56 protein-coding genes and 1 pseudogene (2 of these 57 running past the window's edge) are annotated in these 57,671 nt (G+C 38.1%); 31 read left to right on the top strand and 26 right to left on the bottom strand.

Features of this window, described 5'->3' with window-relative positions:
• The 3 genes from ACHWSC_RS25445 to ACHWSC_RS25455 all read right to left on the bottom strand — a co-directional run.
• Positions 1–2,117: the 5' portion of a SusC/RagA family TonB-linked outer membrane protein gene (locus tag ACHWSC_RS25445; protein ID WP_394678710.1), read on the bottom strand. Its footprint begins 958 nt before the window's first position; 2,117 of the gene's 3,075 nt are visible here — the first part of the coding sequence; its start codon is at positions 2,115–2,117; its stop codon lies beyond the left edge, outside the window.
• Positions 2,118–2,275: 158 nt separating this feature from the next.
• Entirely contained in the window at positions 2,276–3,172 is an 897-nt protein-coding gene (locus tag ACHWSC_RS25450) for a FecR family protein (RefSeq protein ID WP_394678711.1), read from the bottom strand.
• A gap of 94 nt (positions 3,173–3,266) precedes the next feature.
• The gene (locus tag ACHWSC_RS25455; RefSeq protein WP_394678712.1) at positions 3,267–3,791 is read right to left on the bottom strand and encodes a sigma-70 family RNA polymerase sigma factor; all 525 of its coding nucleotides are present in this window, start codon (positions 3,789–3,791) and stop codon (positions 3,267–3,269) included.
• 624 nt (positions 3,792–4,415) lie between these two features.
• Between ACHWSC_RS25455 and ACHWSC_RS25460 the strand changes: the two genes are divergently transcribed.
• From ACHWSC_RS25460 to ACHWSC_RS25485, 6 genes are all read left to right on the top strand, one after another.
• On the top strand, positions 4,416–5,813 hold the full coding sequence (locus ACHWSC_RS25460) for a hypothetical protein (RefSeq protein WP_394678713.1): 1,398 nt from the start codon (positions 4,416–4,418) through the stop codon (positions 5,811–5,813).
• A 28-nt stretch (positions 5,814–5,841) separates the two neighbouring features.
• Positions 5,842–7,092 carry an RHS repeat domain-containing protein gene (locus tag ACHWSC_RS25465; protein WP_394678714.1) on the top strand — a complete coding sequence of 417 codons (1,251 nt, stop codon included), beginning with the start codon at positions 5,842–5,844 and terminating at the stop codon, positions 7,090–7,092.
• Between the two features lie 10 nt (positions 7,093–7,102).
• Positions 7,103–7,612: a hypothetical protein gene (locus tag ACHWSC_RS25470; protein ID WP_394678715.1), complete on the top strand. Its 510-nt coding sequence runs from the start codon at positions 7,103–7,105 to the stop codon at positions 7,610–7,612.
• 13 nt (positions 7,613–7,625) lie between these two features.
• Positions 7,626–8,081 carry a ribonuclease E inhibitor RraB gene (locus ACHWSC_RS25475; protein WP_394678716.1) on the top strand — a complete coding sequence of 152 codons (456 nt, stop codon included), beginning with the start codon at positions 7,626–7,628 and terminating at the stop codon, positions 8,079–8,081.
• Between the two features lie 167 nt (positions 8,082–8,248).
• Complete coding sequence (locus ACHWSC_RS25480) at positions 8,249–8,569, top strand: hypothetical protein (protein ID WP_394678717.1); 321 nt, start codon at positions 8,249–8,251, stop codon at positions 8,567–8,569.
• Between the two features lie 27 nt (positions 8,570–8,596).
• The gene (locus ACHWSC_RS25485; RefSeq protein ID WP_394678718.1) at positions 8,597–9,613 is read left to right on the top strand and encodes a hypothetical protein; all 1,017 of its coding nucleotides are present in this window, start codon (positions 8,597–8,599) and stop codon (positions 9,611–9,613) included.
• Positions 9,614–9,662: 49 nt separating this feature from the next.
• Here the strand turns inward: ACHWSC_RS25485 and ACHWSC_RS25490 are convergent, their stop codons facing one another.
• Positions 9,663–10,460 carry an XRE family transcriptional regulator gene (locus ACHWSC_RS25490; RefSeq protein WP_394678719.1) on the bottom strand — a complete coding sequence of 266 codons (798 nt, stop codon included), beginning with the start codon at positions 10,458–10,460 and terminating at the stop codon, positions 9,663–9,665.
• Positions 10,461–10,521: 61 nt separating this feature from the next.
• On the opposite strand from ACHWSC_RS25490, the gene dinB reads away from it, so the two are divergent.
• The 4 genes from dinB to ACHWSC_RS25510 all read left to right on the top strand — a co-directional run bounded on the left by dinB (position 10,522) and on the right by ACHWSC_RS25510 (position 16,168).
• Entirely contained in the window at positions 10,522–11,670 is a 1,149-nt protein-coding gene (gene dinB, locus ACHWSC_RS25495) for a DNA polymerase IV (protein WP_394678720.1), read from the top strand.
• Between the two features lie 11 nt (positions 11,671–11,681).
• Positions 11,682–14,726, top strand: a complete 3,045-nt coding sequence (locus tag ACHWSC_RS25500; protein ID WP_394678721.1) for a DNA polymerase III subunit alpha — start codon at positions 11,682–11,684, stop codon at positions 14,724–14,726.
• A 65-nt stretch (positions 14,727–14,791) separates the two neighbouring features.
• Positions 14,792–15,244: a PA2169 family four-helix-bundle protein gene (locus ACHWSC_RS25505; protein ID WP_002981425.1), complete on the top strand. Its 453-nt coding sequence runs from the start codon at positions 14,792–14,794 to the stop codon at positions 15,242–15,244.
• A gap of 234 nt (positions 15,245–15,478) precedes the next feature.
• Positions 15,479–16,168, top strand: coding sequence for an O-methyltransferase (locus ACHWSC_RS25510; RefSeq protein ID WP_002981422.1), 690 nt, complete (start codon positions 15,479–15,481; stop codon positions 16,166–16,168).
• Between the two features lie 536 nt (positions 16,169–16,704).
• Here ACHWSC_RS25510 and ACHWSC_RS25515 read toward each other — a convergent pair.
• The 5 genes from ACHWSC_RS25515 to ACHWSC_RS25535 form a co-directional block, all read right to left on the bottom strand.
• On the bottom strand, positions 16,705–17,106 hold the full coding sequence (locus ACHWSC_RS25515; RefSeq protein ID WP_394678722.1) for a hypothetical protein: 402 nt from the start codon (positions 17,104–17,106) through the stop codon (positions 16,705–16,707).
• A 267-nt stretch (positions 17,107–17,373) separates the two neighbouring features.
• Entirely contained in the window at positions 17,374–17,613 is a 240-nt protein-coding gene (locus tag ACHWSC_RS25520; RefSeq protein WP_394678723.1) for a hypothetical protein, read from the bottom strand.
• Between the two features lie 49 nt (positions 17,614–17,662).
• Positions 17,663–18,061 (bottom strand): hypothetical protein, encoded by a 399-nt coding sequence (locus tag ACHWSC_RS25525; RefSeq protein WP_394678724.1) that lies wholly within the window; start codon positions 18,059–18,061, stop codon positions 17,663–17,665.
• 197 nt (positions 18,062–18,258) lie between these two features.
• Positions 18,259–18,639, bottom strand: coding sequence for a hypothetical protein (locus ACHWSC_RS25530; protein ID WP_394678725.1), 381 nt, complete (start codon positions 18,637–18,639; stop codon positions 18,259–18,261).
• A gap of 5 nt (positions 18,640–18,644) precedes the next feature.
• Positions 18,645–19,856 carry a hypothetical protein gene (locus ACHWSC_RS25535; protein WP_394678726.1) on the bottom strand — a complete coding sequence of 404 codons (1,212 nt, stop codon included), beginning with the start codon at positions 19,854–19,856 and terminating at the stop codon, positions 18,645–18,647.
• Positions 19,857–20,300: 444 nt separating this feature from the next.
• Here ACHWSC_RS25535 and ACHWSC_RS25540 point away from each other — a divergent pair, with 444 nt between their 5' ends.
• The 5 genes from ACHWSC_RS25540 to ACHWSC_RS25560 all read left to right on the top strand — a co-directional run bounded on the left by ACHWSC_RS25540 (position 20,301) and on the right by ACHWSC_RS25560 (position 28,584).
• Positions 20,301–20,882: an RNA polymerase sigma factor gene (locus tag ACHWSC_RS25540; protein WP_394678727.1), complete on the top strand. Its 582-nt coding sequence runs from the start codon at positions 20,301–20,303 to the stop codon at positions 20,880–20,882.
• 60 nt (positions 20,883–20,942) lie between these two features.
• Complete coding sequence (locus tag ACHWSC_RS25545; RefSeq protein WP_394678728.1) at positions 20,943–22,100, top strand: FecR family protein; 1,158 nt, start codon at positions 20,943–20,945, stop codon at positions 22,098–22,100.
• A gap of 114 nt (positions 22,101–22,214) precedes the next feature.
• Positions 22,215–25,757 (top strand): SusC/RagA family TonB-linked outer membrane protein, encoded by a 3,543-nt coding sequence (locus ACHWSC_RS25550; protein WP_394678729.1) that lies wholly within the window; start codon positions 22,215–22,217, stop codon positions 25,755–25,757.
• A gap of 9 nt (positions 25,758–25,766) precedes the next feature.
• Positions 25,767–27,122, top strand: coding sequence for a RagB/SusD family nutrient uptake outer membrane protein (locus ACHWSC_RS25555; protein ID WP_394678730.1), 1,356 nt, complete (start codon positions 25,767–25,769; stop codon positions 27,120–27,122).
• Between the two features lie 19 nt (positions 27,123–27,141).
• On the top strand, positions 27,142–28,584 hold the full coding sequence (locus ACHWSC_RS25560; protein WP_394678731.1) for a TlpA family protein disulfide reductase: 1,443 nt from the start codon (positions 27,142–27,144) through the stop codon (positions 28,582–28,584).
• Between the two features lie 65 nt (positions 28,585–28,649).
• Here ACHWSC_RS25560 and ACHWSC_RS25565 read toward each other — a convergent pair whose 3' ends face one another.
• The 3 genes from ACHWSC_RS25565 to ACHWSC_RS25575 form a co-directional block, all read right to left on the bottom strand.
• On the bottom strand, positions 28,650–28,913 hold the full coding sequence (locus tag ACHWSC_RS25565) for a hypothetical protein (RefSeq protein WP_394678732.1): 264 nt from the start codon (positions 28,911–28,913) through the stop codon (positions 28,650–28,652).
• Positions 28,914–29,011: 98 nt separating this feature from the next.
• Positions 29,012–29,461, bottom strand: a complete 450-nt coding sequence (locus tag ACHWSC_RS25570; protein ID WP_394678733.1) for a MauE/DoxX family redox-associated membrane protein — start codon at positions 29,459–29,461, stop codon at positions 29,012–29,014.
• Between the two features lie 175 nt (positions 29,462–29,636).
• Complete coding sequence (locus ACHWSC_RS25575) at positions 29,637–29,885, bottom strand: hypothetical protein (protein WP_394678734.1); 249 nt, start codon at positions 29,883–29,885, stop codon at positions 29,637–29,639.
• A 383-nt stretch (positions 29,886–30,268) separates the two neighbouring features.
• On the opposite strand from ACHWSC_RS25575, the gene ACHWSC_RS25580 reads away from it, so the two are divergent.
• From ACHWSC_RS25580 to ACHWSC_RS25610, 7 genes are all read left to right on the top strand, one after another.
• On the top strand, positions 30,269–31,966 hold the full coding sequence (locus tag ACHWSC_RS25580; RefSeq protein ID WP_394678735.1) for a helix-turn-helix domain-containing protein: 1,698 nt from the start codon (positions 30,269–30,271) through the stop codon (positions 31,964–31,966).
• A 100-nt stretch (positions 31,967–32,066) separates the two neighbouring features.
• Positions 32,067–32,246: a hypothetical protein gene (locus ACHWSC_RS25585; RefSeq protein WP_394678736.1), complete on the top strand. Its 180-nt coding sequence runs from the start codon at positions 32,067–32,069 to the stop codon at positions 32,244–32,246.
• Between the two features lie 378 nt (positions 32,247–32,624).
• Entirely contained in the window at positions 32,625–34,730 is a 2,106-nt protein-coding gene (locus tag ACHWSC_RS25590) for a type VI secretion system Vgr family protein (RefSeq protein ID WP_394678737.1), read from the top strand.
• 1 nt (position 34,731) lies between these two features.
• Complete coding sequence (locus ACHWSC_RS25595; protein ID WP_185286275.1) at positions 34,732–35,064, top strand: DUF4280 domain-containing protein; 333 nt, start codon at positions 34,732–34,734, stop codon at positions 35,062–35,064.
• Between the two features lie 12 nt (positions 35,065–35,076).
• On the top strand, positions 35,077–35,796 hold the full coding sequence (locus ACHWSC_RS25600) for a hypothetical protein (protein ID WP_394678738.1): 720 nt from the start codon (positions 35,077–35,079) through the stop codon (positions 35,794–35,796).
• A gap of 28 nt (positions 35,797–35,824) precedes the next feature.
• The gene (locus ACHWSC_RS25605) at positions 35,825–36,604 is read left to right on the top strand and encodes a tetratricopeptide repeat protein (RefSeq protein ID WP_394678739.1); all 780 of its coding nucleotides are present in this window, start codon (positions 35,825–35,827) and stop codon (positions 36,602–36,604) included.
• A 38-nt stretch (positions 36,605–36,642) separates the two neighbouring features.
• Positions 36,643–37,536, top strand: a complete 894-nt coding sequence (locus ACHWSC_RS25610; protein WP_394678740.1) for a hypothetical protein — start codon at positions 36,643–36,645, stop codon at positions 37,534–37,536.
• Between the two features lie 239 nt (positions 37,537–37,775).
• Here the strand turns inward: ACHWSC_RS25610 and ACHWSC_RS25615 are convergent, their stop codons facing one another.
• From ACHWSC_RS25615 to ACHWSC_RS25680, 14 genes and pseudogenes are all read right to left on the bottom strand, one after another.
• Positions 37,776–38,588, bottom strand: a complete 813-nt coding sequence (locus ACHWSC_RS25615) for a PRTRC system ThiF family protein (RefSeq protein WP_394678741.1) — start codon at positions 38,586–38,588, stop codon at positions 37,776–37,778.
• A complete protein-coding gene (locus ACHWSC_RS25620; protein ID WP_394678742.1) occupies positions 38,585–39,292 on the bottom strand; it encodes a PRTRC system protein B in 708 nt (235 codons plus the stop codon). Before ACHWSC_RS25620 ends, ACHWSC_RS25615 begins: the two co-directional genes overlap by 4 nt.
• A 12-nt stretch (positions 39,293–39,304) precedes the next feature.
• Positions 39,305–40,465 (bottom strand): hypothetical protein, encoded by a 1,161-nt coding sequence (locus ACHWSC_RS25625; RefSeq protein ID WP_394678743.1) that lies wholly within the window; start codon positions 40,463–40,465, stop codon positions 39,305–39,307.
• Positions 40,466–40,481: 16 nt separating this feature from the next.
• Positions 40,482–40,700, bottom strand: a complete 219-nt coding sequence (locus ACHWSC_RS25630; RefSeq protein ID WP_394678744.1) for a PRTRC system protein C — start codon at positions 40,698–40,700, stop codon at positions 40,482–40,484.
• Positions 40,701–40,711: 11 nt separating this feature from the next.
• Entirely contained in the window at positions 40,712–41,284 is a 573-nt protein-coding gene (locus tag ACHWSC_RS25635; RefSeq protein ID WP_394678745.1) for a PRTRC system protein E, read from the bottom strand.
• On the bottom strand, positions 41,271–41,639 hold the full coding sequence (locus tag ACHWSC_RS25640) for a hypothetical protein (RefSeq protein WP_394678746.1): 369 nt from the start codon (positions 41,637–41,639) through the stop codon (positions 41,271–41,273). Before ACHWSC_RS25640 ends, ACHWSC_RS25635 begins: the two co-directional genes overlap by 14 nt.
• A 42-nt stretch (positions 41,640–41,681) precedes the next feature.
• The gene (locus tag ACHWSC_RS25645) at positions 41,682–42,038 is read right to left on the bottom strand and encodes a penicillin-binding protein (protein WP_394678747.1); all 357 of its coding nucleotides are present in this window, start codon (positions 42,036–42,038) and stop codon (positions 41,682–41,684) included.
• 4 nt (positions 42,039–42,042) lie between these two features.
• Positions 42,043–42,489, bottom strand: a complete 447-nt coding sequence (locus ACHWSC_RS25650; RefSeq protein WP_394678748.1) for a hypothetical protein — start codon at positions 42,487–42,489, stop codon at positions 42,043–42,045.
• Between the two features lie 2 nt (positions 42,490–42,491).
• The gene (locus ACHWSC_RS25655; RefSeq protein WP_394678749.1) at positions 42,492–42,896 is read right to left on the bottom strand and encodes a hypothetical protein; all 405 of its coding nucleotides are present in this window, start codon (positions 42,894–42,896) and stop codon (positions 42,492–42,494) included.
• 6 nt (positions 42,897–42,902) lie between these two features.
• Positions 42,903–43,325, bottom strand: coding sequence for a hypothetical protein (locus ACHWSC_RS25660; RefSeq protein WP_394678750.1), 423 nt, complete (start codon positions 43,323–43,325; stop codon positions 42,903–42,905).
• Positions 43,326–43,385: 60 nt separating this feature from the next.
• Positions 43,386–43,904 carry a DUF932 domain-containing protein gene (locus ACHWSC_RS25665; protein ID WP_394678905.1) on the bottom strand — a complete coding sequence of 173 codons (519 nt, stop codon included), beginning with the start codon at positions 43,902–43,904 and terminating at the stop codon, positions 43,386–43,388.
• 3 nt (positions 43,905–43,907) lie between these two features.
• On the bottom strand, positions 43,908–45,719 hold the full coding sequence (ltrA, locus tag ACHWSC_RS25670; RefSeq protein ID WP_394678751.1) for a group II intron reverse transcriptase/maturase: 1,812 nt from the start codon (positions 45,717–45,719) through the stop codon (positions 43,908–43,910).
• 530 nt (positions 45,720–46,249) lie between these two features.
• Positions 46,250–46,804 (bottom strand): annotated as a pseudogene (locus tag ACHWSC_RS25675) (DUF932 domain-containing protein); the annotation flags it as partial.
• Between the two features lie 50 nt (positions 46,805–46,854).
• Positions 46,855–47,250, bottom strand: a complete 396-nt coding sequence (locus ACHWSC_RS25680; RefSeq protein ID WP_394678752.1) for a single-stranded DNA-binding protein — start codon at positions 47,248–47,250, stop codon at positions 46,855–46,857.
• A 1,628-nt stretch (positions 47,251–48,878) separates the two neighbouring features.
• Here ACHWSC_RS25680 and ACHWSC_RS25685 point away from each other — a divergent pair.
• From ACHWSC_RS25685 to ACHWSC_RS25725, 9 genes are all read left to right on the top strand, one after another.
• The gene (locus ACHWSC_RS25685) at positions 48,879–49,157 is read left to right on the top strand and encodes a hypothetical protein (RefSeq protein ID WP_312716746.1); all 279 of its coding nucleotides are present in this window, start codon (positions 48,879–48,881) and stop codon (positions 49,155–49,157) included.
• A 114-nt stretch (positions 49,158–49,271) separates the two neighbouring features.
• Positions 49,272–49,577 (top strand): hypothetical protein, encoded by a 306-nt coding sequence (locus ACHWSC_RS25690; RefSeq protein WP_100075157.1) that lies wholly within the window; start codon positions 49,272–49,274, stop codon positions 49,575–49,577.
• A gap of 16 nt (positions 49,578–49,593) precedes the next feature.
• Positions 49,594–49,857 (top strand): hypothetical protein, encoded by a 264-nt coding sequence (locus tag ACHWSC_RS25695; RefSeq protein WP_394678753.1) that lies wholly within the window; start codon positions 49,594–49,596, stop codon positions 49,855–49,857.
• Positions 49,858–49,862: 5 nt separating this feature from the next.
• A complete protein-coding gene (locus ACHWSC_RS25700; RefSeq protein ID WP_394678754.1) occupies positions 49,863–50,630 on the top strand; it encodes a GLPGLI family protein in 768 nt (255 codons plus the stop codon).
• A complete protein-coding gene (locus ACHWSC_RS25705) occupies positions 50,630–53,281 on the top strand; it encodes a hypothetical protein (RefSeq protein WP_394678755.1) in 2,652 nt (883 codons plus the stop codon). Before ACHWSC_RS25700 ends, ACHWSC_RS25705 begins: the two co-directional genes overlap by 1 nt.
• 240 nt (positions 53,282–53,521) lie before the next feature.
• Complete coding sequence (locus tag ACHWSC_RS25710; RefSeq protein ID WP_394678756.1) at positions 53,522–54,661, top strand: caspase family protein; 1,140 nt, start codon at positions 53,522–53,524, stop codon at positions 54,659–54,661.
• Positions 54,658–55,809 (top strand): hypothetical protein, encoded by a 1,152-nt coding sequence (locus ACHWSC_RS25715; protein ID WP_394678757.1) that lies wholly within the window; start codon positions 54,658–54,660, stop codon positions 55,807–55,809. Before ACHWSC_RS25710 ends, ACHWSC_RS25715 begins: the two co-directional genes overlap by 4 nt.
• A gap of 10 nt (positions 55,810–55,819) precedes the next feature.
• Positions 55,820–56,893, top strand: coding sequence for a ComEC/Rec2 family competence protein (locus tag ACHWSC_RS25720; protein ID WP_394678758.1), 1,074 nt, complete (start codon positions 55,820–55,822; stop codon positions 56,891–56,893).
• 164 nt (positions 56,894–57,057) lie between these two features.
• Positions 57,058–57,671: the 5' portion of a hypothetical protein gene (locus ACHWSC_RS25725; protein WP_394678759.1), read on the top strand. Its footprint extends 466 nt past the window's final position; only the first 614 of its 1,080 coding nucleotides appear in the window; the start codon lies at positions 57,058–57,060; its stop codon lies off the right edge, out of view.

Here is a 57,671-nt window from a genome sequence, read left to right on the forward strand (position 1 = left end):
CCCGTGACCCCGTCGTAAATGGATGAAGAAACCGTATAGGTATCCAGATACCCATAATCCCCAATATTGTCACTACCTGTTGTCCCAAAACTTCCACGTAATTTTCCAGAACTGAGCCAGTTTGAATTTTTCAGAAAATTCTCTTCCGAAAATAGCCATGCTGCACCAACCGCTCCAAAATTCGCAAATTTCTTATTCGGTCCAAAACGGCTTGAACCGTCACGTCTACCCGTGATGTTGAGGATATATTTTTTGTCAAATTGATAGTTTAACCTTCCAAAAAATGCGGCATATCTGTATTGTGTGTTATATTGATCTTCGATCGTTTTTGTCTTTGCTGCCGATATGTTATGGATCAGTGCATTACTTTCAAAGCCTGTACCGCTCATTGACCCATAGGAGTTATTTTCATTCTGGAATGTACCTCCTATCAAAACCTCAAAGGCATGTTTTGCATGTCTGAATTTATAGTTGACCTGTGGCTCCAATATGTAAGAAAGCCTATTCTGATTGTTTTTAGAAGCCTTTGAATAGGCACTGGACTGCCCGGTTACATAGGCAGGATTGTAGATGGTATTCGGGCTTATATTCCATTCCTCGAAAGCCTGATAGTTGCCCCCTCCGCCCAGTTTTAGAGTGATATTTTTAAACAGGTCATAAGCGATGTTAAGATTGGTCATGTACTGGATGTTCTGGTTGGAGTATGTAGCGTTGTAAGCTGCAACAGGATTGCTCCAGGTATTATTCTCCCAGTTCAATGTTCCATCATCCTTATAGAGAGCCGGAGCATTCGGGGACAGTGAAAATGCACTTCGGGTAATGTCGGAATTGATAACATTGTTTTTTTGCACGCTGAACATGTTGGAAACGTCGAGATTCAGCTTTTTGTCCTTCGAACGATGTGCAATATTGGTTGTGATGCTGTTTGTGGTATATTTAAAATCATTACCAAAAACGGTGGACTGTTCGTTATGTCCTAAGCTCAATAGAAAGGATGTTGTCTCACTTCCACCTGTTAATTGTAGCTGGGTATTGGATGCTGTTGCCGTGTTTCCGATTAAGCTTTTCGACCAGTCAGTATACCTGTCTGCTTTCCATGTACCATTAACATCATAAGCATTTGCTGGATATGTACTGATTCCACTATTGACAAACGCCTGTCTTCGCATACTTAGATATTGCTCAGTGTTCATCATTTTGAGTCTTGACATAACATTGCTGAGTGCATATGATGAATTTAATGACGCGCTAAGTCTGCCGGATTTACCCTTTTTCGTTGTGACAAGTATGACCCCATTTGCACCACGCGAGCCGTAGATTGCGGTTGCATCCGCATCTTTTAGTACTTCAATACTTTCAATATCAGCTGGATTGATACTATTTAAAGGGCTTATGCTTGACATCGGCAATATAGCGGATGTAAATCCGAAAGTTTTCACTTCATTACCTATTGGAACGCCATCGACAATATAAAGCGGATTGTTTCCGTCACTTCTTAACGAGTTTTTACCTCTTATCTGTACCTGAAAGCCGCTGCCCGGAACACCACTGCTTTGTACAATGTTGACACCAGCCATACGCCCCTGTGCAGCTGCCAGAACGTTTGAAATGGGTTGGTTTTCAATTTCTTTAGCACCTACTTTTGCGATACTTCCCGTTTGTTCTTTTTTGGTTACTTTGTAGTATCCGGCGTTCAGGATGACCTCATCTATAACTTTTGTATTGTAAACCGAGCTAGCGGTATCGGATTTTGCAAATGTGGGAGAAGAGTTTTCAATTATAGACTCTGTGGATCTAATCTTTTTCGGCCTGATGATAACGCTATTATTGTCGATAATAGTCTCCACAGGGACGTCTTTTAAAATTTTATTGAGACAGTCCATTACCGGTTCGTTTTTACATTTGGTGGGCTGAACAGTGTAACCCTTAAGATCATCACTTGAGTAAATATGATCTTTTACATTTTCGGAGAGGAATTTTTCGACTGCTTGTGAAGCAGTTGTTTTTCCGGTTTCAAAATTTACCCTCTTTGTTGAGAGTTTTTCCTGAGCATAGAGCCCTTGGCAGGTTATTGATAGTATTAGGATCAATAGTACTGCGCTGCAAACTTTTTTCATTATTTTTGCATAGTATTTAAAAATTAATAATGGATCGAACAGTTATTGGTTGAATACGCGGCCGACGGTTGCACCCGTCGGTCTTTTTTATTTTATTCATCCAGGTCAGTTTGTTTTAGGAGTAGGGGATCAGTGCAGAAGTATGGACTAACCAAAGTCTATTCTTCCAATTGAAATGTTTTATCATTTATTTTTTTTGTATTTAGGTTTAGCTTTAGGGAGATCAGTCTTATCATATCCGCTGCAGTGGCTTTTTCTTTTGTAGCACTAAGTTTTGAATTTGAAGCGGTAGAAGGGTACTGAATTTCTACGGCGTAGGTATCTTCTAAAATTTTTATGGCATCCATAAGCTTTAAATCCGTAAACGAGATTGTCGCTGTATTGTTCTTTAGCGTTGTATCAGCAGTTTTGGTGGCAACAATGGTTGCAACATCCTTTGAGCCGAAGTTGGAAAATGTCTGTTTGGGTTTAATTATAAAGGTTTCTGTCGGTTTTTCCGCTTTTATAACCTGAACTTTGCCCTCGTAAAGATCTACGTTAAACCGTTGATTGTCCTGTGTGATTTTAAAAATTGTACCCAAAACTTTGGTTTGGTAAGATCCTGCGTGAACGATGAAGGGATGTATTTTTGATTTGGTCACATTAAAAACTGCGTCACCGTCAAGAATTACTTCTCTTGTATCAGCTGGAAAAGACTTTTCAACGGTCAATTTTGCGCCTTTGGACAGTGTTACTCTGGAACCATCTTTTAGGGTTAATGTCAAGACATTCTGAGTAGCCTGATAGACATCTGGAAGGTACAAAGAGCGGTATGAAATTACGCTACCGATTAACACGAGTACGGCAGCAATCATCAGGGAAGTATATCGAATAGTTTTTATCTTTCTTTTTTTCGCCTGGTGAGCTTCTATTCTGGTGTAAAGTTTTTGATGAAACTCTCTTTTTTGCTGCTCTGTCGGAGTTTCTAGCTCGGCATCTGCTTTATTTCCGAGCTTATCCCATAATTCTTTTGCTTCATCGAAGGAAAGCTGATCGGGCTGTTTTCTCTTGTCCATAATAAAAGGGCTTTATTATGTATACCAAAAAGTAGCTGCAATAGCCCCCCCTAAAAATTGGACTTTAACTAAAATTAAGAAGTTTTAACGCAATTTAACTATGATTTTGGTGTTCACGCAAGAAGAACATAGCCTTTGAGATCTGTTTTTTTACAGCTTTGGAGGATAGATTGAGGTTATTGGCAATTTTTTCCTGTGTCATGCCCTCAAATTTATTCATGGTGAATATTTTTTTTCGTGTCGCAGGTAGCAGTTCAATATTTATCCTTAAAAGTTCAAGCTCTTTTTCTTCTTCAAGAATTGCCTGTAACCGGTCAGATGAATCATCGGATAAATGAATATCAGCGACTTCAATTGTGTAAGGAATTTTTTTCTGCTGTACGGAGAAATTTGAAATTTCCTGAATGCAGGTTTTTATAATGACGCTTTCCGCATTCTGTTCTGTTAATGATTTTCGATAATTCCATAAATGGAAAAAAATATTCTGTAATATATCGAAGACATCATCACGATCCTTCACTTTTCGGGATACCATCGCGAACATACGGTTCCAATATGTCTCATAAATTTTCTGAAACATAACATCGTAACTATTCTTATTGCGTGAGAATAATGGCATTTTTGGTTATTTAGGATAATTCGCAGTATACAAATTTAAGTATATTTTATTAAAATTGTTTATTTTAGCAATATATTTGTACGTTTATGGTATAAAAATTAAAGGATGTTATGCTAAATAGTAGTATATACCGATTATAATTTAATTTTAAATTTTATATCATATTTTAGTGATAATAATTTTCGTTTGTAAAAATATTTATATATTAGCATACTAATTTTATCGGAAAAAAAAGCGTAAGCTGTCAAATTTGGCTGAGAGAAACTGCGAACTTCTAAAAAAACCAAAAATATTGACAGACTTACGCCTGTGTCTCAAAATATGGGCATGGGCTAGGTCGTCTATTTTGGTTTTGGGTTCTTCGCAGTACCTTCTCTAGCAATAGCACCTTGTTCCATGCCTTTTGTATTTACCCAAGAATACTTTAGTGCAAACCCGTAATAATTTAGACTATTACACGACAGGTTTTGACGTTTTGACAGTTTAGTTTCGCTTTTAAATCATTGATAATAAATACCTGGCCTGAGAATTTAATTTAAATTTCCGTGAAAATACGGAAGCCAGACTATTAAAAATAAAATATATTGCGAAGCCAAAATTAACCTTGAAAAACACACCTGTGAGATGAGACAAATATTATTATTTAGCTTGTTTTTATGCTATCATTATATATATGGACAGATTCCAAATCTGCCGCAAAGACCAGGTGTTTCCAATTTATACAGTGTACCTGAAAGTCTGAATAATCAACCCAGCCATAGACCAAACTCTCCAAATATTATTGCGACTTCAAATTATTATAAAAAGGTTACACCCCGAGATGATCAGGATGAGATCAATAAAGAGGTAGATAGGCAAATGGCAATGATCAGGGAAGAATCGTATGTGAAAAATTATATGCTTACTTCTTTATCTGATAGAAAGGGAACCGACTCTTATTACAGGGCTTTTGATAACTTAATGAAGTTCGACCCTGACAGCTACTCCATTACAGACGCTGTTTTTCTGGTTGAAAATGCATACAACAACAATGACCGTAATTTTCAGTCAGCATATCAAACACAGATTCAGAAAGCTACTAACATGATCAGGCAACAGATGAAAAGGAGTGTGATAGATGATTCTGATAATGTGGCCAAGAATCTTGCAATATTCAGATACTTTGCGCAGGATACAAAGCAGAATGGAAAAGTTATCCATAAGGCAATCAAATATGACTTTGAAGACTATATGGGTGCCAAGGATTACAGTAAGATGTTTGTTTCCAAATTGATGAAAACAAATACTGGGCAGTGTCATTCCATGCCACTTTTGTATTTGATGTTAGCAGAACAGATTGGTGCAGAGGCCTTTCTTGTTGTGTCACCCAATCATTCTTATATACGCTTTAAAGATGGGGACGGCGAAGTTCTTAGTGTTGAGCTTACCAATGGAATGTTTTCTGCAAACTCTTTTGTTTTGAATTCCGGATATATTAAAGCTGAAGCTCTAAAGAACAAGCTTTATATGCAGAACCTATCAAAGAGAGAAGTCCTCTCACAGACTTATGTTGACCTTGCCAGTGGATATATCCATAAGTTTGGTTATGATGAGTTTGTTGCAAAAGTTTTAGGAAAAGCACTGGAGCTCGATCCAAATAATATAAATGCGACATTATGGAAAAGCAACACCGATCAGATGCGTTTTATGCAGGCCTGTAACCGGGTTAATATTGACCCTGAAAATAAGGAACAGTTGCAAAAGATCAGGAATTATCCTCCGCTGGAAAGCCAATTTCTGGAAATAAAGGCTGGATTTGATTACATAGACCAGTCAGGTTTTGCCCAAATGCCTGCGGAACAGTATGAACAATGGCTGGGTTCTCTACAAACGACGGAGAATAGGCAAAAGAGTGAGGAGATTGCAGAACGTTTGAGGATATTGAATGCACAAAAACAAAGGGAAGCTGCAAAAAAAATAAAACCTATCGTGCCTAAGAAGGAAAGTCCAAAAGTATATGCAATTCCGAAGGAATTTTTATAACCAGATAATTCGAAATACAACTACAATAATGAGAAAGATTTTATTTTTTGTTTTACTGTTTTTTATTGGCTTTAGCCAGGGACAGGTAAATCAAAACAAAAAGATAAGCAACAAAAAGGAATGGGTAAATCCTGTCAGACTGACAAAGGAAGAACGTGCTCGTCCCTACATGGATGAGGTTTTAAAGACCAGGGACAGCTTAAGCCCTACGGAAGCTGAGAGGAGGCGAAAAAACATTGAGGCGGGAAACCCATTCAAAAAGTACGGGTACTATCCGAAAGTAGCCACGTTAAGCAAAGGAAAGTATCTGGAATTCCACGATCAGGATAGCATAGTCACAATCGGATCGGTAAGATTTAATGTGAAAAAAGGGGAAATCGTTGAATTTATTGAAATAGATCTGGACGACCCGGATGCACAACCAATTGGCGATACACATGGCAGGTGGATCAGCCCCGATCCATTGAGTGAGGAGTTCTCAAGCTGGACACCTTACAATTATGCGTTTAATAATCCTATTAAAAATATCGATCCAGACGGTAGAGCCGCTTTTGATTGGGTACACAATAGGGAGACGAATAGTATATATTGGAATAACAATGCCACAAGTCAATCAACCGCTGGTGCGAATGAAACTTATTTAGGAAAAGAGGGTACGTACACTACCGAAAATGGATCTACAACTGCTTTAAATGCTAATGGTACGCATACGAATAATTCTTTGTTAGCTCCATTGGGAGTAATGACTAACCTAGATCCTCTAATCCATGCAGGTGATTCCGCACCTGGGATGAGTATGGCAATGTTTGGCGACCCGAATGCTCCTACATTCAGTTCCATACCGGATTCACGGGGAAAAACTGAGATCCAAACACTTGTTGCTGAAAATCCACTCGTACAGGACGCGGTAATTGGCGCTGTAACGGGGGGAGCCTTAAATGCTATTATTAGAAGAGCAGCAGTCGCCACGGAAACAACGGAAATGTTGCACGGTCTTTATGAAGGTGTAAATGCCGCAGGAGAAGTAAAGTATATCGGTAGAACGAGCCAGCCTTTCGCGACAAGGTTTGCGCAGCATGCTGCACAGGGTGGTGAAAAAGGTAATCTATTCTTTAGACAGATAGAAGGAGCCTCCGGTATGACATTACAGCAAGCACGTGTAGCGGAACAAAATTTAATTAATCAATATGGTCTACAAAAGAATGGAGGTCAATTATTGAACAAAATAAATTCAATAGCACCGAAATATTGGAGTAATTTTGGCGTTAAAGCACCATAAAAAAAGTAAAATGGCTAAAAGAGTAAAAACAGAGATCGGAGATATATTCTCAGTGACATTGGACAATGGAAATAAAAAATATTTTCAATACGTTGCTAATGACCTAACCCAATTAAACAGTGATGTCATTAGGTCATTTATAAGAGAATATCCAGCGGATGAAATTCCTGTTTTTTCCGAACTGTTAGCGGGTGATATTGATTTTCATGCGCATACAATGATCAATATAGGAGTAAAACAAGATCTCTATAAACAGGAAGGTAAAAGTATCGTTTATCCGGCTTTAGATGATATACTATTTCGAGATACAAATGATTATGGTAAAAAAGTTGGAGAGGAACCAATAAAAATTTCCGTTAACTGGTTTGTATGGAAAATTAATGATAAGAGTTTCACAAAAGTAGGTAAACTGGAAGGCGAAAATCGCAATGCGGAAATAGGAATTGTTATTCCTCCTTTTGCTATTGTTGAAAGAATAAAGACTGGCCATTATAATTTTGTTTATCCGGGTTTTGAATGAAAAACGCTGTAGTATGAATAAAATTCCAATTTCTTTTATATTGCTGACATTTCTTGTCTCCTGCAATCAGAAAAATGAGAAACAAAATATTGATTCTTCTAAAGTTGTAGATTATAATATTGTTGCAACGGCAAAATCTGATAATGAAATTGCTGTTGAAGAATTGGACGCTAAAGCAGTTAAAGATCTGTACAAAAATGGGATTGTGAAAGATTCCAAGCACAAATTGGAATTTTTCTTTTATTGCCCAACCCAAGAACAGGCAAAGAAACTAACTACCCATTTAGAATACATGAATTATACAGCTGGTTATCGTCAACCGGAAGGGAATAAAGAGTTCATGGTGCTGGGGTATACAGAACCATTCCCAATTAATGAAAGATCGATTGTCGAATGGGCAAAGTCGATGTCTAAAGTCGCAGAAAAGTATAACAGTGTTTTCGATGGGTGGCAGGTGGCCGTAAAGTAAAGGTTATAAAAATTACTTTAGTGAGAGCCGTTTGCTCCACCCCAGGTTCTCATAGATTTGAATAATGATTTTTGTAAAATCCTTGGTTTTGATTTCAAATTTATCAAGTGTGATGATAAGTGGGATGTGTTGAATCTAGTGGACTAAAAATTAAAATGCAGATAACCATGAAATTAGATGAAATTATTAAGGCAGTCAGAATAGGTACAATCAATGAACTGCTTGGTGATAACTTGAGTAATACCGATTATGATAAAATTATTCTGTATGCCGAACATTCGGTCTCTACTGATACGAATTATAGATTTTTTCAATTTAAAAGAGCAATGAAGGAAGTAGTAAAGGAGGAGGATATGTGGTACGAGCGACTTTGCTCGCTAAAGGAGCTATGTTTTTTGGTGAATTTTTTTCTGCGGCAGTATGATCGAAAAACAGATGATGTACTTGCTATTGATATCATCGATTATTTATATAATCACAACTTTTAAATATCCCCATTTTTGGGAACTCCAATTATGAAATCTTTTTTAATCTTTTTATTTGTTTCTATTGCCGGGATAGTTAAATCCCAAGATAACCGATTCTATAACGACGCATATCTGACAATTGATAATATGCTTAACGATAAACAGAAATACAGTTTTAAAACAGCAGTATTGAGTGTAGAAAATGCATACTATCAGGGAAAGCTAGATACGGTTGAAGTTGACAGGAAAATTAAATTTATGGCCAACTTTTGTAAGACAATCGTTCGCAATCGTGATCTTACCTATAATGAAAGAGATAAGGAGACCGTTAGTAAATATGCAGCAATCTTTTCAGTTATCTGTGAGGAGACACCTATTTTAATCAACCAAGATACTGTTCGTTATAAACCATTCTCTTATGATTTTCAAGACGTTTTCGGGCACAAAGATCTGACAAGTCTTTTTGTTTCAAAACTGGTTACTACGCAGAAAGGAAACTGTAATTCGTTACCTTACTTATATAAAATTCTTGCAGAGGAATTAGGTGTCAAAGCAAATCTTGCATTGGCTCCGAATCATATTTATATTAAGCATAATATAAAATCCATCGGTTGGTACAATACAGAGTTAACAAGTGGCATCTTTCCGCAGGATGCGTGGTTGATGGCTTCGGGATTTATCCATTTAAATGCTATTGAAAATGGAGTTTATATGAAAGCACTTGACAATCGTGAGAGCCTTGGGTTATGTCTTGTTGATCTGGCAAATGCCTATAAGCGTTCTTTTCCGGATAATGACGGTACCTTTGCAATCAAGTGTGCTGAAAGGGCTCTGCAGATCAGTCCCAATTTAATAACAGCTTTATTATTGAAGGCAGAGACGCACAAAGAGCAAATGGTAAAGTCTGATCCGAAATCAAAAGAGCTTCTGGCATCATTAAATAAAGAATACAATCATATCCATAAGATAGGATATAGAAATATGCCAGAGGGGATGTATTTGGAGTGGCTCGTTTCTTTGAAAACGGAAAGAAAAAAATACGAGGATGTTAGATTGAAAAATTAAATTTTTGAGTGATTGATGGTTTGTGAAAAAGTTAGCTAAAACATTGTTTTTAGCTAACTTTGTTTTTAAGTTCACGAACTTCCTGCATTAACTTTATGAGCATCGATTTTATGTCCTCGTTTGCAAAATCAATTATTTCCAGTTCTTTACTGGAAAAACTACCCGCATATTGCCAGGCTTCCCAAAGATCACCAAAGGGAATATCATAACTATCATAAAATGTATTGTCTGCTCCGACGGTGATAGAATTATCGTTTATCCTTTCAATACGTTTGAAAGTAAATCCTGATCTAGTTATCAGTACATGGGTTTTACCAATTTTAATATCCTTAATGTTTTCTATATACTTTCCTACAACGTATGTTCCATCCTTATAAGGGGGCATCGAATCACCTTCTGCGGGAAATGCCCTGTATTTTCCGTTATGGAGAAAGGGTAGTGACATTGTTTGTAAATTCTCTATATATTCAGGATCGGCATAGCCCGATAAGTAACCCATTGATGCTTTGTAGGGTATTATTTCTATTTTGTTTTCTCCAACTGAATCCGTTTTTATAGGTAGCAAGATCCTATTATCAGGGAGGTTTAACATCTCCTGCAGTTTATATTTTCTTAAATCGACAGTGAGCAACAAATCTGTGCTGATATGGTAATATCTGGAAATTGCCAATAAAACATCTAACGGGGGTGAAGCCTTTGCCGTCTCATATTTTGCATAAGATACCCTTGTCAAAAACAGTCTATCCGCGATCTGCTGTTGCGAAATTTCCGGAATTTGCTGTAGTCTTAAATACCTTATGTTATCAGCTAAAATTGAGAGTGTTGACATTTTGTGAATATTTTTCACAACAAATGTACTGTAATTTGTGAATAATCTTATCAACTTTGCTAAATAATTTAGTAAAAAAATGGAGCGGTCGATTGTACATTTAGATCTGGATACGTTTTTCGTGTCCTGTGAGAGATTGGTAAATTCCGGTTTAAACGGAATTCCACTGATTATTGGTGGTGGGGACAGGGGTGTAGTTTCTTCATGTAGCTATGAGGCACGAACTTTTGGTGTGCGATCAGCAATGCCCATGAAAATGGCGCTCCGCCTTTGCCCACAGGCGAAGGTTGTCAAAGGGGATATGGAACTATATTCCAGAATGTCCCATACGGTTACTGAAGTTATAGAGGAAAGTGCGCCTGTGATGGAAAAAGCTTCAATCGATGAATTTTATCTCGATCTGACCGGAATGGATAAGTTTTTCGGCGCTTACAAGTGGACAAATGAGCTTGGGACAAAGATCGAAAAGGAAACAGGTTTACCGATAAGTTATGCGTTATCGACTAACAAAACTGTGAGCAAAATAGGAACTGGCGAATCAAAGCCTCACGGACATCGGGAAATACCATCTTTAGGTGTACAATCTTTCCTAAATCCGCTATCAATAAAAAAAATGCCGATGGTGGGGAATGCGACTTTTCAATTATTTTCGAGGGTCGGAATTAGAACCATAGGCACACTTTCTGAAATGCCTGTAGAGATCCTGCAGCAGATGATCGGCAAAAATGGTACAGACTTATGGAAGAAAGCAAACGGTATTGATGAAACTCCTGTCATTCCATATTCTGAAAGGAAATCCATTTCGAAGGAAAGGACATTTAGCAGCGATACAATGGATACCTATGAGGTAAAAGGTCTGATATCAGGAATGGCGGAGCAGCTTGCCCATCAGCTCAGGCAAGAGAAATGGCTGACCTCAACCGTGGTGATCAAGATCAGATACTCAAACTTTGACACCGAATCCAAACAATGCAGGGTGAGTTATACATCATCTGACCACACCTTAGCGAGAGTTGCACTGGAACTATTTGATAAGATTTATACAAGACGTATGCGGCTCCGTTTGGTTGGTTTGCGATTTACGGACCTTGTTCACGGGAGTTATCAGATGAATCTTTTTGAAGATAATGCGGAGCTTATCAGCCTGTATCAGGCGATGGATAATATCAAGAACCGTTTTGGTAAAGATGCGGTTGGACGGGCTGTTGGGTTCAATTTTTCACGTTAGCATGTACAAGTATGTTTTTAAATTGTCACTCATATCATAGTCTTCGTTATGGCACGTTATCCATAGACGACCTTATTTCTCAGGCTTTAGCACTGGGAGTAAAGGAACTTGTTCTGACAGATATAAATACAGTGACCGGAGTTTATGAATTTAAAAAGAAATGCGAAGAAAATAATATCCGCCCGATTGTTGGTGTTGAGGTGCGCAACGGAAGTGAATTATACTATATAGCAATTGCAAAAGAGTTTAGTGGGCTTGCCGAAGTAAACAAAATGCTGACTTCTTATAATTGCGATAAGATTGATTTACCATTGCAACCGGAATTAGCCTACAACTTTATCCTATATCCACTGAGCAATATGCCGGACAACCTCCAAGAAAATGAATATGTAGGAATCTACGAGGATGAACTCAATCTGTTGATAAGACCGGAATATAAAAAGCTGTTATCTAAAATGGTTATTCTTTGTCCCATTACTTTCAGCACAAAAAAAGAATATAACCTGCATCGGATTTTACGCGCCATTGATAACAATACCTTGCTTTCCAAGCTTGCAGAAAGAGAAGTGTGCAGGAAATCAGAATATTTTCGTTCTGTGGATTCAATACGTAGAATTTATCGTCACTATCCCGAAATTATTGAGAATACGCAAAAATTACTTTCAAAATGCAGCTTTGAATTTGCGTTTTCCACACCCAGAAATAGAAAACATTATACAGGTACAAAGGCCGATGACCTTAAACTTCTGACCCGTTTAGCTTATGCAGGATTGGAAAGACGGTACGGTAGAAATCACGAGGTAGCAACTAAGCGAATCGAAAAGGAACTAAAGGTAATTGATGAACTAAACTTTAGTGGGTACTTTCTTATCACTTGGGATATCATCCGATATAGCAACAGTATGGGCTTTATGCATGTTGGGCGTGGGAGTGGAGCGAACTCTATTGTTGCGTACTGCTTGGGAATTACCGATATATGCCCGATAGAGCTGGATCTGTATTTTGAACGATTTCTGAATCTTAATCGGAAAAGTCCGCCTGACTTTGACATTGACTGGAGTTGGCAGGAGCGTGATATCATCCTTGATTATATTTTTAACCGTTATGGTAAGGAGTATGTTGCTTTTTGCGGAACCAATGTCGAATTCAAATACCGTTCGATCATTCGGGAAGTTGGTAAAGCATTTGGGCTTCCAAAAGAAGAGTTGGATGAGCTTAGTAAAAATCCTGAAAGGGTTTTTCGGGATGATATTGTAAAACAGGTTCAGAAATACGGAAAACTATTGGAGAAATTCCCAAACCAAAGGTCAATGCATTCCTGTGGAATTATTATTTCCGAGGAACCACTCACAAACTTTACGGCACTTGAAATGCCTCCCAAAGGGTTTCCTATCGTGCAGTGGGATATGCACGTTGCCGAGGAGATAGGCTTTGAAAAGTTTGATATCTTATCTCAACGAGGGCTAGGTACGATCAACGATACAGTCAGGCTTTTAGAAGAGAAGAGGGGAATTAAGGTAAATATTAAGGATACCACTATTTCCAAAGATGAAGTAAAATGTAATGAATATTTGAGCCAAGGGCGGACAATAGGTTGCTTTTATATTGAATCTCCTGCGATGCGTGGATTATTGCGCAGATTGAAATGTAATAACTATAAAGTTTTGGTAGCCGCCTCTTCCATTATTCGTCCTGGTGTTGCCCAATCGGGAATGATGCACGAGTATATTTTTAGACATAACAATCCTGACAAGTTTGAGTATTTCCATCCTGTCTTTGAGAAGCAGCTAGGAGATACTTACGGCATCATGGTATACCAGGAAGACGTGATCAAGATTGCGCTTCATTATGGCGGGGTGTCTGCTGCCGATGGAGATATACTGAGAAGAGCTATGAGCGGAAAAGGTAGGTCTTTAAGTGCACTTCAAAAAGTTAAGGACGATTTTTTTGCATCTTGCAGAAAACAAGGGCATCCAGAGGAACTGAGCCGGGAAATTTATAGACAGATAGAATCTTTTGCAGGGTATTCATTCTGTAAGGCTCACTCAGCTTCTTATGCAGTAGAGAGTTATCAATCGCTGTACCTGAAAGTTTATTATCCATTGGAGTTTATGGTTTCGGCGATAAATAATATGGGCGGTTTCTATAGGACAGAGGTCTATGTACACGAGGCAAGGATGTCAGGGGGTCTTATATTGAATCCATGTGTCAATAAAAGCGAGTACGAAACAACGATTTATGGAGAGGAAATATATCTGGGACTGATGCTGCTTGAAAAAGTTGAATCGAAACTTGCTCAGCTGATACCAAAGGAAAGAAAGGCAAATGGAGAGTATAGGTCAATGGAAGATTTTATCAAGAGAGTTCCAATTGGTATTGAGACTTTGCAGACGTTGATCTTTATTGGAGCATTCCGTTTTTCAGGTGTTCCAAAGAATGAACTATTGCTCAAAGCGCGCATTCTACTGGGGGATTTTAAACCAGAGAAAAGATTTCAGACTCTTTTTGAAGAACCGATCAAGGAATACAAATTTCCGGAGTTAAAAAGAAATGTGTTTGAAGATGCCTTCGATGAAATTGAGATTTTAAGTTTTCCGGTATCCTGTACACCTTTCGATCTACTTCAGACGAAGTACAGGGGAACTGTTATGGCCAAAGATCTTACAGAACATCACAAAAAGCAGGTGAAGATGCTTGCCTATCTGATTTCGAGAAAGCATGTTCCTACAAAAAGGGGAACAATGTACTTTGGTACCTGGATAGATGTTCAGGGAAACTATTTTGATACAGCTCATTTTGCTGACTGCCTTGAAAAATATCCATTTCAGGGTGGGGGATGCTATCTATTATTGGGGATTGTGGAAGTTGATTTCCATTTTCCGACAATTACGATCACCAAAATGGCCAAGATGCCATTTATACCTGACCCCCGGTATTCCCATGACGAAGAGAAGAAATATGAAGCGCAACAGCGGATTCGGGAAGATGTAAGTATGACTTTCAGGGCTCCATATCCGCAGGAGCATGAAATAGGACTTCCCCGAAAACGTTTTTAGATTCTTTTGAAGAAATTTTAAACAAATTGTTCCGGGGATCGGTTATTTAGAAAAACAGATAGGAAATGGAAAATCACAAAATTGTAGAAGTCTTAAATGATTTAATAGAGATCAACAACGATAGAGCTGAAGGCTTTGAAAAAGCTATCAGGGATATTAATGCCGAAAACATAGATCTTAAAGCTGCCTTTGAAAAATTCGCCTCACAAAGCCGAAGCAATATTACAGAGCTTGCCGGACTTGTGGGAAGCAAGGGTGAAGTTCCCGAAGACGGGAATACGGTCCTTGGAACATTACATCGCGCTTGGATCGATATAAAGGCAACTTTTGGCGGTAGTGACCGTCACAGTATTCTAGAAGAATGTGAACGTGGGGAAGATGCGATTAAAAAGGCATACAAAGACGCACTGCAGGAAAATGAGCTCGGAGAAGATGTTCGTGAAGTTTTATTAAAACAACAGGATGGTATCCAAGCGAGCCATGATGCGGTCAAAGCTCTCAGAGATTTGAGCAAATAAGAATAAGGATTAGATTGTATAGAAAATGGTTGAAAAGCTGTGTTGATTTATTAACACAGCTTTTTCTTTTAGGAGATTATACAGAAAATAATTGTATGTATTAGAGATTCAGGCCCAAATGATGATGTAAGCGGATTAAAAGGACTTTTTAGGGATATATAAGTACTATCTGCATTATATTTCTTACTTTTATTATTTAGAATAATTCTTAATAACTTGATTTAAGGAAGTGATATGCCCAAAGTAACCCCAGAACTTTTTGAAGTTCTACACGATAGCAGAGCTGAAAATACATTGGCGAGGCTCTATAAGGAAGCTCTTAAACAGGGCTGGTCTATGGTTTTTCATTTCATGCCCAAAGCATTTAAGTTCTTTGGCAGGGGTATAGACTGGAAAACGGAAAATGAAAGCTTTTATGAGGATAAATATATACCGATATTACCGTATCAAGGTACCTTTATCTATATGCAGGCGAGGGCACTAAATGCGCAAAATATCCTGGAATTTGGAACATCTTTTGGAATTTCTACGATTTATCTTGCAAAAGCCGCGAAGGACAACGGAGGTAGAGTTATTTCAACGGAGTACTTACCCCATAAGGTTAAAATTGCCCGGCAAAACCTCATTGAAGCAGGTGTCCATGAGCATGTAGAGATTTTGGAGGGGGATGCGATGCAGACTTTAAAGGATCTGGATGTGGAATGGGATTTTGTTCTTCTTGATGGATGGCCGGACATGGTATATGCGGTATTCAAGCTGATCGAGCCGAAATTGAAAAAGGGCGCCGTGATCCTTGTGGATGATGTTCAGGGATTTCAACCTTCCATGAAAGACTATTTTGAGTATGTACGTAATCCTGCAAATGGATATCTTTCTACAACCGTATATCCAAAAAAAGCGATGGAATTTACGATTAAGCTTTAAATTTCGTATATTGGTTAAGAGTTAACTAACCATCTTAATAGTATATTGTAGACTAGTCGTGAGATTAGTCTATTTTTTTTCACTTTGTCTGTCAGTCCGCGACATAATGAGACTGGATGCAAGGCACTCTATCTTTCAGGAAATAGTTTGTGGAAAAGGAAGATGTTAGCATGACCTTTCGGGTATCTTAAACGTGGGAGATTGAGGTTGGTCTTCCCGGAAAAGGATGTTAAGGTATTGATAAAGAAAAATGATTTTAATGCCATTACGGAAACCCGTAGGCTGATCTGAAATTAATGCTTAAATTTGCACATGAAAATTGAGAATCTTCGCTCAGGTCGTTCAATGGTCAATAATTATTTGTCAACATACAAAATATAGTATATTTCAACTACACGTATGAGGCTACTTATGGTTTTAATACGTTTCATGGTTATTAGTTTTTAAACGCATCTATTACAGGTGCGTTTTTTTATGGCGCTAATCACATAAAAAACTCCCATTTCTTGGGAGTTTTTAAGATTATGATCTATGATCTAGCTAATATTTGAAGATGCCCGATGCCACATTATTTTCGCGTTGTCTGTTTTTTTTTCGATATTCTTTTCAATGACAATGGGGTCCATATAATCTAAATGGATACTATGCCTAAGATAATAGCTCCATCGCCAAAAACACAATGGATTAATCTTGTACAATCTGTAAAGCCTCTGGTTTTCTTTGGCTGGAGATGTCTCTTTAATCCAATATTCAAAACCAAAAGTTGAGAATCCGGGGCTTTTAAAACCAAAATCTGTGGTTATCCTGTATGAGCCATCAAGATTGGAGTATCTGAAATATCCCTCATCTAACCAGCGATGGATATCCTTTCGAATAAAAGGCACATTGGGAAGTAGGATCATAATGCCTAGCACTATAATAATTGTTTTCCTCATCATTCTAATTGTTTTCCTCTTCATAGCTTTTAGTTCAGTTGCCGGCGATTTGCATTATCTGAGTTTTGAAAGTCCATTGAACTCATTTATTGCATGATATTACTTTGACTGGTTTTTATTAGAAAAAGTCAGAAGTCCTGCCATTTATTCGATGGTTTAAAGGGAACTCTGTTCGGCTTTATTTTTTCCCAGTCGCGGTATTCAAAATTTTTGCTTACGGTTAAATAATAACGCCAACGCCAAAAACAAAACGGGTTAATTCTATACAACCTAAAAATTTCCATATTGGCCATTTGCGGTCTCGTAGCCTCGATAAATCCAAATGTTACCCACTTGCTCATCCAAGGGTGAAAAACTTCCATGTACTCTATACCGGTAAAAGAAGCGTTTGCAATTAGCATACCGAAAATGGTCACCATCAATGGCCTTCAGTATCTCCGTACCTATAACCGGTGTATTGGGTATCACCAGAACAGATAGTACAATTCCTATAATAAATTTTCTTTTCATATCCTTTATTGACAATTCGTGCTAGTGGGCGGCACTACACGACCTAATGCTACATAACTTTAGAGGTCTCGACCTTTTTCTTCTCCATATTCTGTTCAATTACACTTGGGGCCATATAATCTAAATGGATACTGTGCCTAAGATAATAGCTCCATCGCCAAAAACACAGCGGATTAATCTTGTACAATCTGTAAAGTTTCCGGTTTTCTTTGGCCGGTGAAGTATTTTTTACAAAATATTCAAAACCAAAGGTTGAGAACCCGGGGCTTTTGAAATCGAAATCTTGCGTTAGATAATATGATCCATCTAAATTGGAATACCTAAAATATCCTGTATCTAACCATTTGTGAATATCCTTGCCTATAAAAGGCACATTAGGAAGTAACAAGATAATGCCTAGCACTATAACAATTGTTTTCCTCAATCTCCTAATTGTTTTCCTCTTCATATCTTTTTGTTCATCTGCAGGCGATCAGCATAATTTGAAGTATGAAAGACCGGTGCACTTATTTATTGTGTATAATATTACTTTAGTGGATTTTATCAGAAAAACTCTCATCAAATGAGAGTTTTTCCAAGTGTAAAGGTTGCTTATTATAGAAAAATACTATGTTCCTTCCATTTGCTCTTATAGAATAGGAAAAATCAAAACTTTTGCCATCTATTCCCTGGTTCGAAGGGAACTCTGTTTTTCTTTATTTTTTCCCAATCGCGATACGCGAAATGTCTGCTAACTGTTAAATAATAGCGCCAACGCCAAAAGCACAATGGGTTAATTCTATACAGTCTAAAAATTTCCATATTGACCATTTCCGGGCTTGTATCATAGATAAATCCATAAGTTGTCCATTTGCTTTTCCAAGGTTGATACACGTCCATGTATTCAATGGAGGTAAAAGCAGCGTTTGCATTAGCGTATCGAAAATGGTCACCATCAATGGCCTTCATTATTTCTGTACCTATAATTGGCATATTGGGTATAACTAAAACCAATAGTACAATTCCTGTAATAAATTTTCTTTTCATATCCTTTATTGACAATTCGTGCTCTTTGGCGGAGGAATCCGACCTAATGTGACATTTGGATTGCCCGCCTGTTTTAAATTTGCTAAATATGTATAAACACCATCCGGTGTCAAAAATCCATTATTATTTAATTGTCCGTTGCTCGGCAGGAGCAAATTAAATACGTCGGTAGCATAATGTGTACAGTTGTTTTCATTGAGATCATATTGGACTTTCGATAAGGCAATAGACTGGCTGATTATCGAATTGAATTGCGCTTTGGTGACAAATAAACTATACCTTGCATCGCTTTTTCGGTCGTCATCACTCGATTCTTCTCCCATTGCACTGGGCGTAGGCTGCATTGTAGCCGACGCTGGGCCAGATTGCGGGTAGAAACCATAAGAAAGTCTTTGAAGCTGAGTACCGTTTGATTTTTCAATTGTTAAAAAAGCGTGACCAGGCTTATCAGAATTTAGGTCTATTCTATGTGCATTCAAAGTCACCTTGTATTTTGTATTTGCATCATTTACCACATTGTTGAAACATTTCAATCGCTCCTCAATGTCGATAGTGGTTATAGGTGCAACTGCCTCGAAAGATGTACCTCCACTGCCACCTCCATGACTACCACCGCCACCTCCGCCGCCCCCACCGGATGAGCTGCCGCTGCAGGTTGTGTATAGATAAGTCCAATATTCGGTACCATCATCGAAGTACTGTACCAGATACCACTCGCTGCATACAACAGGTATATTTTTACTGGTGTCAGGTTTGCTGTTTTCTTTGTTTACGTTGGTATCGGCATCCTTAGTCTTCAATTGAAGGTTTACCATTTTCAGCCCACTTGAGTCAAGTGATTGGCTGTACAACAAGGTATCATTTAAATCATATACCATATAATATACTTTTCCAAGCTCTTCACCTCGATACACTTGTTTTTTAACGAAATTTGAAATAGCCTGTTCGGAAAATTCCGCCACGGTTCTTGTATCTGCGAAAAGGCTCACCTTATTGGCGCTGGCTACTTTATTTTCTTCAATGGTAAAAATCAGGTTTTGCTGAATGGAATATCCCCAACCTAGGATTGTGCCGTCCTGCACGGGAACCACGAGCGTGGTACTTTTATTTCTGTTTATGAGCTGTGCTTTTTTCCAATCTAAGGGAAAATGTTTCCCGTTATCCTCGTACCATTTTTTTGCTATCGAGGTTTGATCGTTCTGAGGATAATTTTCCATATCCCTTTCGCATGACTGTAGCAGCATAATTGCAAATACTGCACAAATTAGTTTTCTGAAAATTTTTGTTAACATTTTATGTGGTTTAAAGGTTAGTGTCGCTGTATTTCTTTGTCCAATGAATTATTGAAACTAAATTAAGCCTATAAAAACTTAAAACTTTTGACAAAAGGCAAAAAATCAATAAGGAAGACTGGGGATGATCTTTAAAAGTAAGAGCAGCTACTAAGTCATAGACTACAAAATTTGAGAAGGAAATATTTTCATGTTTTGAGATTTGATAAAAAATAGTCCCAATTGGTTAGGTTAAATTTAATGATTTTTCATTTCATGACATTTCAAATCGCGTAAAATTCTCCCTTTAAAAATTCACCAATCCATTATATCTTTTATTTACAACTATTATTTTCTAACTTTACTTAATCATTTACCAATTGCCCTGTTATGACATCTCGAAATTTGATCGACGAAAGGGCACTGCTTTCCCAGTTTCAAAGCGGTGATCAAATTGCCTTTGATCGTATTTTCACGATGTTTCATTCTTCATTGGTATTTTTCGCAGATAGACTACTTCTGAATATCGGAAAGGAAATTTCCAAGGATCTAGTATTGGATATATTTCTGAAATTATATGACAGGAGGGAGGGATTTGAAACCATTTCAAATATCAAGGCTTTCCTTTATATATCTGTGCGAAACAGCTGTATAAAAGCTATTGAAAAAGAGAAAGTAAATCAGAAGCGGTTTGATTTGTATACCAAGAATTTTGATGAGTATGAAAAAAATGTATTGGATAACATTGTTCAGAACGAAGTATATGAAGAGCTCTATCGAGCGATTGATCTCTTGCCCGAACCATATCGGCTTATCATGGGCAGGCTTGTCACTGGCGATACGCCAAAAGAAATATCTGAGGAGCTCGGTATTCCTGTCAGTACGATCAATACCCAAAAATCAAGAGCACTTTCACTTCTAAAAAAATCCCTATCAGGTGCTGGAATCGCACTTTTAATGATTTATTCATAATTTTTTAACTTTTTTGGGACAACGCAATATCTTTTCGGGTTTCTATTTAAAATGAAACCAATGGAAGAGCGCAGAATCCTTGAAGAGCTAAAGATCGTACCGCTTCTGACGAAGTTTGTCAGAGGAGAGGATATGACTGTCCTTGAAGAAAAGACTATAGAGATCTGGCTCAACGAGAGCAGTGCGAACCGTGCTTTCTTTGAGGAATTACAAGATAAGGATCACGTTGCTCGGGAACTTCTAAAAAGGGATGCTGCTAGTGCTACGACATCCTCAGAACTTCTAAAATTACATGGCCTAGTGAAAAAACGTCAATCCCATTATAAGCGTGTAATTATTTGGACTACTGCTGCTGCGATATTATTGTTTTTTTCGCTTACTATACTTCTTTACAGGTATCATCAGTCCAGAAATGTCATTGATGAAACGGTTAATGTGGCCACGGCCGACATTGATCCAGGCAAGGATCAGGCGACACTGACTTTTGACGATGGTCAGATCATTGACCTGGAAGGGAAGACTGTGAAGAGCGATGCAAATGGTGTAACCTATCTGGATGGCCAAGCTGTTTCACCGTCAAAGATGCAATTTGCAACACTTACTACACCACGTAAAGGTCAATATAAAGCGATCCTACCGGATGGAACGACCGTTTGGCTGAATGCCGAATCCAAGCTTAAGTATCCTACAAAATTTGCAGGTGCGGAACGCCTTGTTGAACTTGAGGGAGAAGGTTATTTTGAAGTGGCACATAATGCTTCACGTCCGTTTATAGTGGAATCAAAAGGCCAGCGTGTTAAGGTTCTTGGAACGAAGTTCAATATCAATTCCTATACGAATGAGGAGTATACAAGGACAACACTTATTAGCGGAAGTGTTGAGCTAAGAAATCTACAAAATGAGCTCATGGTGAGACTCAAACCTGGGGAGCAGGGGAGGTTTGTGCTCGGTGGTATTGACGTGAAAAAAGTTGATCCAGAGACTTTTATTGGATGGACTGATAATGAATTCCAATTTAAAGGCGCGCAACTGGTAGAGGTTTTAAGGCAACTGGAACGGTGGTATGATATAGATGTGGATTATCAGAATGTTCCAAATGCAAAAGTCTATGCGACAATTAGCCGAGATAAAAAATTGACCAGCGTACTCTTTGCGCTTGGAGAAGTTACTGATTTAAATTTTAAAATGACCGGAAGGAGGATTGAGATCAAGAAATAAAAACCTAATGTTTCATATGTTGGCCTGAAATAATGCCGGAGTGTTAGCGCACTCCGGCGATCGGGTCTGTATACTAGAGTTTCGAGCAACTAATAATTAACCCTACACAAATCTATGAAAAAACATGATTTTTCCAACAGGGAAAACGTTCCGCAGGTGGCGGATGTGTTTTCAGGCAGGAAAAAATTGCTGCGTGCAGGCTTAAAGAGTACCCTATTCTTTATGCTTCTTGCTAGTGGCACTGCTATCAAGGCACAGCAGATCAACCTTTCGCTACAGAGAGCAACACTGGCGAAGGCCATCTCTGAAATACGGAAGACAACAAAATATGACTTTGCCTATAGTGAAGAACTTTTAAAAAAAGCTGGTCCAATTTCCGTTAATCTCAAAAATGCCAACATTACTGAGGTACTGAATAAAATGTTTTCTGATCAGCCAATCTCTTACAAGATTGCTGATGGCATTATCATTTTAAAAGAAAAACCATCAAACGGAAATAGTATAGCTCCCTCAAGAAATAAGGAAACAATAAAAGGGAGGGTTGTCGATGATAAGGGGAATCCATTGGCAGGTGCAACGATCCAAGTTAAAGGAACGAGCTTTATAACGACTTCTGATGGTGCAGGATTTTTTGAGATACCGGATGATTTTTTAGGATCTGATCTGCAGATATCCTATTTGGGATATGGACGAATTGAGGTAGCAGCTAAAAATGCTGACAGAATTATACTGACTACAAATGACAACCGGATCGAAGAGGTGAGTGTTGTCGCTAGTGGATATCAGTCCATACCGAAGGAAAGGGCTACGGGTTCCTTTGCCAAGGTAGATAATGCTACTTTTAACCGTCAGGTTTCTACTGATGTAATCAGTAGATTAAAGGGTATAGCACCATCAATTTTATTTGATGAACGTTCAGGAAGCCCCAAGCTTACTATACGTGGTCAGGCTACTATCTTTGGCAACGACCAACCTTTGATCGTTGTTGACAATTTCCCTTATGAGGGTGATATCAACAATATCAACCCGAATGATATTGAGGATATTGATATTTTGAAAGATGCTGCTGCAGCTTCTATCTGGGGGGTACGAGCTGGTAATGGTGTGATCGTCATAAAAACTAAAAAAGGACGAGCAGACCAGCCGATGAATATAGGCTTTACTTCTAATGTTACAATAGGGCAGAAGCCTGATCTGAACTATATTCCACAGATCAAACCGAGTGATTTCATTGATATTGAAAAGATGTTGTTTGAAAAAGGATTTTTCGATTATACACTCAGTAATACTGCGGAAAATCCTCCATATTCTCCTGTTGTAAGTATCCTTAACGATCAGAAAAATGGTCTACTTACAGCCCAAGAGGCAGATGCACAGATTAACGCACTCAGGAGCGGAGATTTACGAGGAGATATGAGTAAGCATCTCTATCAAAATACTGTAAAGCAGCAGTACGCCTTAAATCTTAACGGAGGTACCAATAAATATACCTATTATTTTTCAGCTGGATTTGATAAAAACCATAATTCTGAAAAAGGCAATGGTTTTAACCGGGTAAGTTTGAATAGTAATCAGGTATTCCGTCCAATACAAAAATTGGAACTTTCTACAGGACTATCCTACAACCAAAACTCTCAATCGACATCAAATGTAATTTCCATGCTCAGCAATATGGGGTCACAGTTGATGTATCCATACGCAAGTTTGCTAAACCCAGATGGAAGTCCTGCAATGGTAACGAAAGATTATAGCAACGCGTTAAAAAATAATGCTTTAAATAGTGGTTTGTTGGATTGGAACTTCAGGCCATTGGAGGAATTAAAATATCAAGACAACCATTCTAAGCAAAGTGAGTTTAGATTAAATACGGCGATAAAATATACCTTTTTGCCACAATTGTCTGCGGAAGCTAGATTCCAGTGGGAAAATCAAGTGGGAAAGAATAGGAGTTTTTACGATCAGGATAGTTACTATACTCGTGATCTGATAAACAGATATACTTTCGTCGATAACGGTACAATATTACGAAATATCCCCTTTGGAGGGATACTTGATAATATAAATTCGGATTTGACAGCATTAAATGGCAGGTTTCAATTGAATTACGATCAAAAATGGGGGAAACATCAAGTTAATGCGATAGGCGGTTTTGAAGTACGCCAAGTGAAATCCAGTGCGGTCTCAGGTAGAATGTATGGATATGATCCAAATGTCGGGTCAAATATTCCTGTCAATTATCTTGCAGATTTTAGTATTTACGGTGGTGGTTATACACAGAAAATTCCAAACTATGATGATTATAATGGGACGTTAGACAGATTACGCTCGTACTATTTTAATGGAGCATATAATTATGATCTGCGTTATATTTTTTCTTTAAGTGCTAGAATTGATCAATCGAACTTATTTGGTGTCAACACTAACCAAAAATCTGTTCCATTGTGGTCTACCGGACTAAAATGGAATATTCACAAAGAAAATTTTTATAAGCTTGATTGGTTACAAGAGTTGAGTTTAAGATCAACGTTCGGTTATAGCGGAAATATAGATAGATCTGTGACCGCTTATACAACAGCTCGCCTCTCTTACAATAGTTTAAATCGACTACCAAACGCTTATCTTGTCAACCCTCCGAATAAGGATCTGCGTTGGGAAAAGAACCGAATGTTCAATTTAGGCCTAGATTTCAGTTTAAAAGATCACAGGCTTGTTGGTAGTATTGAATATTTCAATAGGAAAGGAACAGATTTAATCGGTAACGGTGAAATTGATCCCACCTCGGGCTTTACGACTTTTCGAGGAAATGTTGCTGATATGAAAGGGCGTGGAATTGATATAGAATTAAACTCAAAAAATATCGTTGGAAAAAATTTCACCTGGAATACTACCGCAATTTTTTCATTCGCTACGGATGAAATTGTTAAGTATCAGAAGCAAACTAATTTGGGGAATTTCCTACAGGATAATTTAAGCAGTGTCTTACGTATACCATCCTATTATACACCGGTAGTTGGAAAGCCGCTTTTTAGCATATACTCATATCCTTGGGCTGGATTGGATGGAGAAAATGGGCAAGCGCAAGGTTATTTGAACGGGCAACCTTCGACAGCCTATAATGAAATGGTTCAGAATTTAACGAATGATCCAGAAAGTAACCTTATATATCATGGAACGGCTTTGCCAAAATATTTTGGTGCATTACGTAACACTATAGCTTATAAGGGAATCGATTTTTCATTTAATGTAACGTACCGTTTCGATTACTATTTTAGACGTAATTCGATAACGTACTCAAGTCTATATTATTCTTACTATGGACATGGAGATTTTTATAATAGATGGCAGAATCCGGGGGATGAAAAAAATACTAATGTTCCAGCAATGGTTTATCCAGCTAGCAATAATGCTGATACATATTATAGAAATTCTTCAGCATTGATAAGTAGAGGTGATCACGTTAGGCTGCAGGATATCCGCTTGGGATATACCTTTAAACCGGAAATACTTCGGAATCTCCATATAAGTACGTTGAATCTTTTTGCATACATGAATAATGTAACCTTATTATGGAAATCAAATAAGAATCACCTGGACCCAGATTTTCCGAACTCAAACCCTATTAGGACAGTAGCTTTTGGATTTAATTGTACTTTATAGAAAATTATTATGAAATATATATTGAAAATTTTTTCTGCTCTAATGATTTTACTGATACTTTCATCGTGCCGGAAGGAATGGTTAGAGGAGAAACAAAATGTTAAACTTATCATTCCAACAACATTAAACGATATGGAGTTGCTGTTAAATGAAGATGCTTTGCAATTAGATGCGAGAGGGGCTTCAGAAATAGCATGTGATGATTACGAATTTACCCAGGAACAGTTTAATGCCCTTTACTATGGTGCGGATCGAGATATGATCACGTGGAAATCTATGGAAATTCCAAAATATGGAGATAAAGAATCGGATGAATGGGATTTATCATATTCTGACATTCAGATATGCAATATTGTATTAGAGGGCTTAGAAAAAATTCAACGGAACGAAAGTAATAAGAACCAATTTGATCGAATTAAAGGGACTGCCCTTTATCATCGAGCTAAACAACACCTAAATTTAGCTATGACCTTTTGCGAATACTACGATAAGAGCAGTGCCGCTTTTGCATTGGGTATTCCCCTAAAACTTTCTTCTGATATAGGTGGGAAGACTGTTCGGTCCACCCTTGAACAAACTTATTCCAAAATTATTTTCGATCTGAAAGAGGCTTGTGTACTACTGCCAAGCGCTCAAAGTGGTCAAACTTTTATTGCAAGGGGAGGCGCGTACGGTTTACTAGCACGAGCATATTTATTTACAGATAATTATAATGACGCTTTGAACTCAGCTGACTCAAGTTTTAAGTATCACCCTTATCTAGAAAACTATAATGATATCGATGGCTCTGCAAGTAGACCATTTTCTGCTGTCTATACAAAGGAGATGCACATCTATAGTACTATGCGAAGGCAAATTGAAAATTATTCTGTAGGGCGAATGAGTCAAGAATTGTACGATTTATATGATTCAAACGACTTACGTAAAACACTATTTTTTAGAATGAATTTGGACGGTAAGGCTACTTTTCGTGGTAGTTATGGGAGCAGGCAATTGTTTACTGCTACGGCCACTGATGAAATTCTATTGATCAAAGCTGAATGTAGTGCGAGATTAGGCAAGCTTTCAGAAGCGAGAAATGCTCTAAACATATTGCTGGAAAATAGATATAAGGCAGGAACATATAATACAATAACAGAAAGTGACTCCCATAAACTTCTAACTATCATTATAAAAGAACGACGAAAAGAGCTTTTAGCAAGAGGCTTGCGCTGGCATGATTTAAAGCGCTTAAACAGAGATCCTAGCTACAAGAAAACTCTTGTTAGGAAAATTGGTGATGAAGTTTATACTTTACTTTCAAATGATCCGAAATACATCTTTGCAATACCTCAATATATTAAAGTCTTCACTGGCATTCAATAAATTTTAAAAAGCAACAATAATGAAAAATGTTATTATAATCTTTATTAATCTTATTTATTCTTTTTTTGCTTTTTCACAAGGAAATACAAAAATAAGCATAAATATTCCGCAAACCGATACAACAACTCTTCTTGCGCAAATAGTGATAGAGAACCCTCTTCAACCGATTAACACAGAGTTTTATAAAGACACGGTCATAATTAAAAACGGTCATTGTGAGTTTAGTTTCGATATTGAAAATCCTAGTTTAATGACTTTATTTATTAATGATAAATATGTAACAATGCCAGGAGTATATTCTGTCGTAATTGAACCAAAAGATAATTTAGTTTTTGATTTACCACCAATAAAGGATGCCACGTACTATGGATTTGGCCTAAGCAAAATTAATATTAGTGGTAGTGGAAGCGCAAAGGTTAATATGACTAAAAATATGATCATTCAATTGTTAAATATTTATAAAACTGATCCCGACTATCAAGTACAGAGTTTGAACTATAAATTTCAAACTACGGACAGAAAATTGAATGTTATTGATTCTATTTATAAGCAAAATAAAAACGTTTCGTTGAGAATGAAAGATTTGATAAAGGCATATCTTTACGGTCAGCAGTTTGAATCATTATTTCGAAGCGCTAATAGGAGCAAAAGTGACTCCGTTCGTCTTCTTTTTGATAAATATATTATAAAGAAGAAACGAATGCAAATTTTTTTTGAAAAGGATGTTGCTAAATACGCAAGTGGTTTAGGGCCATATTTAGTATTATCGGAATTTAGAAATCCCGTATATGTTGATGGGGAGTATTTCCAAACGAAACATAAGCTCGAATATGCCAAGCTTATCGCTAAAAGACTTTCAAATTTTCCAGAAATTAGAGATTATTTACTTTCTTACCATGTAATAGCAACAATTTTGAATGGATTTGATGAAACAACTGCTAAGCTTTATCGTTTCTACTTAGAAAATTCAGATTTTAATAATGTCAATTATAAAAATGTTATCAAACTATATGAAGAAACGGAGAAAAAATTTGCTGAGGGAAAATCTTTTTATGACTTTGCTTTGCCAGACTCAACTGGGCGTATATTCGCACTGTCAGATTTTAAAGGAAAAGTGATAGTTTTTGATTTTTGGTTTAATGGATGCGGAGGATGTAAAACCATGGTTCCTGCACTTGAAGAGGTGGAACAAAAATTGGTTGGGAGTAATGTTCAATTTATTTCTATAGGGATCGATAATCGGGATTACTGGATGAAAGGAATAGGGAAGTATTCAAGCCAAAACTCCTTACAGTTGTACACAAATGGAGAGGCTGATAAGCACCCTATGATTAAATATCTAAATATTCATAGTTATCCAAGATTGATTGTTGTAGATAAAGCAGGGAAGATTTTACCCGCTCCCCCTGATCCCAGAAGTAACATAGAACAGTTTATCGAATTAATCCGATCGTATTTATAAAATGAAAACAGGCAACTTAAATATATTTATAGTTGCCTGAATTTTTTAATGATGAAATTTGTTTTCTAAGGTTGTCTAACACCTTTATGGATTTTATTTCCAGTCTGCATATTTGTTGATGTATCGTATTCAGCAGAGCAAATTGGTGTTCCCACATTAGAACAATCATTTGTTCCAGTTACCTGAGGCCCTCGAGATCCATCTACAGGATTCACGTAAAATTCTAATAAAGCTACTTTTGCGTTGCTACTTGCTGGCGCAAAAGAGAAAGCTGCGAAACTTCCGATTGCAATTGCTGCAACTCCTAATGTAATTCTTAGTGATTTCATGATGTTTGGTGCTTTTATAAATCAAAAAGCTAAACTTTGGTTAGTTTTTTGCCTACTCTTTGTTTCAGATTTTCGGCTTCCCCTGTTTGGTTATTAGTTTAGTTATAAGTGGTCTGAACACTATTGTGTGGGGCTCGCCTTAGCGAAAAAAAAGTGATCAGACCAATAATGTTGATTGCAAGGGCAATAAAATTAAAATACAGCTGGTCGTTCCAATTCATTCCTTTGAAAACTGCAATGCATGAACAAGGTATGCTTGGCGCAAATTTTAAAATGTAAATGAGGTAAGCAGTATAAAGAATTATGACAGAAAGGGAAGTTAATAATCCCAACCTTCTCCAGTTCTTGTTTAATAGTAGTATGACAATCCCGAGGTGTACAGCCTGTAAAATGTAAGGTAGGACAGCCCCTCCTGAAGATAGCAGGTAAGCACCTTTTATCTGTCTATTGAATGTGTCAAAATCAAAGATTTTACTGGCGAACGTGTACGCCCATACAAGAATGAAGATAAATATGATCAGTTCTGAAATGATGTTCTTACTTCTCATGATGTGGTTATTTGGTGGTTGTCATAAATGCCTTAACTGGTCGCATGCATTTTCGAGGATTTAAAAATCTATTTTCAAAATTTCTATTTCATCAAATTTAGAATGCATTTTGGCTGAAATGCAAGAACTTGTTGTCTCAGAATGCAAATGCACACTGTATTAGAAAAATTCACACTTAATGTTTCCATTGATCTTTATCTTTTGGTGGTGGATCTTTGATCTCATTTCCGTCGGCGTCAAAACTTAAGTTTGACGTCGTTTGCAAAGTGTCATTCTCTGTTTTTAAATAGAGCTTTTGCTGATTTTCTTTTTGTGCCAGGCTGTTTTTTTCTGGTACTATTTCCATTTCATCCTGTCTGCAAGATTGTAATGTGCAAAGGCTGAAAAGGATTATCGATATTGAGATAACCGTTGTTTTTTTCATTGTAAAATTTTTTAGATTATCTCGGCCGAGACGTGATTGAATTCTGTGGTCCAAATTATCAGTCTTTGGGATAGGTTAAAACAACTTGTGGTCTCAGTTATCAAATGCACACCAATGAATTACCCACTGCAGCAGATGTAAATAATTGAGCAAAAGTCACCTAATATTTTTGAAAAAAAATGTGGTATTGGGGGCATTTTTGAAGTGTATTAGAAACCATTCACATGTATTAGAACGCAAATTCACACTTGCAATTTTGATGTTTAATTTCGTAATGCGCTGATATATAGTTAGCTAATTTGTAAAACGCTTTTTCACGTAGCGATGAATTTGGGTTGTGTGGTATATGAGAAATTTTCTTAATTTTATAGTAATACTTAGCCATGAACCGCCCACAAATTCATTTTTTATCAATCATATTACTTTTTCTGTGCGAATTGCTGTTTGCCCAGCAAGAAAAGCTGAGTGATTTTTATCTCATCCAACGTCAATACGAGAACCTACCGGAAAATGATGCAGCAGCACTTCCGCTGGTGGGAAAGCTTATCCAAAAGGCAAAATCGGAGAATGATCATACGCAGCTGTTTCTTGGTTATAAGGACGCCCGCTATTACTCGGCTGATCCGCAGATCAAACTGAAATATGCAGACAGTGCCATTTATGTTGCAAAGGCAATTAGGAACGATAGTTTATTGAGCAGTGCGTACATGAGTAAAGGAGTGGTTTTTTACTTTTATCTCAAAAAATATAAGCTCGCCCTAAATGAATATTTGAAAGCTTTTGAGAAGAATAAAAGCAATAAAGATCCATATTACAGAAACAAACTTAATTACCACATAGGAGTTGTTAAAAGCTATATAGGTTATTATAAGGAGGCTCTTAATAATTTTGAGGAGGGCAGAGTTTTTTTTGAGGGTGAGATCAAGAAGTATCAGCACCCAAATTTGATGTATGGGAATCAAAGAGGGTATTTGAATACGATCCATCAAATGATCGTATGTTACCGCAAACTGGATGATAATAAAAAGGCTGATTCGCTGATAGCGGTAGGGCTTGCAGGATCATCGAAAAATGCGGATTACAAGCAGGAACACAGTTATTTCCTCAAAGAAGAGGGCATTCGTGAATTCCGAAACAAGCATTATGGCAATGCGGTCAAAATGTTGAACAATTCTTTATCAGAGCTGATCCAGATCAATGACTTCGCGTGGTTGACCGTATCGTACTCCTACCTGGGTAGAGCCAAGTGGGAGCAGGGAAATACCGGAGAAGCGATCAGGGATTTTGAAAAGATAGATTCAATTTTCGTAAAGCATAATTTTGTTCTGCCGGAAGTACGGCATATATATGTTGATCTGATAAATTATTACGCAGATAAAAAAGATAATACAAAATCATTATACTATACTAGACAGCTACTCAAGGTAGATAAAATTCTTGAAGAAGATTTCGTTTACCTGTCTTCAAAAATCCATCATGAGTATGATGCTGATAAACTTTTACAGGAGAAGGACAAATTACAGCGGATATCCTGGATTAGAGGAACTGTTTACGTGATCCTATTATTTATTTTTTCTTTTGGAGCGTTTTACCTGCTTTTAAGGCTAAGGTCCAGAAAGACGGTTATTGGTCGGAATAGCATTTTAGGGATTAACCTAGCAGGTGGCACCTTAAATATGGAAGGGGAAGGAGCTTTCAGAATGCGAACGTACAGGAAAACTGATATAGGTAATGGTATTGTTGAGGACGTTCTCCAGAAGCTTAGCGAATTTGAAGCAAATCATGAATATCTTAATGAACATATTAAGCTTAAATCAATGGCTAAAAGTTTTGGCGTAAACCACAATTATCTATCCGAAATTATTCAGGCACATAGGGGAGCAAATTTTCATCTATATCTCTGCGAGTTGCGGATTTCCTACATTACTAAGAAACTGGACACCGATACAGAATACCAAAAGTATTCCAGTGACACACTCTCAAAAATGTGTGGAATTTCATCAAGGACTAATTTTTCAAAAGTATTCCAGCAGATAAATGGTATGAGTTTTACACAATATCTACAGAAAGTCAAATCTTAACTAGGTAGTGCTTTTATATCCTTAAATAAATAAAATTCGCAAAGTACCTTACGGATTTCCGTAATTATCCTTATATTATATATAATATATTTAGCCTCTTATGAAAGATCAATGCACTATCACTTGGACTGGTCGTGTTGTGAAGGAACCAATACCCCGTCATTTTGAACTTTTTGAATATGTAGGAACGGACGAATTAGGACAGCCGATCAAAGTTTACGTATATAGGGTTGAAAAAATTGAAAAGAATAAGGAGCAACTTCAAAACAGACCTATATAAATAGCCTATTGCTGTTAATTAACTCTAATATTTTGGATTGAAATCATTGATAGATAGGAGATAGTAAAAATACGACACTTTTTAAAAAAGTGGGTAAATCATTTTGCCGTGATTTTTCGATATACTATATTGCAAAACCAAAATCACATTAATTTATGAAAAAGAATATATATTTATTTAGTATAGGCGTGCAACCCTGAACATAGAATATAGTTTCAATCCTATTGAAATTTGTAAGAATTCATCTCAGTAAAGTCACTAAATTTCTTTATCCCAAATAAGGAAAAAAATAGATCGGACGACGTACCTGAGCAAAAAAGTCTCACCGCGCGCAGGGAGAATATCACCGTAGTTATATAAATGAAAAAATAGATATGTATGTTTCAGAAAGACATGGATCATATTGATTCGTCAACAGGAGGAGGAGAAAGTAGTAGTTCATCCACTGTTTTTTCTTCACAGCCTGAGAATGCAGGGGCAAAGACCTTTTTTGATAAGCCAATGCAGAATAACGAAAGATCACTTACTAAAGGGAAGCTATGGAAGAACCAGCCTACTTCAAAAATTTATAATGCTGGTGCGATTTCCGAAAATGAAGTAAATGGGCTGAACAGGCTGGTAAAACTCGAAATTGTTGTTGAAGGCACCACCATTCGATTCTTCAAGCATTTCAAGCTTGCACAGAGTGCAGTAAAGCACCATACCTTTGAGTTGACCTTAGCGCACGACACTTTGGGAGATGCTGAAAACCATAATCTGGAAGAGGCTCAAAATTTCCTTGGAAAACGTATTACCGTTGTTTTCAGATATAAAGATGTAGAAGAAAGCCCTGAAAGAAATTTTGTAGGGGTTGTGACTGAGGTCGGTTTCAGTCAGGATCAGGGAAGTTTGGGTAATATAGTCCTTATTGGCGAAAGCCCGACAATTTTGTTGGACGCTGCACCGCATACACAAAGTTTTGGGGGAAGTCAGGAAATTAGTCTCAATAGTATCGCACAGCAGGTTATAAACGAGGGACTTGATTCAAATAAGTTTGATTTTAGGGTTGATGCGAACTACGGTAACATAAGTTACAGTTCGCAATATGAGGAAACGCATTATAACTATTTAGGGCGGATTGCAGAGGCTTATGGAGAACAGTTCTTCTATGATGGAGAGGTACTGCATTTTGGAAAACTTCCGCCAGCTGAAAACCCTGTAAAGCTAGTATATGGAAGGAACCTCAGTGATGTGAAAATAAAGATGAAAGCCCAGCATGTCAAGCCTTCTTTCTACGGTTACAATAGCCGCAAGAATGAGAAATTGACCGGAGGAGATCCCGCTATTAAACATACTTCAGATATTGCTCAGCGAGCATATGAAATCTCTGCTAACACTTTTAAAACTCCTTCATTGCGTATAGCTCCCATAAAGGCAAATTCATTTTTGGATGTTGAAGCTTCACAGAAGGGTACTGCTGGCAGCAAGGCTGCGGAAGTATTTGTTACAACCGGAATATCTACTGTACCGTTCCTCTATCCGGGCTGTATAGTGGACATGGAAATGCGAAAAGCTGAAACCAGCGAGACGTCATATTTTACCCGATTGTTAATGACGGAAGTCTTACATGAAGTTGATGCAAGGGGATATTATAGCGGGCGTTTTGAGGCTATAGCTGCGGATTCAGGTTATATCCCCCGACCAGAATTTATTGCCCCAAAAGCTGAACCGCAATTTGGAAAGGTGGTATCCAATACCGATCCATTAAACCAGGGAAGAGTTCAGGTTCAATTCGACTGGCAACAGGGGACGGATTACTCCGAGTTTATCCGGGTCATGTCGCCTGATGCAGGAAGCAGTGATGATGTGAAAACAAATAGAGGCTTTATGTCAGTTCCGGAGGTAGGCGATCAGGTGATGGTAAATTTCGTCTACCAGCATCCTGACCGACCTTTTGTGATGGGTGGGCTTTTCCACGGTGGCATTGGAGCTGGTGGAGGAACAGGAAACAATATTATGTCTTTTAGTGGAAGGAGCGGAGCAGAACTAAAATATGATAATGGTGCAGGTTCAATGAATCTTAAAGACAAAGGTGGCGCAAATATGCATTTTGACGGAACGGGCAATGCCACTACTGATGCTAATTTAAATCATGTTGTCAATGCTGGCAGTACAAGTTCCATCAATGTAGGTGCAAAAGAAAACAGTCCCGCAACCTCGGTTTTTGAAATGGATGATGAGGGTAATATCAATTTTAAGGGAAAAAAGAGCCTAACAATTACTATCGGAAACAGTTCCCTGAAAATGAAAGAAGACGGTACGATCAGCTTGACCGGAAAGGACATCACTGTTACAGGAAGCAACAATCTGTCGATAAATGCCACGCCGTCTGAAAAGGGAGGTGGTTCAGGTACGATCGACATCACGGCCAAAGGAGGTGATATTACGATCAGCAATGACAAGAATATAAATGTGAAAGGTGGAATTGAAGTAAAATTGACCTAAAATGGAATATCTAAAAGACCAAGCGATTCTGGATTGTGACAAGGGCCTACTGACCTCGACGTTGATTGTTACTTCCAATCCGAAGATCAAGCTACGGGAGGGAAAGTTTGCAACTGATAAAGACAATGTTGCAGGATTGAATATCCCTCATTTTGGACTGTGCGCAATGAAAGGAATCTGCCGTTTAAATCTCGAACTTTCAGGTGTTCCATTGACATGGATCAAGCCTGTTCCTAAGATCAAAATATTGGATAAAAAACCATTATCTGATGTATCAAAATGTATATGTCCGTATGGTGGCATTATAAGCTGTAAGAACTCAGGACAACTATAAAAAGAATAAATTATGGAGTTAGCAATAGCAGGTGGAGCAAGTGGTTTTTTTGCAAGTGCAACCACCGCAGGAACTTCGATGTCGTGGAATCCTATCGGATGGATAATTCTGGCAGTTGTCGCGATCGCTGCAATCTGGTATTTCTGGGACGATATATGTGATTTTTTCTCTGCGGTAGGCAATGCGGTAGCGGAAACAGCAAAAGTGATCTGGGAATTTGTTTCCAGTCCAGCTATACCTGTTCCACCTCCAGCAATAGATGAGGATCTGCCAAAACCAGTACCACCTCCATTAGATATACCCCTAGATGAACCGATTACAGTTCCGATAGCACCGCCGATTACAGTTCCACAGGTCAAGCCTAGAACAAGGAGGCGTGAGAAAGATATTTATAATGTTTATGACCTCCATGTTGGAACACCTGGACTAATGCGCAATTACACGTTTGGCGCTGGGTTCGTAAATCAATTTATGATGAGTGGAGCAATCTGGAAATATGGATTAACTTCTTTTAAGTCGGTTTATGCAAGATATTTAGTAATTTTCCAATTATATCATGGTGATAAAGATGAATATATTTTAAATAATCTATCTTCAGGAAAATTATTACCTTATGAGTGGTATTTACAGAATGTCAACTATGCGACAGCCAACGCTGAGGAGGTTTCTTTGATCGATGCATATACGGCAACGCATGGTCAGCTACCTCCTGGTAACACTTTTAGGGGTTAGTTTTTCACACAATTATAAAATTTGAATAATGAATGAGCAAGAAATAGAGAAGTTATTGCAGAAAATAAGCAATCAAAAAATGTTTGGTGAAACAGAAAAAGCAATCGCCAACTTACATATTTTAAATAATGAGTTCCCGAAGGAAAAAAAGTATCTAGCACTTTTGGCAAGCTCTCATCTTGATGCCGATTCTGTGGAAGTGGCAGAGGAATATTGCGCAAAGGCACTGGAAATAGATCCTAATTATCCTCAGGCATTTGAACTTAAAGGTCTTATTGAAGAGAAAAAGGGTGATGATGAGCTAGCCGAAAAGTACTATAAAGAATCTATTTCAAGAGGCATTCCCTTTAAAATGGGGCATCTTCGTCTTGTATTATTATATTATAAACTGGAAAAATATGATGATGCGATAAAGGAAGCTGAATATCTGCTTGCGAATTTTGATGTAGATCGCAATGAATATTCTGCCGATAAGCAACGTCAAATTTTTGCCCAATGGTTATCATTTGCGTACAATAGGCTTTATTCGTCCCTGATAAGGACTGACCAATATGAAAAGGCCGCTATTAAAATCAAAGAATTTATTGCTTTCAGAGCTAACTATGTAAGTGACCCGTACCAGTTCCTGACCGAAGATGAAATCCTGTTTAAACTGTACCATGCTTTAAACGATGGAGAAAAAATGAAGGAGATAGAAGAAAAGATGCTAAACCATTATATGGTTCCTGAAAGTGTAATTAATTCGATGAAGAAGGATGCAGAACAGGGGTATTTGGAAAGTGCAAATCCCGAAAATTATGCTGTATAAACAATAATTAATAGGATGATCATCATCCACCGTAAATCATGTCCGATCTATTGAACGCAGTAGAATATAGATTCTCATTTCACAAGAAGAGTTCTTACAAAGGTAAATCGTTATTTAATATAGAATCCTCTGGTACATTCACTTTAGAAAAAGAGGATGTGAATACAGCAGAATCGAACTTTAAGTTTACCAATCTTACCTACAAGAGCAGCGACACGAACGATCCTTTACTGTTCAGTCCCGTTGAGTGGAAGTATTCCCGAGATTTAGAGACTGCTGCAATTATAAATAAAAAGAATTTTAAACCCAAGTGGAACCGTTTTAGGGATAAACATCGTAATCCATCAAACAGAGTTCTATTGATGGTCATCGAGAAATTATATTTCAATTCACCATTAGGAATGGAATATGATACCTTTTCAAATGGTGTCTATTTACCTTTCTTTATTAATTCAAATGGCACTTATAATGAAGGCGAAAATTACAAGGGAATAAAATATTTGTCAATGCCATTGGATATACCTTTGGAAACGGTATTTGTCTGCATAAAAGCAGATGAAAGGGAAATATTGCTCGAAGGATGGGTTACGTTAAACGAACCGTTTCTCGATAACCTACTTCTTGATCAGGGGTTTAGGAGCAAAGCAAAAGACTACCATGTATCCAGAGACTTTTCCATTGATTCTAAAATAATTGTTGTCAAGGATACTGTCGCTGACGTGGTGAAACAGATAAATTTCAGTTTAACTGTTAAAGGAGAGCAGGATCTTTTTGAGGAAATTACTTATGATGTCCACACAGATTTTGATAGCTATAAGGGCAATGTATACAAGATCTTGGAAGGTAAAAAATATACACTTGAAGAATGGGAGGAACTTGAGCGTGATCGGAAAAGGCCAGGAAGGAACTTTTCTTTATTAGACGGTGATTGATTTCACCAAAAATGATATGACATAATTCCACTATTTTATTGTAAAATTCGCTGTAGGAATAACTTTACTTATAAAGAATATAAAACGATAAAAAATATATCTGCGAAGCTAACTGGGATACTGTGTATCCCACAAATAACCCGCAACGGCTGTCGAAGCGGGGATAAAGTGGAAGGTTACAGCCGTTGCAGCCGATTTTCGCGCCAAAAGCTGAAGGCTTTTGGCCGCCGGCAGTTTTTTCAACTGCCGACGGTAATGGGTTGTGATTTAAAATTTTGCAGATTGAGGAAAAATCCGCGGTTTTCTGTCATACCGTCCTTAAGCAGGTTCCATAAAAGGGATGCCCCCAAATGCGCAATAGTGCTATTGATGAAAAGATCCTGTTTTGCAAGTGATTCCGCCAGTGAACAGCTCGGGGTATCATCTTGCTTTTCTGAGGTTTGCATAGCTGTACCATACTCCTCAATAATAGATGGTAGGTTTTCAAAAGTTTTGAACTTTTTTGAGGTCGGCTGATCTATGTTTCCAATGGTTGAAAGTATGCCCTGTCCTGAAAATTTGGTATTGCCAAGGTCTAGCCAATACTTTGCCGTGTCCCTGTGGTAACCATAATCTTTGGTTAACTTCTGCAATATCTTGTTTATTTCAATTCTTGATGCAACCGTATCTGTACAGGATACGTAAATGGATGCGCTTGCATAGTCGGGTATTTGTCCATCGGCATTACGCTCGAATTTTCTTGTTTCCGCTTTCCAGTTTGTACCAGCCCACCTGTTAAGCCTATTGATGATAGCTTGCGATTTATAAAGATTCCGTTCTGATTCAGCAAACCGTTGCCGTCCGATATTGGAAGCTGTAATAATATCATCGTCCCATAGGTGTACGTCCAATCCTGGGTGGTCAAGTTCCATCAAACTATGATTGATTTCCATAAGTGCGGTCATAAATTTTGAACCTGTACCACCTGAGCCGATCACATTTACACGGATGGGATTTGTTGGACTTAACAGATAATTGTCCAAGAAGTGGATATTTTTCTTTGGCGTTCTCATAATAAAATGTCTTTAAGTTTTTGTGATGTTTTTACAAGCATTTCAGTAGGGAATAGTTTACCGTTATCAATCAGATTTTCCCACAGCATCACACAGTTTCTCTTAACAGGATTATGGTCAGACATAAGGTGTGAAAAGTAGCTATTGAAAAAGTAGTTCTCCCACAATTTCATCAGCTGGTCAATGGAGCCAGTTTCTGCTGTGGAAATATCCACAGTTCCCATGCATACTGAGCCATCCGCATAGACGTTAAAATATGGTGCGTTGTAAAGCGGTGTATTGATTGTGGGCTTTCTCGATGTTGAAAGTGCAAAAACTTTAAGCGTTTCCCTGTCTGCAACCCACACCATTGGAGGGGTATGTGCTTTTCCCGACTTTATTCCAAGATGGCTACTAAAGTGCAGATCCCGAAACTGTGCTTTTGTGTACCAGACAATGGTAGCAGATTTAGCATCGAAAGAGAGTAGGTTGCTGTTAATGATGCCGCTCGATTTTAACAGGTTAAGATTTTCTTCATCGACCTGTAAAGCTGTCGCAAGTCTTTTCCCTTCGTTCACAGATAGGGGATGCGGATTGATGGGTATACCATTTTCCATGTCAAAATATTCGACATACGTTTCATTAAACCCTGTCTTACACTGATAAAACACCAATGCGCAGGTAGGGTCGAAATAATTTGCGAAGCTGTTGGTTATATCTTCCATGAGTTCTACTTTTTAAAAGTTATGTTCCTGCCAGAGCTGAATGAGCCTGTCAATATTGTCAAATACCTTTGTTTCAAAATCGAAATCATTATTTTCTATTTTTCTGTTATCAAAGGGAATAAACCGTGTCGGTTCGTCTATCTCCGAAAATTCCTGCAGGTCGCCATTTACAAAATCGCAAAGCGTGTGAAAAAGGTTTCCTTCGATGGAAGCGCAGAATGACACGTAGTTGTCAAGGGTGACAGGGCGTTCGGATTCTTCGGTCATTTCCCTGTGCCGTAATGGAAAATATTTCCGATCAATACGGACATTTGGATAGGTGGTAGAAAGTTCATAAAATGAACTGGCTATCGAATGAACATCTTTTTCAAATTCATTTTTTGGTTTAAATCTGTGTAAGAGCTTTTTAAAAGACTGTAGATTCGTTGGTTCTGTGATTAGTTCTTTTATATGATCTCCTATCAATTCTGCGTCCTTGAACTCAGTTAAATATTCATCTGTATTTGAATCTTCCTCCTCATCGTCCAAATAAGAGTTTTCGAGCATATCGTACATGGAGTTCAGGTAGCAATCGTCATTTCTATAATAGGGTACAGCGAGTACCTGATAGATATATGCGTAAACACAGACCAAAAGTTTACTTGCTTTTATGGTTTTTCTATTGTGCAGGATTGTGTAAAGTGGAATTACGGGGATATAATATAGTGTACATCCTGTGTTGTATCTGTCCTCTTTGGCGAAAAAGGTAAACTTTCCATCATTGACCAATCTGATTTCCCGCCAGTCCTCGGTGCTAAGTTTAAGCTGTGTTTTGAGGTGTGCCAATGATTCCGAAATATTGTACGGATAAGGCAGACCTTTACAGTCCAGTATAGTTACATTCAGTTTTTTTGAGATATTGGAGAGGGATTTAAAAAATTCCCTCTCCAATTTTGAACTGTCGTAATTTTCACCAATTTCAGGTTCCTGCAATCTTGCATGGAACTGCATGCCTAAAAAGGCATTGGTAACATCGTGTGCGGAGCGGATTGCCGTCTGTCCTTGCGAATTTCTCCTGAATCCTTCGGGCGTTTCATCCAGTTCCCAAACCCGCACAACTGGCGGTGAAGTTGTGACTGGCTTACTGCTGTGGGCAGTTTTACCGTTTGCGGATATTTCTTTTGCATGGTTCATGGGTTTTAATTTTTGATTAGCCTTTAGTTCCAATAACTGTCTCAAAGCGGTATTCCATAATGTCGTCCACAATTGTAGGACGTGAAATTTTTGCCGTTGTCAGGGCAGGGTAGTTGTTTGAATAAAAATTCAATACTGCCTGAAGATTCCATTTTGGCTCGGGATCATCGAGCCTGATTTCATGTTCTTTTTCTTTGAGGATAAAAACTCGCTGAAGTGTTGTTGCTACTAACATAATATTGCATTTTAAGGGTTATATTCTTCTTGATCGACCTTTTCCTGCTCTTGTTCCTGCTCTGCTTTCTGCTCGGAAGCTGACCAGAGATCGGGAACAAATTGCTTTTCGTACTCATCCTGTTTCTTTCGGATGTCTTCTTTATGCTCGGGATAATCACCGACTTTCGGTAGTGCCGTCCATGCATCCTTGTACTTCCCAACTTTGGCAAGGGCATCAGCTTTCAGTAGTGCTTCGCTATACTTTCTGCCCTTAGCTTTTTGCTTATCTGATTTTTGTTTTTCCATCGCAGAGTTAGCCTGAGCCGTTTCCAGTCCCATTAGAAAATTTTGCATATTAGAAATGAGTCCGTCTGCCATCTGAACGGGTTTTTTGATATGTTCAAAGAATCCGATATCCAGTTCTTCGGGACTTCCTTTCAGATTAAAAGGAGGAATGACATTTTTCGCCTTATCTGCGCAACCATCATTCTCGATCAAGATAGATACGAGTATCCTGTTTTCTGTTGCTTTTGTAATAGATAGCGTCAATTTGCTGTTGATGTCCATCTGTGCAATCTGTCTGAAAAAATTAGCTGTTTCCATAGTAGTTCATTGCTTTGTCGCTTACGCACTCAGTGATATATGATTCTGAAAAGCCCTGTTCCCGTAGGTAGTCTTCGTAGGCTTTCATTTCCTTTTTAAATTCCGCTGTACCTTCCTCCCCTGTGAGAAAAAGTTTATGTGCGGTTCCATTTTTCAGAGCCTTATTAATGTCCCTGTATAGTTCTTTGATGTGTCTTCGCTGATCGGAAAGTTTACGGACTTCCATTGCGAACATTTGGTATCGTGAAAGAATATCCAAGAAAATGAACGCTTCAACTACATTCTGATTTTTATAGTTCTCTACAAACCTGTTATAGAGCCAGTCTGCGAACTTATATTTAGCCAGTATTTCCATTTTAAAATATTTATGAGTTTGTTACTTAATTTTAGTTCGGTTTCAATTTGGTTCTTCATTATCTTGGTTATTTAGGGTTTCTATATAGCTTGTGTAACGCTCGGTCAGATCTTCACCCTTATAAAATCGGTCAGCACGATAGTTGTAATTTTCCTCGTACATTCTGATCTCTTTTGTTACAAGATTGATATAATATCTATACATGGCGTTTACCCTTCTTTCATCCATTGTACAGTGCTTTTTGAGAAAGTCCATTTCCTTGATGTAGTTATTGAAGTTTAGAAGCGGGGTGAATACTTCCTCCACGATATATCCCTGTTCGGGTGCGCTCGTACTATCGGCAACACAGATAATCTGCTGTCCGTTGGATAAGGTGATATGTAAGTTTGAACGTGTCATTTTTCTAATTTTTAGCGGTTAAAATTTCCTGTATCAATGTGATGTCAAAATCGACTGTCCTGAATTTGACATCCTCAAAAGCTTCGTAATTTGCCATTCCAGAGGGATGAACTATCAGCGAATCGCTTTTTATGCAGTCAAAGTGCCTGCATAACTGCTCGATTTCCTCAGCTTTGGCATCTAAAAAAGCCAGTTCTTTATCAGCGAGCCACTGCTCGTAGAATGGTACTTTTGCTGTCCTGCACAGCAGGAAGGAAATACCGTGTTCTTTTCGTGCGATATATCCCGAATAGGATTCTACATTTAGGATTTCAAGCAGGTCTGTTGTTTCAAGAGACTTTTTTAGCCAGTCCCCCCAAAGGGGGATAATGGCTACTTCATAGTTGTTGCGACCTACTTCGGTAAATGCCTTGATCAGCATGACATCCGTCATTATATCTGATTTTTTCATGACTAAGGATTTAAGTTTATGTCTACAATTTTTCTATCACCGAACAGCATATAAATGGCGTATTTAAATTCTCTGCTACATTCTTTCTGCTCGGTATAATGTATGGTTGCATGCATGGAGAAAAGGGCATCGTAACCGTCAAACAACTGGGCTCTGAACGTCTTTTTATTCCGGTACAACCTTGTACCGTTTTTGAGGTATCTGCGCTCAAAGTTGGCTATGTAGTCAAACCATATACTGACATCTATATCTTTTTCATTCCATTTTTCTTCAATCTCGGCTCTATGCTTGTGCCACAATTCCGCTTCCTTCTTGATAAATTCGGTCAGTGGTTTGAGTTCTTGGGGAAACAGTCTTGCGAGCAGATAGGCTCTGTCAAGGTTGTTCATGTGATCTAAGGTTTTCATATCTTTTTAATTTGAGGGTTGCTTCTTTTTAAAATCAATGGTTACGACCTTATCGTCACCGAAATAGAGTTCTATTGCCAGTCTCAACATTGTGGGGGTCACTTGGGAACCTGCAAATCTTATCATACAGTGAATACCGAAAACGCTGTTATCCTGATAGAAAAAATGGTCTGCAAAAATCCTCGGATTGCGGTATAGGAGAACTCCGAATTTTTCTATTGTCTGTTCAGCATTTTGCACAAGGCTATACCAATAATCGGCAGTTGCAATGCAGTTTGTTGGCCATGCTTTTCTGATATCCTCTTCTTTTTCACGTAGGTGTGCTATTTCGGTTTTTATAAAGTCGGTCAACGTTCCGAGCTGATCGGGAAAGAGCCTTGCAACGGCAAATGCCCTTTCTGTATTGTTCATTTCGTTCAGTGCTTTCATGATCTTTTGTTTTTTAAAAGGTGGCAGTTCTGTACAAGCCTGCCACCTTTTGGGCTGTGCTTAATTCAGTTGGAAAATGTCTGTTCCGATTTTCTCGAAAGATGTGCATAGGTCAAATGCTTTCTGTGATTTCAGTTGCGCAGTACCTCCGAGAACGATGCTCTGTAACTTCGATTCATTGTCCTTGTAATTTCGGACATTTTGAAAGTAGCCAGTTACAGCATTGTAAGCCCCGAACAGTGTGCCTTTGGTTGTTTCCAGTTGTTGTGTATCGTTCATCATGGCGTATGCAAAGGCATCATCAACGGTATTTTTGAACATGGTCGAAAGTTCGTCCTCAGCCCCTTTTTTAAGTAGGTTGTAGGCTTCCGTATTTGGGCATAAGGCAAGCTGTATGAGCTTTTTTACTTCGCTATCCTTGATTTTTATGGTTGACCAATGGTTGAAAATTCCGTCCATCTGTGTGGTCATGGTGTTTGCCAGTCCCATTACTTTGTGTGCATCGCTCAGACGTTGTTTTGCTCCTGCGGTATGTTTTATGCGTACCACGTTGCTCATATTGCGGAGGGATGCGTTCAGGGGTTAGGGTGAAGTCATGGGTCGCCCCACGACCTTCCCCACAGAACTGGACGTGCCACTTTCATGGCATCCAGCTCCCAGATTTAACTTATCCGCATAATGTTGTTTGCGGTGGCAATGCCTGTGAACTAATTGCATATTTGATAGTTTATTGTCTAAGCGGTTTCGATTCTTATGGTGTCTGTCCCATGTTTCATACCAGTAAAGTGTCTTACTACATAAGGAACAGATTCCTCCTTGTATTTTATAAAGCTTTTCAGACATGAGACCATTTAGTACAGAGTTTCTTTTACTCCAGTATTCAGTATCTCCGTCGAAAGGACTTCTTGCCATTTGAACTTTATTCCATCTTACGTCACAGCTTATATCAAATATGCCAAATGTTACATAACCAAATATATAACGGTCTACCATTCTTCCTTTTCTTTCTACTTTGCCGATATACCGTTTCATAAAGTCTTGTCTACTACTTCTATGCCTATGTACATCTTCATAAGCCTTGTAGAAGATTTTATCTAATCTTCTGCGTAACTTCATAAATCCGTGAGAGGCATCCATAGCCCATTTGTAATAGTTCAGCCACCCGTTGACCATCATTTTCAGATGGTTTGCCTTGTTACTGAGTTCCTGCTTGTTTCCATATTCAAACAGGCGTACCATTTTAGTCCATTCCCTAATCTTTTGTGCAAATGCCTGTACTTTTTCGGGGTCAGGGTAAAATGTCACTTTGTATTGTTTGTCGTGCTTACCACTTCGCCATTTATCGAAAACAAACCCAAGGAATTTAAAACTTTCGCCTGTATGGAATGCCACCTGACGGGTCTTAGATTCGCTAAGTTTTAGACCTCGCTTTTCCAAAAGTTTCGGTAGTATTTCCAATACCCGTTCCAAGTAGTCTTTATTTTCACATACGATGACAAAGTCATCAGCATATTGCATAAATCCTACTGATGGGGCGTGTTCCCTGCTTTTATTCTTGATATTACAGACAAAAGCATAAAAAGGCTTAAGGTTCTTATCGGCTGGCTTCCTTGTCGATATTAGGTGGTCATAGAGTTCAAAATCAATTCCCCATAATCCGATATTGCACAGTAATGGGCTTATTACTCCGCCTTGCGGTGTACCTGCTTCTGTTTCATACAATACTCCTTTATCAATATAACCACATTTGAACCATTGATTAATAGCCCTAAGGATGTTGCTGCTCGAACCTTTCATTTTGTCCAGTATATACTGGTGGTTCAGGTTATCAAAACATCCTTCAATGTCGGCATCTAAAACCATGACTTCTCCTTTACGGAGTTTTAGGTTATGCCATACCGCCATGCAGGCATCAATGGTGCTTCGCCCAGGCCTGAACCCATAGGTATTCTCGCTGAACTTTGCTTCCCATTCGGGTTCTAATGCGATTTTAACCAATGCCTGATAAGCCCTGTCCTCAATTGTAGGAATGCCTAACGGTCTTAATTTACCGTTGGATTTTGGGATGTAGGTTCTTTTCAGAGGTTTTGCCTCGTATTCTTTATTAAGGTTCATCCTTTGGGCAAGGGACATCCTTTCTTTATCGCTCCGGATTGTCGCCTTATCTACACCTGCCGTGCTCTTTCCTGTATTATCAGAAGTAACACGTTTAACACTCAGTAATTTGGCATACGGGTCTCTCAGTAAATCGCGCTGTAATTTTCTTACTTCTGTGATGTTACCTGCGAGCATTGCCCGATACATCTGATTTTGCTTTCGGAATACATTCAGTTCGACTGTTTTCCAGTCAATGTCTTCCCATCTGTTTACTTTCAGCATTTTAGTTACTTTCATTTGTATTCTTTTGTTAAATCCACAACGAATTTGGCATATCCGATTGACCGTAGCCCATCGGCTTTCGCTTGGTCGTTGTTCCTACCCGATACAACATATTCATCCAAGAGTATTTATTGCGTTAGCAAAATGATGTATCGGTTTCCTCGTTCCTTTAATCAATGTTTACCCGAACTTAGATTCCTCTCTATACCGCCAGTCTTGTATAAGCTTATGAATACCCTCAAACAGATTGGGTTCCTATTGACTGGAGAACTGTACCATACGATGTGGGTGCAGCGTGCATGCTCACGATACCTTAGCAAGGCTATCATATTCGGTTCGTCCCATCTTTCTCTATAGCATCGCTCCATAGGATTGACTTTTTTTTTCTCCGAGCTTCCCATTCCCTGTTCTCTTGGGCAGGTTAAGGGTCGGATAGACTTTGTTGGATAAGCCGCCAACATCAGCATTTCACTGAATTGATTAAAAGTTAAGCCCATCCCTAAAGATGAAGCCCGTACAGCTTATTAGGCTGCACAACGAGTCGCACTGTTTTGGCATACGATTCGGATAGGGGTAAATGCTGCGGTAATGCTTCCGCTTCCGTCATGGCTTGTGGTCAGGAAGATGTATTTTTCAATGACATCATCCGAATTGCCTATGCGGATATAATTTGGGAGTTTGGCGGTGATGAATATGCGTTCGCCCTGACCGAGTGCCCCTGCAGTCTCGTACAGAATACCGCTTCCACCACCTACGATAGAATCAAAAAATGTAAAGGCATCTTTATTCTGTACAATATGGTAATCTCTACCCACAACGCCGAGAACAGTATTGTTATCCGTGCGGATATTGGCGAAATAGTTCGGTACTTCGATTTCAGTGTCCTGAATGACAATACCGTCCGAAATCTGCACGATTCCTGATCCTTTGGTGAACAAAGGGCTTTTTTCTACTTCGTAGTCCAATCCTGCGTGTCTGATTGCTTCGGCACTTGTTGGATAATCCTGAACGATCTGTCCCAGACCGTGCCAAGCCTTTTCCTTAACACTGAAAAATGAATATCTGCCCGTTCTATTATTGAAATTTAAATTATGTCCCATGATTTCTATTTGTTAAAGGGTTAAATATTTTGGATTTTATACCATCCTGCCTAAAATGGGAGGTCGTCTTTTTCGTCCTCTTTTGCAGTGTTAGCAGGTTCCTGTTTTTTACTAGCCTGCAGGGATTCTTTTTCCGTAGCTGTTCCCCAAGTGGGTTTGATATTAGAGGTTATGAAGTTCAGCCCTGCTTTTGGGTTGCCGTCTTTTCCAGTCCACGCCCTTGCGCTGATCTGTCCCGTTAGTTCGACATATAGCCCCTGTTTTAGCCATGAGACTGGCTTTACGCTTCTCCAGTAGGCACATTCAATAAATGCGGTGTTGTCTACCCATTCGCCCTGTTTGTTTTTGTAGCCGTCATTTACCGCTACACTGAAGTTTACCACTTCCTTACCTGTTGTTGTTGTGCTGACTTTTGCATCTTGTGTCAGTCTTCCTGAAATGTTCATAACTTTTTGTTTTAGTTGTTCTACAATCCTGTTAACTTTTTCATTCTTCCTTTCCTGCTGAGGCTCGGCCCCGAATCATTTTTTTCAAAAGAAAAAACAGGAAAAAAAAGAAAGTCAATCAGTAGATCGGGCAATTGCTGTAGGGCAAAAGGAAACGGAATAAAGGAAGGGTGAGGGGGCGGCATGTGTTTATGCCGTAGTCTTTTGCGGGATGTGCGTTGGCTGCCCGATGTACCTTTGAATGTCTTTTTCGACTGTTCTTTTGATAAAAAGTGATTTCCAAATCCTTATCCACCCCAAAAAACCTTAAACGGTTTAAAGACAGTGTTATTCCATAGGTAATTGAAAGGTGAGGGCCATTCGGTCCTGCTGCAGACAGCTTTCAATTTGCTATGATGGGCGGTATAAAAAGCTCTTTTTCGGGCTGGATCATGCGTAGGATAAAATGTGCTTTACCGCGGTAGCAAAAATTTAATCGCTATCTGAAAATTAGGGATTAAAACATCAGGTAAATTTCTTAGATGAACTTTCTTTTGAGAATAATTGATATAAAACACCCTACCTCTTAAAAGAATCGATAGCCTTGAAGACAATTTTATTCCATAGGTAATTGGAAGCTGAAGGCGATTGGGATCTGGTGTGGACAGCTTTCAATTTGCTATGAATGGGCGGCATATAAAGCTCTTTTTCGTTCAGGGTTTGCGCTGGAGGAAATGTGCTTTGCCGTGAATGGCAAGAATCTTAAGGCTTATCTGAAAATGTGGATTAAAAAAATATGTCTATGCGTGAGGGATTGACGTGGAAAGCCCACAGGAACGAGGATTTGTAGCACAAAGCCCGCTGCCTTAAGGCACACGCTATTAAAAAAGAAGATCTGATCACAAATTAATCGGCGTGGATTCTGTATTATAGAAATATTTAGCACTTAGAATTAGCTTCTAAAAGTAAAAAGGTCAACGTTCCGATCACTGCAGCAAGACGCGTCCTGATGTTGTTACCAAATTATCTAAAAATTTTTCACGTCCATTTAATAAAAATTATTCACTTTTTTAATTGTAAGCGCTAAGAGTGGAGACTGTCTATTTCCGAAGGCAATGTTTTATTGAAAATTGTTCTATTCGGAGCAATAATAGCTTGTATTTTATCTAAGGCCAGTGAAGTAAGAATTTTATAAAATGCCGTATCGGCGGTCTTTAGGAGAAAATAATGCATAGAATATTAAATATAAGTTAAAAATATCATTTTTGTGTGATAAAAAATTATATATTTGACTACCATTAAATAACTAAAAACTTATGAAAAAACTCTTCCTGGGATTATCTCTGGTGACAGGCACATCTTCCTACGTGCTTGCAAACTCCATTGAGATCGAAAAAATGATCTTGACCAAACAGAAATTTTTAAAGAGCAATGCTTTATGCAGGTGATCGTCAATCATGAGACATCGTGCGGCGTGTTTCTATATTCCTCAGCAAGTGCCAAGTACAACGTTAATTGCCGACAGGGACAAGCGGAAGGTACTACGGACACTTATTGTGAAGTAAGATCAGAGGCTGGATGGAATCCAGGTTCCCATCCAGTAACACCATCAAGCTGTAACTAATCCAACCATAATTAAATTAAAATCTATGAAAAAATTCATTTTGACAGTGACCGTTTTAGGGTTTGCTGGTTTATCTTATGCTTCTTCACCTATTGTAAAAAAAGTTACTGCTGAAAAGCGACTTGCTGGTTGCTTTACGCAGACAGTGACCCAGTATGAAGATCTTCAAGGTAATTATGTAAGTTCATCTGTTGGACCGAGAGTGTCAGTGGAATGCGCGCAGGGACAGCTTGAAGGCTCTACCCAGACAACTTATGTCCATCAGATCTCTCCGCTCGCTGTCTATTGGCTAGGTTTTCCTTAACTGTAATTTTAGATCAGTTATAAATCTATCGGAAAAACAGGATCAAAAGTAGAATTATTACTCATTGAGTAAGGTATATGTACAATTACCAATAAACAACAAAAATCTTATCTTATGAAAAAACTCATTTTAGGTTTATTCCTAATTGCAGGATCATCATCGTTTGCTCTTGCCAACACCATTGAGATCGAAAAGGATCTTGATCAGGACCAGTGTTTCAAAGGAAACTGCTACGCCCAAGTTATTGTAAACGTTGAAAATACCTGCGGACAGTATCTATATTCTTCGGCTAGTCCAAAATATACTGTCAATTGCCGACAGGGACAGGCGGAAGGTTCAACCTCCACTTATTACGAAGTTAGAACAGAGGGTGGATGGAACCCAGGTTCAGATCCTAACCAAGCGACAAGCTGTCCATAATCTAAAATAAAAAAATATGAAAAGAATCATTTTAACAGCGACCGTTCTAGGTTTTAGTGGTTTAACATATGCGGCTCCCGGAGTGGAAAAAGTTAACGTAAAGAAGCTTGCTGGCTGTTTCACGCAGACAGTTACACAATATGAGGACCATCAGGGGAACTACATCAGTTCTTCTGTGGGACCGAGAGTCTCGGCTCCGTGCGCATCTGGACAACTTGAGGGTTCTACCACAACGACCTATGTTCATCAATTACATCCTTATATTGATCTATGGCCTTAAAAAACGTGTTAATTTTTTTATTGCTGACCATTTTTGGATATGCTGACGCTCAGGATAAGATTATCGTGGAGTACGATTATACTTTTGCCCATATGAGTAATTTAAAATCATTTGTCATAAGTGATCAAAAAAACTCCTATTTTTTCTTTGCCAGCGATCCGTCTGTCAGTTATAAAAAATTAATAGAAACTGACTTTACATCAATTAATCCGTATCATGTATATGACTATGATCTTTCCAGTGAAAATCTCTACCAGCGGGTGTACATGGTTCCGAAAAATGAAAAGCAGCCGCTCCCGAGATTAGCTTCCGAAAAGCTGAAGAACCTTGACTGGAAGATCACGAAGGAATCAAAGGATATTCTCGGTTACAAAGCCTTTTTGGCCACCGCCAATTTTAGGGGAAGAGAATATACGGTATGGTTCACCAAGGATCTAAATGTCGAAGTGTTTCCTTGGAAACTTAAGGGGCTACCTGGTGTTATCTTGGAATTTCAGGATAAAGATGGTTTTATAAGAGGTACTGCAAAAACAATTTCATTAAATTCGCAGGATAAGTTTCCACCTAAAATTCTAGCAATTTTTGAGAAAAAAACGACTGACCCCATCATGCCGTTTAAAAAAATGATAGAATTGGAAAATGTTATCTTGCAGGACGATATGAATAAATCTATCGCTGCATTGCCAGCAGGAACCGAGTACGAAGTGCCCAACATCAGAGCGATGTCAATGGAAACCCACTTTGAATGGGAACCTGACACCAAGAAGCCTTAATGAAATATTTATGTTTATTATTCTTTATACTAATTTTTAAGATCTCCGCGCAAACGAAGATTGCAGGAACTGTACTTTCAGATAGTAAGCAGCCGCTTCTTAGAGCCAGTATCATTCTTACGGATATACATGATAATATCATAGCTTTCGTCTTTAGCAATAAGGACGGAAGCTTTTCGTTAAATACGGATCAGTATGGCAGCTTTAACGTGCAGGTTACCGCGTCGGGGCATGAAAAGAAAAATATTCCTATCTCGTTCATCAAAAAGAATTCGGTTATTGATCTTAACGCTATCGAACTTAGCAGGGATAAAGTCAAGGAAATCAAAGAAGTTGTCATTACCAGAAACACACCGATCAGGCAAAAAAAAGATACGACAGAATATAATGTGCAGAGTTTCTCCAGTGGAACAGAACGCAATGTGGAAGAACTGCTAAAAAAACTTCCTGGCATCACGGTTGAAAGTGACGGGAAAATAAAATTCAGGAACAGGGAGGTTGAGCGGGTCATGATAGAAAATGATGACCTCTTTGAAAAAGGTTATCAGACCCTTACACAGAATATGCCTTCCAAACCCCTTGAAAAAGTTCAGGTGCTGGAGAACTACTCCAAGAATAAACTGTTAAAAAACATCGAAAATACAAACCGTATTGCCCTTAATCTAACATTAAAGGAAGATGCGAAGGGAAAATGGTTCGGAAATTTATTGCTTGCTTCGACAAGTTACAAAGAGGACATGAGACAGGGGAAGGTCAACGTGATGAATTTCACCAAGAGACGAAAGGTCTATTTTCTTCTTAATGCGAACAATCTCGGACTGAACGAAATGAAAGGCGTTGAATACCTGATAGATCCGGCTTCGGAGAATGAGGTTGAGAATGTGGGGACGAACGTGGGCATACTATCAGTTGTGAATCTTCATCAAAAAAACAGCATTTTTCAGGATAAGCGTACCAATTTCAACAATGATAAACTGGGTTCACTGAATTATATCTACAACTTCAAGAATGACTGGAAAATTAAATTCATCACCGTATTCAACGACATCGAGAATAGAAATTACATCTCCAGTTTTTACCGGTTCAACTATGCGGGACAAAATTTCGCAAACGTGGAGGATAAGACCTGGAAACAGAACAACACGAATCTGGTCGGAAAACTGGAAATTTCAAAGGAATTCAGGAATAATTCGAATTTGCAGTTTTACAGTAAAACATCATCCCTGAGAGAAAACAACGATAATATTTTTGTCTTCAATGAGCAGCTGAATAACCAGATGGGAACCAACAGGCTTTTGTCTAGTGAGAATAAATTCGTCTATACCAAGAAAATTGACTCTTCCAAAGCTGTAGTTGCTGTTGCAAGATATATTTTTCAGGATAGGCCTTATGATTTTACTGATGATAATGATGTATTCCAAAAAGTCACCGGTAATCCGGACGTCAGAAAATCCCGGCAGACCATTAGCTCAAAAATGAATTTTGGTGGAGTTAAAGTTTCTTATCTTAAAAAATATTCGGAAAAGGAATCGGTTGATATTCAGGCCGGAAATGAATACCGGAGGAACCGGTTATCTTCAGATCTTTCACTTTTTGATACGGACGGCAATAAGGTTAATTACGATGAACGGGGTTTTAGCAATGATGTGTCGCTTGAACAGAATAACCTGTTTGCCCAGGGAAAATACCTGCGGAAAAGCAAAAAATGGCGTTATGGCGCTACGATGCTGGGGCAGTTTATTTACTCCGATCTCCGAGACGAGCATACAGCAGGATTTCATCTGTTTCCGACCGTCAATATTGGGTATGAAAACAGCAGGACCGGAAATATCAGTTTAAGCGCATCCAGAAAATTTTCAACAGTAAGCATCAATGATGTCTATACCGGATACATTTATCAGGGAAACAGGAATTTTAACAAGAGTGAGGTAGGGTTTACAGTGCTACCAAGCTACAGCTTTAACTTGAGCTATAACATTGGGCAGATCAGCTCGCAATATCTGTCCTTCAATGCTAATTTTGCAAAAAATGACAGCTACCTCTCAAATAATATGATCGTGAATCCAACTTTTACGTTCAGTCAGGCGATCCTTGTTAAGAATAACAGAACGTTTGCCGCTAACCTGGAACTTCGCAAATACCTAAATTTGATCAAGACCAGAATAAGTCTTTTAGGTTCTTATTCGGATTCGGAATATGAAAACCGCATCAATAGCGGGCCACTGATCAAATCACGGTTTTCTAACCTCAAAACAGGTTTCGAGATGAAATCAGGTTTTATGGGATTTTTCAACTATGAACTTGGTTATGAGATCGCCTTTAATAAGATTGTCTCGGATGTAAACTCAAACAATTATCAGGATCAGAAAGCCTTCGCGAATGTATATTTTAAGGTAAATTCAATGTTCAGGATCGAGTCGTCGATGGAATATTATAAATTTGGGAACACCGGTCAGGATCCAACTCATTTTTGGGACATTAAGCTTAATTATACGTGGAAAAAATACAATAGCGATATTTATCTGCAGGGGAACAATTTGCTGAATTCCAATAGCATCACAAAGTACTCTATCGATAATATCAGTGAGAGCCTGTACACTCAGAAGCTGATACCTTTCCATATCGTTTTTGGTATCAATAAGAATTTTTAACTCGACCGGCTTATCGATCGAAACTTCGCTTACTGATTGCAGGAGTGGTTTTATTTAAAAATAATCAAATGGAAATTTTATATGATCCGTATTATATTAATTATAGGATTTGAATGACCCACTTGAAAATCTTTTCAAAAATGTTGTTCACGTCAAATAATTATCCTAAAGTATTTTTTGTCCATATAATCTTATTGAAAAATCACTATATTTAAACTCCAAAAGCTATAACCATATTTTATGTCCCTTTTATTTAATGACGTAAACGGAAATATACCGCAAACACACGTATTTATTATTGGTGTTGGTGGGTATCCATATATAAAGGGTGGTACCGAGGAAAAGAAGCAAACTCTTGATTGCGCAAAGAAACTTGGACAATTGACCTCACCACCCTTATCTGCCAAAGCCCTATATGATACCATAATTAATTTGCATAATCAGGATGCCTGGATCAAACCTTTGGGCAGTGTTGAAATCTTGATATCCCCTGTGGGTGCAGATCCTTTCATAATCGCAGGTGAAGAAGTCGGAAGAGCGGATATGGAAAATATTACTGATTCTTTTAATTCATGGTTGGAAAGATGTGATTCTAGTGCTGATAATGTCACGCTTTTCTTTTTCTGCGGTCACGGTGTGGATAAGGCAGAACATATTCTGCTGACAGAAGATTTTGGAAAGAATCCAGTACAGCCCTGGAGCGGAAGTTTTGCATTTGATAAGACCAGGCTTGGCTTTTTTAGGTGTCAAGCTAGTACACAGCTGTTTTTTATAGATGCTTGTAGACTTTTTACCGCGGATATGTTATTGACAGAAGTTCCCCTTTACACCTTGATCCCGCAGCACTTTAATGCTACAGACTGCCGTTTTAACCTTACGCAAAAAGCTGCGGCTCATAACGAAGGAGCATATGGTGAGATAAATGATGTTTCATTTTATACTAAAGCATTAATAAAGGCATTGGAGGGGGGCGTGCTTAAAAAAAAACAAGATGAATGGACCATTACACTGGCTAGTTTGGCAACTAAAATGGATGATCTTTTAGAAATGGTATCTGAACAAATATTTACTGACCAACGATGCAGCAACAGGATAGGTAAATCTACAGATATTTTACGTTTTACTGAAGCTCCCAATATAGATGTAGTTATAGACTGCAGCCCTGAAGAGGCTCATAATTTGGCTCATCTATCTTATTTTTCAGTCGAGTCCAAAGAAAAAAATCATAGGCTACCAAATGTTGATCCCTGGAAAGTCCATATAAAACCTGGTATTTACGAACTTAAAGCAGATTTTCCTAACGGGCAGTATGAAAATAAGAATATCTTCGAAAGTTTCATGCCTCCTGCTGGAGCTAGAACCCTAAAATGTGAACAATGAGCGATAGTGTCAATAATTTAGGAAAGCTTACTCTGAATGTAATAACTGGGGAAGAAGTTGCCCGTAATTTTAATGAGGGATCTCTTCCGAAAAATGTACAGATCTTATCTGCTAATTTAAATACTGAACGCTCTTTTTGGATGTTAACTGAAACTTGGAGTGATTTCTTAACGGCAGGCTTTTATATAGTAAAGTTAAAAGTTGCCTCAGCCAAGGAAGTAGAACAGATTGTTAGAGTTTTGCCCCAAGAAGAAATTTCTATTGAATTTGATATTCGTGATAAGCGGGTGTATCGTGAAGTTTTTAATTTTTCAGCTGATAATCCGAATTACTATAGAACTTTTGTATACAATTTAAAAAAGAAGTACAGAAGAGAAATTGTAATGATAGATTGGATTTATGAGGAAGGAATATTAAAAATGTATTCAAATGATCGGTTTTTTCCAAAATTTCTGGAAATGGAAAGCACTATAATTTCGCAAAGGGATAGAATGCATATTTGTGAACTACATGTAGCTTTTGGAAAATCTGTTTTTGTCTGTCTACCTCCAGAATATGAATTAACTTTAGCAAGAAACTCTGCTGATATTGTAACAAACTTAAAAATTACTATAGGTCTTCCCAATAAAAGTGCTCAGACGCTTCTTTATTTAATGAACAAAGGGGATTCTGATAAAGCTGAAAGTCTTTACGAAATACAGCAGGCGGAATTTCTGCTGCGTGAAAAAAGGAGAGATTCTATCGCTGCTGCAATTGGTGGATATTTTTTGCTCTCAACAGGTCAACTGGGATTTTTGCATGACTGGCCTAATAACTTGGCAGATTGGTTCCCTTGGTTACCTGATGGACCTATTATTCACGCCTGGCAAATGATAAAAAGTAAAAATCTAAATATTCCTCTGATTCAGAATAGACTATTGGAGGCTGTGCAACGTGGTATTCCACTTTTTACAGAGGGCTTACGTTTACTCTACGAAGGTTTGAGTTTACTCGATGATCATTTACATAGTGACAACTATGAAGTTGGGATGGCTCTAAAAAAAGTTAAAAGATATATGGAGTCAGCAGATCTAAATAAGGAATATACAACTTTAGTCGGGGAGTCAGATCTTCTAAGAAATATTGCTAATGGCTTTAATTACTACTAATAATTAAATCATGATATTTAATATAAACCTACTCCCAGCACGATATGGTGACAGTTTATGGATAGAATATGGGGACGCTGAGAATCCCTCAATTGTCCTCATTGATGGAGGAACAGGGGGGACTAAAAATGAAATCCGGCGTCTAATAGATGCAATGCCGGGGCAAAAGCACATAGAACTTTTGGTTGTTACACACATTGATAGAGACCACATTGAAGGTATATTGAGTTTGCTGCAAGCTGATCAACTTGATTTTACTATCGGAACAATCTGGTTCAATGGGTGGAATCATTTACCTGGAAATGATCTTTTTGAAATATTTGGGGCGGTTCATGGTGAGAAACTCAGTGCTGCTATTATCAAGCACGGGATTAACTGGAATACACATTTTGGTAATACGGCAGTTCTACACCAAACAGAATTACAACCTCCGGTAATCCAGCTTGAAAAAGGGTTGAAAATTACATTACTTTCTCCGACTCCTGAAAATCTGGAAGCTTTGAAACCTGTTTGGATAAAAGAATTAAGAAAAGCAAATCTTGATCCTGGCTTCGGTCTCGAAATACTCGAGGAACCTGAAGATCTTAGTGCCGACCTTGAACAGTTTGGAGAGGGCCTCCCTGACATAGAAAAACTTTTCAGAGAAAAATTTGAAGAGGATAGGGCAGCTGCCAATGGTAGCAGTATTGCTTTTTTAGCCGAATTTCAGGGAAAGCGGGTTTTATGTGCTGCTGATGCCTTTCCAAGTGTTCTACTAAGAGCACTGAATCAGCTATCTTCTGATAAAATCCCATTAGATCTGATAAAGGTTAGTCACCATGCAAGCGCTAATAATACAAGTCCCGAGCTTTTGGAAAAAATCGACTGTAAGAAATTTGCAATAAGTACAAATGGAAGCATCAGTCATCATCCAGCTAAAGTTACAGTTGCCAGGGTCATTAAGCAAAGCGGAGAGGGGACAGAATTACTGTTCAATTACCGCACAAAAGATAATGAATGTTGGGATGATGAGATTTTGAAAATGCAATATGGTTATAGAACTACATATCCTGAAGGGGAAGGTTTGATAATTCCTCTATTATAATGTTTAAGTTATAATATTGATCAAGGATATAGAGATTCAGATATTGATTTCAATTAATCTTGTTAGTAAAAGAATAATAATTTGTTTTTAACAGGAGATTTTATTCATTCAAGATCGAGGGAGTATTCTATATTTTGATCTAGAAAAATTCTATTTAGATATCAATGAAAACAAAAATAGCAGCAGTTTTAGATAAAGTTTCAGAAATTAAAAGGAGGCTTGCCATTATTATGGGAGTTACCCATACACAGGATGATTATGCCATCTATATCAAAAATATAGGAGGAGAAATCGAGAAATTTTTGAAAGATGCAGTTTACGAAAATAATAATAACAATTGGAATTTTTACAATCTGATTGAGGGATTGAAACTATTGGGAATTTCTGTTGCTTCAACTGATAAGATGCACCTTTTGAGAGAATTTTATAACAGTCTGAAACATGATCCTTTATATAATACAAATATTCTGTTCGCGGAAGAAAGAATTGATGATTTACTTTCCGTATTGCATGAAATTGAATCAAAAGCCATAGGTAGAATAAATGAAAACTATATACAGGCAAATTCAAGGATTCTATGGCTTTGTGCTTGGGATGACTATATTGGTGGATTGACTGAATTAAATCTATTTCTTCCAAATTATGACTTGGATTTTCCTTATTCTGTTGAATATTTTAATATTTCATTAGAAGGCTGGGACACATTAAAAGACAAATTTATCCCAACAGGGGATCTACAGCTCGGAAAACAATTTGTCTCGGAAAAAGCTTATGAAGT

It is taken from the genome of uncultured Sphingobacterium sp. (genome assembly GCF_964277905.1).
Classification (GTDB): domain Bacteria; phylum Bacteroidota; class Bacteroidia; order Sphingobacteriales; family Sphingobacteriaceae; genus Sphingobacterium; species Sphingobacterium siyangense.

What these genes read in the sequence shown, in the direction of transcription:
- ACHWSC_RS25450 (WP_394678711.1), bottom strand. Translation starts at nt 3,172, where the DNA reads ATGGACAAGAGAAAACAGCCCGATCAGCTTTCCTTCGATGAAGCAAAA.
- ACHWSC_RS25455 (WP_394678712.1), bottom strand. Translation starts at nt 3,791, where the DNA reads ATGCCATTATTCTCACGCAATAAGAATAGTTACGATGTTATGTTTCAG.
- ACHWSC_RS25460 (WP_394678713.1), top strand. Translation starts at nt 4,416, where the DNA reads ATGAGACAAATATTATTATTTAGCTTGTTTTTATGCTATCATTATATA.
- ACHWSC_RS25465 (WP_394678714.1), top strand. Translation starts at nt 5,842, where the DNA reads ATGAGAAAGATTTTATTTTTTGTTTTACTGTTTTTTATTGGCTTTAGC.
- ACHWSC_RS25470 (WP_394678715.1), top strand. Translation starts at nt 7,103, where the DNA reads ATGGCTAAAAGAGTAAAAACAGAGATCGGAGATATATTCTCAGTGACA.
- ACHWSC_RS25475 (WP_394678716.1), top strand. Translation starts at nt 7,626, where the DNA reads ATGAATAAAATTCCAATTTCTTTTATATTGCTGACATTTCTTGTCTCC.
- ACHWSC_RS25480 (WP_394678717.1), top strand. Translation starts at nt 8,249, where the DNA reads ATGAAATTAGATGAAATTATTAAGGCAGTCAGAATAGGTACAATCAAT.
- ACHWSC_RS25485 (WP_394678718.1), top strand. Translation starts at nt 8,597, where the DNA reads ATGAAATCTTTTTTAATCTTTTTATTTGTTTCTATTGCCGGGATAGTT.
- dinB (WP_394678720.1), top strand. Translation starts at nt 10,522, where the DNA reads ATGGAGCGGTCGATTGTACATTTAGATCTGGATACGTTTTTCGTGTCC.
- ACHWSC_RS25500 (WP_394678721.1), top strand. Translation starts at nt 11,682, where the DNA reads ATGTTTTTAAATTGTCACTCATATCATAGTCTTCGTTATGGCACGTTA.
- ACHWSC_RS25505 (WP_002981425.1), top strand. Translation starts at nt 14,792, where the DNA reads ATGGAAAATCACAAAATTGTAGAAGTCTTAAATGATTTAATAGAGATC.
- ACHWSC_RS25510 (WP_002981422.1), top strand. Translation starts at nt 15,479, where the DNA reads ATGCCCAAAGTAACCCCAGAACTTTTTGAAGTTCTACACGATAGCAGA.
- ACHWSC_RS25515 (WP_394678722.1), bottom strand. Translation starts at nt 17,106, where the DNA reads ATGATGAGGAAAACAATTATTATAGTGCTAGGCATTATGATCCTACTT.
- ACHWSC_RS25520 (WP_394678723.1), bottom strand. Translation starts at nt 17,613, where the DNA reads ATGAAAAGAAAATTTATTATAGGAATTGTACTATCTGTTCTGGTGATA.
- ACHWSC_RS25525 (WP_394678724.1), bottom strand. Translation starts at nt 18,061, where the DNA reads ATGAAGAGGAAAACAATTAGGAGATTGAGGAAAACAATTGTTATAGTG.
- ACHWSC_RS25530 (WP_394678725.1), bottom strand. Translation starts at nt 18,639, where the DNA reads ATGAAAAGAAAATTTATTACAGGAATTGTACTATTGGTTTTAGTTATA.
- ACHWSC_RS25535 (WP_394678726.1), bottom strand. Translation starts at nt 19,856, where the DNA reads ATGGAAAATTATCCTCAGAACGATCAAACCTCGATAGCAAAAAAATGG.
- ACHWSC_RS25540 (WP_394678727.1), top strand. Translation starts at nt 20,301, where the DNA reads ATGACATCTCGAAATTTGATCGACGAAAGGGCACTGCTTTCCCAGTTT.
- ACHWSC_RS25545 (WP_394678728.1), top strand. Translation starts at nt 20,943, where the DNA reads ATGGAAGAGCGCAGAATCCTTGAAGAGCTAAAGATCGTACCGCTTCTG.
- ACHWSC_RS25550 (WP_394678729.1), top strand. Translation starts at nt 22,215, where the DNA reads ATGAAAAAACATGATTTTTCCAACAGGGAAAACGTTCCGCAGGTGGCG.
- ACHWSC_RS25555 (WP_394678730.1), top strand. Translation starts at nt 25,767, where the DNA reads ATGAAATATATATTGAAAATTTTTTCTGCTCTAATGATTTTACTGATA.
- ACHWSC_RS25560 (WP_394678731.1), top strand. Translation starts at nt 27,142, where the DNA reads ATGAAAAATGTTATTATAATCTTTATTAATCTTATTTATTCTTTTTTT.
- ACHWSC_RS25565 (WP_394678732.1), bottom strand. Translation starts at nt 28,913, where the DNA reads ATGAAATCACTAAGAATTACATTAGGAGTTGCAGCAATTGCAATCGGA.
- ACHWSC_RS25570 (WP_394678733.1), bottom strand. Translation starts at nt 29,461, where the DNA reads ATGAGAAGTAAGAACATCATTTCAGAACTGATCATATTTATCTTCATT.
- ACHWSC_RS25575 (WP_394678734.1), bottom strand. Translation starts at nt 29,885, where the DNA reads ATGAAAAAAACAACGGTTATCTCAATATCGATAATCCTTTTCAGCCTT.
- ACHWSC_RS25580 (WP_394678735.1), top strand. Translation starts at nt 30,269, where the DNA reads ATGAACCGCCCACAAATTCATTTTTTATCAATCATATTACTTTTTCTG.
- ACHWSC_RS25585 (WP_394678736.1), top strand. Translation starts at nt 32,067, where the DNA reads ATGAAAGATCAATGCACTATCACTTGGACTGGTCGTGTTGTGAAGGAA.
- ACHWSC_RS25590 (WP_394678737.1), top strand. Translation starts at nt 32,625, where the DNA reads ATGTTTCAGAAAGACATGGATCATATTGATTCGTCAACAGGAGGAGGA.
- ACHWSC_RS25595 (WP_185286275.1), top strand. Translation starts at nt 34,732, where the DNA reads ATGGAATATCTAAAAGACCAAGCGATTCTGGATTGTGACAAGGGCCTA.
- ACHWSC_RS25600 (WP_394678738.1), top strand. Translation starts at nt 35,077, where the DNA reads ATGGAGTTAGCAATAGCAGGTGGAGCAAGTGGTTTTTTTGCAAGTGCA.
- ACHWSC_RS25605 (WP_394678739.1), top strand. Translation starts at nt 35,825, where the DNA reads ATGAATGAGCAAGAAATAGAGAAGTTATTGCAGAAAATAAGCAATCAA.
- ACHWSC_RS25610 (WP_394678740.1), top strand. Translation starts at nt 36,643, where the DNA reads ATGTCCGATCTATTGAACGCAGTAGAATATAGATTCTCATTTCACAAG.
- ACHWSC_RS25615 (WP_394678741.1), bottom strand. Translation starts at nt 38,588, where the DNA reads ATGAGAACGCCAAAGAAAAATATCCACTTCTTGGACAATTATCTGTTA.
- ACHWSC_RS25620 (WP_394678742.1), bottom strand. Translation starts at nt 39,292, where the DNA reads ATGGAAGATATAACCAACAGCTTCGCAAATTATTTCGACCCTACCTGC.
- ACHWSC_RS25625 (WP_394678743.1), bottom strand. Translation starts at nt 40,465, where the DNA reads ATGAACCATGCAAAAGAAATATCCGCAAACGGTAAAACTGCCCACAGC.
- ACHWSC_RS25630 (WP_394678744.1), bottom strand. Translation starts at nt 40,700, where the DNA reads ATGTTAGTAGCAACAACACTTCAGCGAGTTTTTATCCTCAAAGAAAAA.
- ACHWSC_RS25635 (WP_394678745.1), bottom strand. Translation starts at nt 41,284, where the DNA reads ATGGAAACAGCTAATTTTTTCAGACAGATTGCACAGATGGACATCAAC.
- ACHWSC_RS25640 (WP_394678746.1), bottom strand. Translation starts at nt 41,639, where the DNA reads ATGGAAATACTGGCTAAATATAAGTTCGCAGACTGGCTCTATAACAGG.
- ACHWSC_RS25645 (WP_394678747.1), bottom strand. Translation starts at nt 42,038, where the DNA reads ATGACACGTTCAAACTTACATATCACCTTATCCAACGGACAGCAGATT.
- ACHWSC_RS25650 (WP_394678748.1), bottom strand. Translation starts at nt 42,489, where the DNA reads ATGAAAAAATCAGATATAATGACGGATGTCATGCTGATCAAGGCATTT.
- ACHWSC_RS25655 (WP_394678749.1), bottom strand. Translation starts at nt 42,896, where the DNA reads ATGAAAACCTTAGATCACATGAACAACCTTGACAGAGCCTATCTGCTC.
- ACHWSC_RS25660 (WP_394678750.1), bottom strand. Translation starts at nt 43,325, where the DNA reads ATGAAAGCACTGAACGAAATGAACAATACAGAAAGGGCATTTGCCGTT.
- ltrA (WP_394678751.1), bottom strand. Translation starts at nt 45,719, where the DNA reads ATGAAAGTAACTAAAATGCTGAAAGTAAACAGATGGGAAGACATTGAC.
- ACHWSC_RS25680 (WP_394678752.1), bottom strand. Translation starts at nt 47,250, where the DNA reads ATGAACATTTCAGGAAGACTGACACAAGATGCAAAAGTCAGCACAACA.
- ACHWSC_RS25685 (WP_312716746.1), top strand. Translation starts at nt 48,879, where the DNA reads ATGAAAAAATTCATTTTGACAGTGACCGTTTTAGGGTTTGCTGGTTTA.
- ACHWSC_RS25690 (WP_100075157.1), top strand. Translation starts at nt 49,272, where the DNA reads ATGAAAAAACTCATTTTAGGTTTATTCCTAATTGCAGGATCATCATCG.
- ACHWSC_RS25695 (WP_394678753.1), top strand. Translation starts at nt 49,594, where the DNA reads ATGAAAAGAATCATTTTAACAGCGACCGTTCTAGGTTTTAGTGGTTTA.
- ACHWSC_RS25705 (WP_394678755.1), top strand. Translation starts at nt 50,630, where the DNA reads ATGAAATATTTATGTTTATTATTCTTTATACTAATTTTTAAGATCTCC.
- ACHWSC_RS25710 (WP_394678756.1), top strand. Translation starts at nt 53,522, where the DNA reads ATGTCCCTTTTATTTAATGACGTAAACGGAAATATACCGCAAACACAC.
- ACHWSC_RS25715 (WP_394678757.1), top strand. Translation starts at nt 54,658, where the DNA reads ATGAGCGATAGTGTCAATAATTTAGGAAAGCTTACTCTGAATGTAATA.
- ACHWSC_RS25720 (WP_394678758.1), top strand. Translation starts at nt 55,820, where the DNA reads ATGATATTTAATATAAACCTACTCCCAGCACGATATGGTGACAGTTTA.